46 protein-coding genes (1 of these 46 running past the window's edge) are annotated in these 57,671 nt (G+C 35.8%); 22 read left to right on the forward strand and 24 right to left on the reverse strand.

Going from position 1 to position 57,671, the window contains the following annotated elements:
- Positions 1–74: 74 nt before the first annotated feature.
- On the forward strand, positions 75–5,585 hold the full coding sequence (locus DWZ63_RS04885; RefSeq protein WP_118498934.1) for an InlB B-repeat-containing protein: 5,511 nt from the start codon (positions 75–77) through the stop codon (positions 5,583–5,585).
- Between the two features lie 52 nt (positions 5,586–5,637).
- On the opposite strand, the gene DWZ63_RS04890 is transcribed toward DWZ63_RS04885, so the two are convergent.
- A complete protein-coding gene (locus DWZ63_RS04890) occupies positions 5,638–6,432 on the reverse strand; it encodes a hypothetical protein (RefSeq protein WP_055941883.1) in 795 nt (264 codons plus the stop codon).
- Positions 6,433–6,692: 260 nt separating this feature from the next.
- Here DWZ63_RS04890 and DWZ63_RS04895 point away from each other — a divergent pair, with 260 nt between their 5' ends.
- The 5 genes from DWZ63_RS04895 (at position 6,693) to DWZ63_RS04915 (ending at position 12,317) form a co-directional block, all read left to right on the forward strand.
- On the forward strand, positions 6,693–7,316 hold the full coding sequence (locus DWZ63_RS04895) for a cell wall hydrolase (RefSeq protein WP_022015060.1): 624 nt from the start codon (positions 6,693–6,695) through the stop codon (positions 7,314–7,316).
- Between the two features lie 268 nt (positions 7,317–7,584).
- Positions 7,585–9,072, forward strand: coding sequence for a threonine synthase (gene thrC, locus DWZ63_RS04900; protein WP_118498936.1), 1,488 nt, complete (start codon positions 7,585–7,587; stop codon positions 9,070–9,072).
- 191 nt (positions 9,073–9,263) lie between these two features.
- Positions 9,264–9,986 (forward strand): 30S ribosomal protein S2, encoded by a 723-nt coding sequence (gene rpsB, locus DWZ63_RS04905; RefSeq protein WP_022015058.1) that lies wholly within the window; start codon positions 9,264–9,266, stop codon positions 9,984–9,986.
- A gap of 27 nt (positions 9,987–10,013) precedes the next feature.
- Entirely contained in the window at positions 10,014–10,946 is a 933-nt protein-coding gene (tsf, locus tag DWZ63_RS04910) for a translation elongation factor Ts (RefSeq protein WP_022015057.1), read from the forward strand.
- Positions 10,947–11,159: 213 nt separating this feature from the next.
- Positions 11,160–12,317: a M20 family metallopeptidase gene (locus DWZ63_RS04915; RefSeq protein ID WP_118498938.1), complete on the forward strand. Its 1,158-nt coding sequence runs from the start codon at positions 11,160–11,162 to the stop codon at positions 12,315–12,317.
- 344 nt (positions 12,318–12,661) lie between these two features.
- On the opposite strand, the gene DWZ63_RS04920 is transcribed toward DWZ63_RS04915, so the two are convergent.
- On the reverse strand, positions 12,662–14,440 hold the full coding sequence (locus tag DWZ63_RS04920; RefSeq protein WP_118498940.1) for a bifunctional homocysteine S-methyltransferase/methylenetetrahydrofolate reductase: 1,779 nt from the start codon (positions 14,438–14,440) through the stop codon (positions 12,662–12,664).
- A 397-nt stretch (positions 14,441–14,837) separates the two neighbouring features.
- Here DWZ63_RS04920 and purM point away from each other — a divergent pair, with 397 nt between their 5' ends.
- The 9 genes from purM to DWZ63_RS04960 all read left to right on the forward strand — a co-directional run bounded on the left by purM (position 14,838) and on the right by DWZ63_RS04960 (position 24,552).
- Entirely contained in the window at positions 14,838–15,866 is a 1,029-nt protein-coding gene (gene purM / locus DWZ63_RS04925; protein ID WP_118498942.1) for a phosphoribosylformylglycinamidine cyclo-ligase, read from the forward strand.
- 117 nt (positions 15,867–15,983) lie between these two features.
- Positions 15,984–16,622, forward strand: a complete 639-nt coding sequence (purN, locus tag DWZ63_RS04930) for a phosphoribosylglycinamide formyltransferase (RefSeq protein WP_055941903.1) — start codon at positions 15,984–15,986, stop codon at positions 16,620–16,622.
- A gap of 53 nt (positions 16,623–16,675) precedes the next feature.
- Positions 16,676–17,953, forward strand: coding sequence for a phosphoribosylamine--glycine ligase (gene purD, locus DWZ63_RS04935; RefSeq protein ID WP_118498943.1), 1,278 nt, complete (start codon positions 16,676–16,678; stop codon positions 17,951–17,953).
- A 137-nt stretch (positions 17,954–18,090) separates the two neighbouring features.
- Positions 18,091–19,332 carry a serine hydroxymethyltransferase gene (gene glyA, locus DWZ63_RS04940; protein WP_022015050.1) on the forward strand — a complete coding sequence of 414 codons (1,242 nt, stop codon included), beginning with the start codon at positions 18,091–18,093 and terminating at the stop codon, positions 19,330–19,332.
- Between the two features lie 166 nt (positions 19,333–19,498).
- Positions 19,499–20,158 carry a lactate utilization protein gene (locus DWZ63_RS04945; protein WP_118498945.1) on the forward strand — a complete coding sequence of 220 codons (660 nt, stop codon included), beginning with the start codon at positions 19,499–19,501 and terminating at the stop codon, positions 20,156–20,158.
- Between the two features lie 94 nt (positions 20,159–20,252).
- On the forward strand, positions 20,253–21,296 hold the full coding sequence (gene hydE / locus DWZ63_RS04950) for a [FeFe] hydrogenase H-cluster radical SAM maturase HydE (RefSeq protein ID WP_055941912.1): 1,044 nt from the start codon (positions 20,253–20,255) through the stop codon (positions 21,294–21,296).
- 93 nt (positions 21,297–21,389) lie between these two features.
- The gene (locus tag DWZ63_RS15635) at positions 21,390–21,539 is read left to right on the forward strand and encodes a hypothetical protein (protein WP_156335797.1); all 150 of its coding nucleotides are present in this window, start codon (positions 21,390–21,392) and stop codon (positions 21,537–21,539) included.
- A gap of 86 nt (positions 21,540–21,625) precedes the next feature.
- Positions 21,626–23,737 carry a DNA topoisomerase gene (locus DWZ63_RS04955; RefSeq protein ID WP_118498947.1) on the forward strand — a complete coding sequence of 704 codons (2,112 nt, stop codon included), beginning with the start codon at positions 21,626–21,628 and terminating at the stop codon, positions 23,735–23,737.
- Between the two features lie 146 nt (positions 23,738–23,883).
- Positions 23,884–24,552, forward strand: a complete 669-nt coding sequence (locus DWZ63_RS04960; protein WP_022014139.1) for a hypothetical protein — start codon at positions 23,884–23,886, stop codon at positions 24,550–24,552.
- Between the two features lie 190 nt (positions 24,553–24,742).
- Here the strand turns inward: DWZ63_RS04960 and DWZ63_RS04965 are convergent, their stop codons facing one another.
- Positions 24,743–25,234, reverse strand: a complete 492-nt coding sequence (locus DWZ63_RS04965) for a Rho termination factor N-terminal domain-containing protein (RefSeq protein WP_118498949.1) — start codon at positions 25,232–25,234, stop codon at positions 24,743–24,745.
- Between the two features lie 281 nt (positions 25,235–25,515).
- Between DWZ63_RS04965 and DWZ63_RS04970 the strand changes: the two genes are divergently transcribed.
- The 6 genes from DWZ63_RS04970 (at position 25,516) to DWZ63_RS04995 (ending at position 32,554) form a co-directional block, all read left to right on the forward strand.
- Positions 25,516–27,480, forward strand: a complete 1,965-nt coding sequence (locus DWZ63_RS04970; RefSeq protein ID WP_118498951.1) for an aryl-sulfate sulfotransferase — start codon at positions 25,516–25,518, stop codon at positions 27,478–27,480.
- Between the two features lie 215 nt (positions 27,481–27,695).
- Positions 27,696–28,403, forward strand: a complete 708-nt coding sequence (locus DWZ63_RS04975) for a hypothetical protein (RefSeq protein WP_022014142.1) — start codon at positions 27,696–27,698, stop codon at positions 28,401–28,403.
- A 21-nt stretch (positions 28,404–28,424) separates the two neighbouring features.
- On the forward strand, positions 28,425–29,435 hold the full coding sequence (locus DWZ63_RS04980; protein ID WP_055941923.1) for a GGGtGRT protein: 1,011 nt from the start codon (positions 28,425–28,427) through the stop codon (positions 29,433–29,435).
- An 85-nt stretch (positions 29,436–29,520) separates the two neighbouring features.
- The gene (locus DWZ63_RS04985) at positions 29,521–30,069 is read left to right on the forward strand and encodes an alpha/beta hydrolase (protein WP_118498953.1); all 549 of its coding nucleotides are present in this window, start codon (positions 29,521–29,523) and stop codon (positions 30,067–30,069) included.
- A 126-nt stretch (positions 30,070–30,195) separates the two neighbouring features.
- Complete coding sequence (locus DWZ63_RS04990; protein WP_022013216.1) at positions 30,196–30,585, forward strand: LysM peptidoglycan-binding domain-containing protein; 390 nt, start codon at positions 30,196–30,198, stop codon at positions 30,583–30,585.
- A gap of 175 nt (positions 30,586–30,760) precedes the next feature.
- The gene (locus tag DWZ63_RS04995) at positions 30,761–32,554 is read left to right on the forward strand and encodes an N-acetylmuramoyl-L-alanine amidase (protein ID WP_118498955.1); all 1,794 of its coding nucleotides are present in this window, start codon (positions 30,761–30,763) and stop codon (positions 32,552–32,554) included.
- Positions 32,555–32,688: 134 nt separating this feature from the next.
- Here DWZ63_RS04995 and DWZ63_RS05000 read toward each other — a convergent pair whose 3' ends face one another.
- The 18 genes from DWZ63_RS05000 to argC all read right to left on the reverse strand — a co-directional run bounded on the left by DWZ63_RS05000 (position 32,689) and on the right by argC (position 53,061).
- Positions 32,689–34,035, reverse strand: a complete 1,347-nt coding sequence (locus tag DWZ63_RS05000; protein ID WP_022013214.1) for a tyrosine-type recombinase/integrase — start codon at positions 34,033–34,035, stop codon at positions 32,689–32,691.
- Between the two features lie 74 nt (positions 34,036–34,109).
- A complete protein-coding gene (locus tag DWZ63_RS05005; RefSeq protein WP_243020485.1) occupies positions 34,110–34,484 on the reverse strand; it encodes a BlaI/MecI/CopY family transcriptional regulator in 375 nt (124 codons plus the stop codon).
- A gap of 131 nt (positions 34,485–34,615) precedes the next feature.
- Positions 34,616–35,584 carry an RluA family pseudouridine synthase gene (locus tag DWZ63_RS05010; RefSeq protein ID WP_082440615.1) on the reverse strand — a complete coding sequence of 323 codons (969 nt, stop codon included), beginning with the start codon at positions 35,582–35,584 and terminating at the stop codon, positions 34,616–34,618.
- A 61-nt stretch (positions 35,585–35,645) separates the two neighbouring features.
- Complete coding sequence (gene lspA, locus DWZ63_RS05015; protein WP_055941931.1) at positions 35,646–36,143, reverse strand: signal peptidase II; 498 nt, start codon at positions 36,141–36,143, stop codon at positions 35,646–35,648.
- Between the two features lie 25 nt (positions 36,144–36,168).
- The gene (aroB, locus tag DWZ63_RS05020) at positions 36,169–37,257 is read right to left on the reverse strand and encodes a 3-dehydroquinate synthase (RefSeq protein ID WP_118498957.1); all 1,089 of its coding nucleotides are present in this window, start codon (positions 37,255–37,257) and stop codon (positions 36,169–36,171) included.
- Between the two features lie 192 nt (positions 37,258–37,449).
- Positions 37,450–38,568: a DivIVA domain-containing protein gene (locus DWZ63_RS05025; protein WP_055941937.1), complete on the reverse strand. Its 1,119-nt coding sequence runs from the start codon at positions 38,566–38,568 to the stop codon at positions 37,450–37,452.
- A gap of 11 nt (positions 38,569–38,579) precedes the next feature.
- Positions 38,580–39,386: a YlmH/Sll1252 family protein gene (locus DWZ63_RS05030; protein ID WP_055941939.1), complete on the reverse strand. Its 807-nt coding sequence runs from the start codon at positions 39,384–39,386 to the stop codon at positions 38,580–38,582.
- 332 nt (positions 39,387–39,718) lie between these two features.
- Positions 39,719–40,312 (reverse strand): cell division protein SepF, encoded by a 594-nt coding sequence (locus DWZ63_RS05040; protein WP_022013206.1) that lies wholly within the window; start codon positions 40,310–40,312, stop codon positions 39,719–39,721.
- Positions 40,313–40,326: 14 nt separating this feature from the next.
- Positions 40,327–41,019, reverse strand: coding sequence for a YggS family pyridoxal phosphate-dependent enzyme (locus DWZ63_RS05045; RefSeq protein WP_055941945.1), 693 nt, complete (start codon positions 41,017–41,019; stop codon positions 40,327–40,329).
- A gap of 115 nt (positions 41,020–41,134) precedes the next feature.
- Complete coding sequence (locus tag DWZ63_RS05050) at positions 41,135–42,532, reverse strand: HlyD family efflux transporter periplasmic adaptor subunit (protein ID WP_022013204.1); 1,398 nt, start codon at positions 42,530–42,532, stop codon at positions 41,135–41,137.
- 403 nt (positions 42,533–42,935) lie between these two features.
- Entirely contained in the window at positions 42,936–45,275 is a 2,340-nt protein-coding gene (locus DWZ63_RS05055) for a DNA internalization-related competence protein ComEC/Rec2 (protein ID WP_172794143.1), read from the reverse strand.
- Positions 45,276–45,356: 81 nt separating this feature from the next.
- Complete coding sequence (locus DWZ63_RS05060; protein ID WP_055941951.1) at positions 45,357–46,325, reverse strand: GerMN domain-containing protein; 969 nt, start codon at positions 46,323–46,325, stop codon at positions 45,357–45,359.
- Between the two features lie 177 nt (positions 46,326–46,502).
- Positions 46,503–47,936: a HAMP domain-containing sensor histidine kinase gene (locus tag DWZ63_RS05065; protein ID WP_055941954.1), complete on the reverse strand. Its 1,434-nt coding sequence runs from the start codon at positions 47,934–47,936 to the stop codon at positions 46,503–46,505.
- Positions 47,937–47,970: 34 nt separating this feature from the next.
- Positions 47,971–48,657, reverse strand: a complete 687-nt coding sequence (locus DWZ63_RS05070) for a response regulator transcription factor (protein ID WP_022015386.1) — start codon at positions 48,655–48,657, stop codon at positions 47,971–47,973.
- A gap of 21 nt (positions 48,658–48,678) precedes the next feature.
- Entirely contained in the window at positions 48,679–49,407 is a 729-nt protein-coding gene (locus tag DWZ63_RS05075; protein ID WP_055941957.1) for a helix-hairpin-helix domain-containing protein, read from the reverse strand.
- Between the two features lie 281 nt (positions 49,408–49,688).
- On the reverse strand, positions 49,689–50,870 hold the full coding sequence (locus DWZ63_RS05080; protein ID WP_055941960.1) for an aspartate aminotransferase family protein: 1,182 nt from the start codon (positions 50,868–50,870) through the stop codon (positions 49,689–49,691).
- Positions 50,871–50,965: 95 nt separating this feature from the next.
- Complete coding sequence (gene argB / locus DWZ63_RS05085) at positions 50,966–51,886, reverse strand: acetylglutamate kinase (protein WP_055941963.1); 921 nt, start codon at positions 51,884–51,886, stop codon at positions 50,966–50,968.
- A 134-nt stretch (positions 51,887–52,020) separates the two neighbouring features.
- Positions 52,021–53,061 (reverse strand): N-acetyl-gamma-glutamyl-phosphate reductase, encoded by a 1,041-nt coding sequence (gene argC / locus DWZ63_RS05090; RefSeq protein WP_022015390.1) that lies wholly within the window; start codon positions 53,059–53,061, stop codon positions 52,021–52,023.
- A gap of 499 nt (positions 53,062–53,560) precedes the next feature.
- Between argC and DWZ63_RS05095 the strand changes: the two genes are divergently transcribed.
- Positions 53,561–54,787: an argininosuccinate synthase gene (locus DWZ63_RS05095; protein WP_055941966.1), complete on the forward strand. Its 1,227-nt coding sequence runs from the start codon at positions 53,561–53,563 to the stop codon at positions 54,785–54,787.
- 171 nt (positions 54,788–54,958) lie between these two features.
- On the opposite strand, the gene DWZ63_RS05100 is transcribed toward DWZ63_RS05095, so the two are convergent.
- The 3 genes from DWZ63_RS05100 to DWZ63_RS05110 form a co-directional block, all read right to left on the reverse strand.
- Positions 54,959–55,690 (reverse strand): histidine phosphatase family protein, encoded by a 732-nt coding sequence (locus DWZ63_RS05100; protein WP_055941967.1) that lies wholly within the window; start codon positions 55,688–55,690, stop codon positions 54,959–54,961.
- Between the two features lie 116 nt (positions 55,691–55,806).
- The gene (locus DWZ63_RS05105) at positions 55,807–56,718 is read right to left on the reverse strand and encodes an SseB family protein (protein WP_055941971.1); all 912 of its coding nucleotides are present in this window, start codon (positions 56,716–56,718) and stop codon (positions 55,807–55,809) included.
- A gap of 34 nt (positions 56,719–56,752) precedes the next feature.
- Positions 56,753–57,671 carry the final stretch of an alkaline phosphatase family protein gene (locus DWZ63_RS05110; protein ID WP_055941974.1) on the reverse strand. Its footprint extends 1,817 nt past the window's final position, so the window shows 919 of its 2,736 coding nt (coding positions 1,818–2,736); its start codon lies beyond the right edge, outside the window — the gene reads right to left on this strand; its stop codon occupies positions 56,753–56,755.

Below are 57,671 nucleotides of genomic sequence, written 5' to 3' on the forward strand. Positions count from 1 at the left end.
TCTGCACAATTTAATCAAGATTTATGATAGTTTCGCAAATATCTAAGTACATTTTATGACGAGGAGATTTCATTATGAAAACAAATTTTAAGAACGAAAAACAGATTGCATCAATGATTATACTTACGGCTCTTCTTATCCTTAGTGTTATTATGGTCGTGAACTTTGGAAAAGCCAGTGGTGGCACATTTGAATTTTCTAATAATGGAAATACATATACGGCTACCTTTGATTGCATCAATATCGAAAAAGAAGCAACAAACTTTCGTATAACAAAGATTGAACAGAAAAATAACACCTCTAAGATTGTTTGTCCTACAGAGATTAAAATCCCGGACAGTATTATAATAGGAAGTAACTCCTGCAAGATTACAAGCATCGGCGGTGGAAAAGGTAAGCCTTTTATCTGTGATGATACTTTTAATGGCGGTAATCTGAAAAATGTGTATAACAATGCAGAAACGCTTGCTGTTTCTTTACCGGATAGTGTTACTGAAGTTAAAGAAAATGCTTTCAGTAATGGTACAAGTGATATAAGTGCATCTACTGACATAACTACACTTACTAAAGTGACTATGAATGGTGTCGTGAAAGTAGGAGATTATGCTTTTAGTAATTGCATAAGTATTGAAAATCTTTCACTAAACAGTGTGGAAACAATCGGAAACTATGCTTTTAACGGTTGCAGCAGTATTAGTAATCTTTCACTAAACAGTGTGGAAACAATCGGAAACTATGCTTTTAATGGTTGCGGTAAAATAAGAAATTTAATTCTTCCAAAATCATGTTTGTTTGTTGGTAATTGTGCTTTTGGCGAAGGAACAAAAAATATAAATTTGTTTGTATTAAATCCTAATACCAATTTCAATGGAACAGTAAGTGGCTTTTCAGGTAAACAGATTGTTTCTTATAAAAATTCTGTTGCAAAGGACTTCGCAGGAGATAAGTTTAAAACTTTTACTCAGTACAAATCTGAAATGGGAAGTTTCCCTTCCGGATGCGATTTCCCTGCTTCTGATACTTCTTTTAAAGCTGTTTTCTCTACAGATGGCAGTGATTTGTATTCAGACAGCAAGGTTACAAATACTCCTAATCTTGCAGGTGACGGTGTATATTCTTCTTATGTATATCTCACTAATGAAATGATTGCAGGTAACAGTGGTATTAAGACAACAGTTAATAAAGCATACACTACATCTTCTGACAACAACAGTAAATATACTTTTAAAGGATTTTATATCGGTTCAAAACAGCTTTTTAACGAAAAAGGTGAGTTAAGCACAAAGAATGTTGCTGATTTTTCAGTTAAGAATGAGACTACAACCATATATTCAAGATTTCAGGGTAAGATTTATTCAGTTAAGTTTTACAACTGTGTAAATGTCAACAGTAATGGCAAAAATGAAATGACAATAGCAGGACTCAGCAAAGATACTCATGCTTATTCCGATGATGACAGCAACGAGTACATTGCTACTTCTTATGAATATGGCAAGGAATTTTCACTCCCTGTTGAGAGTGCATCATCTTTTAACAGATACGGTTATAACTTTAAAGGCTGGTATGAGTATGAAAATGACAAGACAAATGAAGTTGTAACAAAGATTGAGAAAGGTTCTTCAGGAGATAGAACTTTTGCGGCAAAATGGTCTGCTAAAACTTACAAAATCTCATTTAATTTCAACGGTGGACATAAGGCAAAAGATAATGAAACTTATCCGACAATTCACAAATATGGAACAGCTCAGATAAAATTCAACACTCCTGTAAAGAACGGTTATGATTTTGCAGGCTGGCTTTTAGCTTCAACAAATACTATTCAGAACAGTTACACAAGGTATCAGACAGAAGATGCAACATATACTGCTCAGTGGACTCCGCACAAATATACAGTCACATTTGAAACAGGTACAAAAGAGAATATTGCACCGACAGGTTTTGATATTACAGGAAATAAGATTGACTTAACTTCAAATGATTTCATCCCAACAAAGAAAGGTAATAAATTCCTTGGTTGGTTTGATGTTAAGGGAACAGAATATAAGACAGTACAGTATGGTGTAAGTAAAAATACCAATTATGGTACTTTAGAAGATGTTACTTTCTATGCAAAGTGGAAACCAAATCAGTACAATGTTATATGCAACCTTGACGGTGGATATATTGACAACTATCCAATGAACACAGACGGAACTATTGATATGGTTCATGCTTATGGTGTATCTGAAGCACTTCCTTTAGTGCCTGAAAAAACCGGATATTCGTTCTTAGGATGGGTTCTGACAGATTTAAATGATGGTACTTATACAGAAAAAATTCCGGCTGATTTAGACCATGATGCTACATTTGTTGCTAAGTGGAGTAAAGATGATTACAAGATTTCTTATGATTTAGACGGTGGAAATGTAGATGCTGCTCTTACATCAGTTTACAACATTGATACAGACACGATTACACTTCCTATACCGACAAAAGAGGGATATTCTTTCAGCAAATGGATTGACCTTGATACAAATAATGAGATTAAATCAATCGTTAAAGGTACTGTCGGAGATAAGAAACTTAAGGCTCTCTGGGTAGCAAATTCATATAAGATTAACTATGCAGCAACAGAGGAAAATGAAGCACTTACGAAAGAAAGGATTTTTGCTGATGATGTAGTTTTGGCAAATCCTACAAGACAGGGATATATTTTCAAAGGTTGGTATGACAATGCAGATTTAACCGGTTCTGCTTATACATCTGACAGACTTAAAAACCTTGCATCTGATGTGACATTATATGCCAAATGGTCTCCGGCTCAGTATAAGATTACTTATGATTTAGGTCTTGGTTCTACTTATGCTACAATGCCTGCTTATTCAGATACTTATACCGTAGACAGTCCGGTTGTATTACCTATTCCGGTATGGACTGGACACACATTTAAAAGCTGGGATTTAAACGGAACGAATATAACAACAACAGCAGGTCTTTTAGGTGATGTTACTGTAAAGGCAATCTGGAATGAAGATGTGTTCAAGATTACTTACAAATTAAATAACGGAACACTTCCGGATGAAGATTATGCAACAACTCATTATTACGGTGTTTCAGAGTCATTACCTACACCTAAGCGAAGCGGTTATGATTTTAAAGGCTGGTACATGGATGAAAACTTTACAACAGCAACATACAAAACAGTTGATGCCACGGTGTCAGAAGATGTTACTTTCTATGCGAGATGGACACTTAATACATATACTATTTATTACAACTTAGGCAGTGCAAAAAGCAATGGCGGCACATTTGATAAGGAAAGCCAGACATTTAATGTTAATGAAGATGTAGAACTCAATGTTCCGACATGGGAAGGACATACCTTTAAAGGCTGGGTTACTGAGGACAACGAAGTTATCACAAAGATAAGCAAAGGCACTTACAAGGATATGAAACTTACTGCTGCATGGAATACGGACAGTTCAACAATCTCATATGAGACAAATGGCGGTACGATAAATGATGATAATGTCAATTACAGACACCTTTTAGGTGACTCAGAGGGACTTCCATACAATGTAACAAAGCCGGGATATGTTTTCAAAGGATGGTATGACAATGCAGAGCTTTTAGGTGATGTTTATACACAGACAAAAAAATCTGAAAGTAAGGACATGAAATTCTATGCAAAATGGAACGGTGCAGTCTACAGTTATACATTCAAACTTGATGGCGGTACACTTGCAAAAGACAGCAATATCAATGATGAGTTCTTTGATGAAACAAACAACACAATCAAAGAAACATTCGGAGAAACGATAAAACTTCCTAAAGTTTATAAATCAGGCTGCAACGCAAGTTCAGAGTGGAAGATTACAACAGCAGGATATGAGGGTGTGACAGTAAAAGAGGGCAGCAAAGTTGATTATCCTGACGATATAACACTTGAACCAATATGGACAGGTGGAACTCATAAAGTATTCTTTGACGCTGACGGCGGTTCATTTAAGAGTGGTTATGAGGAACTTGCAAAAGAAAATGACAGATATTATAAGAGTGTAAAATACAGTATAGATACAGACTTACAGTATTATGGTACACTTCCGGTAGTAGAAAAGGATGGGTACACATTCTTAGGATGGGCTACAAAAGATAAAGAGTTTGTCGTAGAAACAGATGAAGTGAAGCTCGCAACAGATACAGTGCTTTATGCTCAGTATAAAAAGAATGAAAAGACTACTTCATATCAGAAAGATGTAACCGTAAATGAGGATTGGGATGTTGACCCAAATGATTTAGACTCATATACGCTTCTTGATGAAAATGTAGCACTGGAAGAACCTGAAGCAAAAATCGCATGGTTTAAAACAAAAGCGGTAGGAGAGAACTATCTGGCTATAGATGATGCTGCCGGCAGAGGTCTTTATAAAGCAATGTGGAACTATTACCATGATGGAAAAAATGTCAATAAAGGCATTAAATTCTCCATCAATACAGGTGACGGCTTAGGTTTGTTTAATGTATATACCTGTTTTACGGAAGACCATCCGGAACTTTCATGGATGAGAGGCTGCGGTGTAGATATGGCTGCCGGGTCAAATGGAAGAACATATTGTTATATGCACCCTTCATATGATTATAATGCAAGTGAGGTAATCAGAAACTTTAATACTGTTGAAAACTCAGACAGATACCAAAACTTACTCAAAAAAGTAAAAAAAGGTAAGACAACAGCAGATACGCTCGATAATATCGCAAGAGTAATATGTGCTAATCTTGCATATACAGAAGATAAAGACAAAAAAGGTAACTATTCATCAAAATACCGTGATGCGGCATATGTAATCAACCAGTCAGAAAAACATGAATGTGTCTGTGTCGGATATGCTTATACATTCAAAATGATGTGCAATTACTTTGGAATTGACTGTGTAAATGTAGGGGGAGATGCTGAGGGCGGTCATGAATGGAACTATGTAAAAGTGGGTAAGAAATATTACGGTGTTGACCTTACATGGATGGACAGCGGCAGCAAACAGCAGAATGTTTACTGTTATCTTGAAGATGCTAAAACATTTGGTGTAAAGGGCTATGATAAATCAAATTTAAGAAAAAGTGATTTGTATATCGAAAAATATATAACACTTGCAACAACACCATATAAAAGAAATGTTACCGTAGGCAAATTCAAATACCAGATAACAGGTGGAGGAGAATGTACGCTGACAGGAGCGACAGCTAAAGGTAAAAAAGTTACGAATTTAACCATAAACAAAGGGGTAATTTATAACGGTCTTACCTACAGTATCAGTAAAATAGGTGATAAAGCTTTTAAAAATAACACTTATCTGAAAAAAATAAATATTACAGCCGTCAAAAAAATTAAGACATTTACGGTAGGAAAAAATGCTTTTGAAGGATGTAAAAATATTAGAACGATTACATTAAATAACAGTTTTGGCAAAAAAATTAACTTTTGCAATAAATCATTTAGATTAGGAAACAAAAAGAAATGCCGTGTAAGCATTATTTCTTCTAAAAAACTGAAAAAAGATACTGTTAAGAAATTAAAGAAAGCAGGATTAAAAAAGTTTACCACAAATTAAACCACAAAAAATCAGCCACGGCAGCATTTATCTATCGTGGCTGATTTTATAATTATTTTTGAAAAATTTTTGACGGAATATGTATTTTTCTATATATTTCCATGTATTCTTCATTTGAGTAATCATTTATATAATTTTTTTCATAATTGGTCGTGCAGTCATTATCCGCAAGCATATCAACCGCCTTATTATAGGCGATGGCAGCGTGCTCTATCTTGTCATACTTTCCTATAAGATTGTAACCGTTTATATGAATTTTGGATATGTAAGAAGTTATACCGTTGGCGGTTTCAACGGTAACTCCCTGATATGGATTTATTATCTCAATATTCGCATATCTAAAATCATTTATATCTCCGTTTACAAATCTGAAATCAATATCTTTTCTTGCAAAATTTCTTATGCCGTACCTCGATGCGATATTTGTCTGCATACCGTATTCAGCAACAAACAGATGTGTTCCTCGTCTCATTATAGAATGGTTAGAATAGTAGAAAAGGTCATCTACATCAAAAGTAAGCACATCATTTTTTGAAAGGTAGTAGTTGAAAAATTTATTACGCATATATATCGGTGTTTTGATATATATTCCATTATTTTTAAAATTTATCAGAGATACCCATTTTTTAAAATCAAGCTTTTGACATATTGTTTTAGAAAAATCATCCGGAAGATATGTGTTTTCACTTTGAATTATAGCTGTTGCATCATTATATGCTGCATTGGCGTCCTCCTCATTATCAAAACTTCCAAGACTTATATGTTTTGAGCGGAATGTTATGGAACTTCTGTAATAAACATCCCCATTTTTCTTTTGAGCCTTAAATACTCCGGGTAAATTTTTCATAAATATGTTTCTCCTGTTTATTATTTGTCTTTGGAAAATAAACTAACTATATTGATTTTAACATTTAAGAATTTAAAATACAACATAAATAAAACCTTTATCAAATTAAGCAATGCATCTGTAATGCTGTTGCAAGTGTATAATATTATAAAAAGTATTGAAAATTAAATGCAATACATAAAATAGCGTGTATAAATTATTACAAATATGTGAATAATTTTACAAAAGTATTCATATATTGTTATGTAAGGAGAATTTATATGTATAATAACAAAATATTTATTATGATAATGGCTGGCAGTATGACTATGGGATTATTAAATTCAAGCGACTGCCTTTCTAAAACAATTAAAGAAAACAATGTTGTGATAATGTCAGAAAATGAATATGGCATAAAAAACAGAGCAAATATTAAAAAGATTTCAAATCTGAAACGGCTGCATGATGAAAGACTGAAAGCATACAGGGTAAAACAGATTAAAAAAGCCTGTGGCGTAAGCGTAACTGCAACTGACAGAAAAATTCTTGAGAGGATAGTTGAAGCAGAAGCAGGCGGCGAGGATCATAAGGGTAAAGTGCTTGTCGCAAATGTTGTTTTAAACAGAGTTAAAAATAAATCATTTCCATCAACGATAAAAGATGTAGTTTTCGCACACAGAGGTGGGACATACCAGTTCTCGCCTATAATGGACGGAAGATATTATACAGTAAATGTATCTGATGATACAAAAAGTGCCGTAAAAGATGCCTTAGCAGGTGTAGACCATTCGGCAGGTGCATTGTACTTTATGGAACGGGCACTTGCTGACAAAGGTAATGTATCATGGTTTGACAGATGCCTTACAAGACTGTTTAGGTATCACTGTCATGAATTTTATAAGTAAATACAACTTTATGTACTGGAAAGCAAAGATATGACAAGATAATAGAAAATCAATGTTTTTATATAGATAAAACAATGTTTATAAAGGAGTGGTGGGAAAATTAGGATGATAGTACATTGTAACATAAAAATATCTTGATATATAGTTAGAATATGTCAGAAACATTCTTGCAATAACTTCTTTCATACTGTATAATGTATCATTAAAAGACAAAAAGATAATTATTTAATGACTGTACTATATATGGTGCGGCGGAATGGAGGAAATAATGGAACTTATGTATCAGAGCACTCGAAGCGAGGGCACAAAGGTTACTGCATCACAGGCTATCTTAAAAGGTCTTGCGGATGACGGCGGACTTTTTGTACCTGTTAGTATTCCAAAACTTGATGTATCTTTAGAAGATATATCTAAGATGACATATCAGGAGACAGCATATGAAGTTATGAAGCTGTTTTTCACTGACTTTACGGAAAATGAATTAAAGACCTGCATCGAGAGAGCATATGATTCAAAGTTTGACACAAAAGAGATTGCTCCGCTTGTGAAGAAGTCAGATGCATACTATCTTGAGTTATTCCACGGTGCAACGATTGCCTTTAAAGATATGGCACTTTCAATACTGCCTCACCTTCTCACAACATCAGCTAAGAAAAACAATATCAAAAATGAGATTGTTATACTTACTGCTACTTCAGGAGATACAGGAAAGGCTGCTCTTGCCGGATTTGCAGATGTTGAGGGAACAAGTATTATCGTATTTTACCCTAAAAACGGCGTAAGCAAGATTCAGGAACGCCAGATGGTGACACAGAAAGGTGCAAACACAAAAGTTGTCGGCATCACAGGAAACTTTGATGATGCACAGAGCGGTGTTAAGGCAATGTTTAACAACAAAGAGCTTGCAAAAGTGATGGACGAGCACGGATACCAGTTCTCATCTGCAAACTCTATCAACATCGGCCGTCTTGTACCACAGGTTGTTTACTATGTTTATTCATACACAAGACTTCTTGCAAACGGAGATATAAAGGCAGGAGAGAAAGTAAACTTTGTAGTACCTACAGGAAACTTTGGAAATATCCTTGCAGCATTCTATGCCAAGAATATGGGTGTTCCTGTTGGAAAACTTATCTGTGCTTCAAATGAAAACAAAGTTCTTTACGATTTCTTTGAGACGGGTGTTTACGACAGAAACCGTGAGTTTATCCTTACTTCATCACCATCTATGGATATTCTTATCTCAAGCAACCTCGAAAGACTTATCTTTAGAATTGCCGGGGATGATGCCAAGAAGACAGCAGACATGATGGACGCTCTTAAGACAACAGGAAAATATACTATCACAGATGAAATGAAATCAAAACTTGCTGACTTCACAGGCGGATGGGCAAGTGAAGAGGACACTGCAAAAGAGATAAAGAGAGTATTTGATGAGACAGGTTATGTAATGGATACTCATACGGCAGTAGCATCTTCCGTATATCATACATACAAAGAAAAAACAAACGATGATACAAAGACAATCATCGCGTCAACAGCAAGCCCATACAAGTTTGGCACAAGCGTTATGAGTGCCATCGACAAAAAGTATGAGGGAATGGACGATTTTGCCCTTATCGATGGGCTTTGCAAAACATCAGGAGTTAAAATTCCAAATGCAGTTGAAGAAATCCGTACGGCACCTGTACTTCATGATACAGTATGTGAGACAAAGGATATGCAGAAAACAGTTGAGAAAATCTTAGGATTGTAAAAATATTACTTGCAAACCAAAAAATATTATGATATAGTAGGTATGTTGTGTGCATTGTCGCATGACATACCTATTAATTTATTATCAATCACATATGCGGATTTCGTATCGGTGCCTTGACATAGTAACGCCATGTCAAAGGTCTTATGTTTGGAAGCATATGGAAGAAGAAAAACCATGGAGGTACAATTATGAGCGTTATTTCAATGAAACAGTTACTTGAAGCAGGTGTTCACTTTGGACATCAGACAAGAAGATGGAACCCTAAAATGGCTGAGTACATCTACACAGAGCGTAATGGTATTTATATCATCGACTTACAGAAATCTGTAGGTAAAGTAGATGAAGCTTACAATGCTGTTAAAGACATCGTTGCAAACGGTGGTTCTATCCTTTTCGTAGGAACAAAGAAACAGGCACAGGATTCTATCAAGACAGAAGCTGAGCGTTGTGGAATGTATTATGTAAACGAGAGATGGCTTGGTGGTATGCTTACAAACTTCAAGACAATCCAGACTCGTATCAAGAGATTAAAAGAAATCGAGACTATGTCTGAAGATGGTACATTTGATGTTCTTCCTAAGAAGGAAGTTATCCTTATCAAAAAAGAGTGGGATAAGCTTGAGAAGAACCTCGGCGGTATCAAAGATATGAAGAAGCTCCCTGACGCTATCTTTGTAGTAGATCCAAAGAAAGAAAGAATCTGTATTCAGGAAGCACATACACTTGGTATTCCTCTTATCGGTATCGCAGATACAAACTGTGATCCAGAAGAACTTGACTATGTTATCCCAGGTAACGATGATGCTATCAGAGCCGTTAAACTTATCGTTTCTAAGATGGCTGACGCAGTTATCGAAGCTAACCAGGGTGAGTCTATGGCAGAAGAAGCAGCTGAGGAAGCTGACGCATAATCAAATTTTAAATAGGAGGATTCTAAAATGGCAATTACAGCTAAACAGGTTAAAGAGTTAAGAGAAATGACTGGTGCCGGAATGATGGATTGTAAGAAAGCACTCGGTCAGACTGACGGAGATATGGACAAGGCAGTAGAGTGGCTTAGAGAGAACGGTCTTGCTAAGGCTGCTAAAAAGTCTGGTCGTATCGCTGCAGAAGGTATCGTTGCAGTTGATGTTTCAGAAGATGGAAAGACAGCTTCTATCGTAGAAGTAAACTCTGAGACAGACTTCGTTGCTAAGAACGAGAAATTCCAGGATTATGTTGCAGAAGTTGCAGCTCAGGCTAAGACAACATCAGCAGCAGATATCGATGCTTTCCTTGCTGAGCCTTGGGCACTTGACACAAGCGTTACAGTAGATGAGAAGCTTAAAGCTATGATCGCTGTTATCGGTGAGAACATGAACATTCGTCGTTTCGCTAAGATTGAGACAGAGGGAACAGTAGTTTCTTATATCCATGCAGGCGGAAAGATTGGTGTTTTAGTTGAAGCTGACACAGCCAATGCAACTGACGCAGTTAAAGAGTGCTTAAAGAATGTAGCTATGCAGATTGCTGCATTAAATCCAAAGTATCTTTCATCTGATGATGTAGATGCTGAGTACAAAGAGCATGAGAAGGAAATCCTTCTTGCACAGGCTAAGAACGATCCTAAGAATGCTAACAAGCCTGATGAAATCATCGAGAAGATGATTACAGGTCGTCTTAACAAAGAGCTTAAAGAGGTTTGCCTTCTTGAGCAGGAATATGTTAAGGCTGAGAACAAAGAGAATGTTAAGAAGTATGTAGAGAGCGTTGCTAAGGCTGAGGGAGTAAGCATCAACCTTAAGAGCTTTGTTCGTTTTGAGACTGGTGAAGGTCTTGAGAAGAAAGAAGAAGACTTCGCAGCAGAAGTTGCAGCTCAGATGGGCAACTAATCTCATATTTTGAATGTCAGATGCTTCGTTATTTGCGAATGTCTGTTTTAATCATAATTTTAAAAAACCCTATAGGTGTTGGAAAAATCTGATACTTATAGGGTTCTTTCTTAATTAGCATTTTTAAATTACAGCAGCAATAACCTGAATGTGAGTTAGACTAATGAGACTGAAAGTGATAACAATAAGGCTAAAATATAAACGAGGACTAGAATGAAAACAACAAAATTTAAGGATTATCAAAATGAAATAGTGGAACTCAGACGATATTTTCATGCACACCCGGAACTCAGCTTAAAAGAATATTCAACTGCCGACTATATAGAAAAATATTTAAATAAAAATGGAATTGTAACGAAAAGAATAGGGGAGTGTGGCATAACTGCCGTTATATACTCTGGAAATCCAGGTGCAAAAGTCATAGCAGTGCGTGCTGAAATGGATGCGATAGCTGTCAAAGAAGAAAATGATATTGAATATAAAAGTCTGAATAAAGAAGTATCACACGCTTGCGGTCATGACGCTATAATGGCGTGTGCACTTGTACTTGCAAAAATATGTAACGAAAATAAATCCGAATTAAAAAATACGATAAAATTTATATTTCAGCCTGCCGAGGAAAATGGAGAAGGAACAGATATAATGCTTAACGGTGGTGTTATGAAATCACCTGATGTAGATTACTTTATAATGTTTCATTTTGTAAATGATGCCCCATATGGAATGGAAGTGCAATATGGCTCTGCATCTGCTGCTATCGGAAAAATGGAAGTGGCAATAAAAGGTAAATCTGCACACTGGTGTAACTCGGATAAAGGCACTGATGCGATTGTGGCATCAAGTGAATTTATATTAAAATTAAACGAACTAAACAGCACATACACCTCAGACCTGCCATTTATAACGGGGATAGGAACGATAAACGGCGGTTCGGCAAAAAATGTTATCGCATCAGATGTTTATATGGAGGGAACACTCAGAGCGGCAAAACCCGAAGATTATCACAAATTATACAATATTATCTTTGACATTGCATCACAGATTGAAGAAAAATATAATGTAAAAGTAGAAATGGATATAACAAAAGAGCCGATACCACCTATAATAAACGACAAATATCTTGTAGACACCACACTGGAATGTGGCAGTAAAATTTGGAACAAAAACTGCCGGCTGGTAGACAAACACTTTCTGTCCGGGGACAGTGCAGCATACTACTTTAATTATGCAAAAGGAGTATTCATCGTATTTACGGCAGAAATCGAAAAAGAAACAAATTATCCTATACATAATGGAAAATTTAATATGGACGAAAGCAGATATTATGATGTAGTAAAAACACTTTATTCTCTGATTGAAAAAATAAAATAAAAAATTGACTTTTTTTCATTTTCACTTGTATATAAAGTGAAAGGAGGCATAATATGAAGTCAAAAATGAGTGCTCATGAATTTGAAATAATGTACGATAAATATAAAAATTTATTGTATAGGATTGCTTTTACTTATCTAAAAGGCAATATTTAAAACTAACAACTATCATTACACAGAAAAAACAGATATAGTATTTTCAGCGAAGAACATTAGAACATCGTCAGTACTTAAGGTGTGTATTTGACACCTTTATGTACTGCTACGATGTTCTCCGAAACGCAAGTTGTCCATGAGTTAGAAAAAGGTACTTCTATTTTTTCGTCAAACTTTATTCAAGCAAGGTTATCCCAAAATCCTATTTAGAAGATAAACCCTGTTGAACGGAAAACTGAAATAATAACCATCCGCAAAATCATCAATATAGGATATTATCTCTTTTGCAAGTTCCACGGCAACTTTTTCGCCGTCCTCCTTTGAGCCGTTTTCAGGATAGCGGTTTACTATCTCATCGGTCACATTTATACCTGCAATCTCATTTTTCATAAAGAGAGCATTTCTGCGGCTTATAAGCGGCATTATACCTGCAAATATACAAGCACCTGTTTCCTCCTTGATTTTTCTGAGTCTGTCGGCTTCTTCTTTTGAAAATACAGGCTGGGTAAGGAAGAAGCTTGCACCTGCGTCCATTTTTCTCTTTGTAGTGTTTATTATTGATTCGAGATTTATGAGGTTCTGGTTTATTGCACCACCATAGTTTAATGGATTTTCATTAAATACTTCCCTGTTCATTTCCTGAGCAATCTTCATAAGACCTACCGAACTGAAATTAAATACGGATTTGACAAGATCTCTCGCTGATGCAGGTACAGGATCGCCTGTTATGATAAGGAAATTTTTAATGTCATTTATCTTTGCACCCATAAACATTGCCCTCATGGCAAATGCATTTTTGTCACGACAGCATACATGAGGCATTACATCGATACCGGTTTCCCTGTAAACTTTTGCTGCCATAAGGACAGAATCGACTCTTGTTCTTCCTGACGGAGAATCCGGAAATGTAAGAACATCGACACCCGCATTTTTAAGATAATGTGCGGATTCAAGAAGTTTCTCATCATCAGTGTTAAAAGGTGGTATAAGTTCAACGGCGATAAATTTTTTGTCTTTCTTTCTGCCGTTCTCATCATATAAAAAGCCGCATCTTTTTGAAACTTTTTCATCAGCCGCATCTGTTTTTTGTATCTTTTTATCAGCCTTTATATCCATGCTCATAATGTCATAAAGAGACTTTATAAACTCAGGAGAAGTCCCACAGCAGCCGCCTATTATATCTGCACCGAGTGAGAGCAGTTCTTTTGTCTTTTCTGCAAAATATTCAGGATGGCTGTTAAATTCCATTCTGTTTCTTGTAAGTACAGGATAGCCTGCATTTGGTATTGCGATAAGCACTTTGTCTTCGGGAAGTTTGATTTTTTCAAGTATATTATACATATGATAAGGTCCGATGCCGCAGTTTAATCCGACGGCATCAACGCCATCGACAGCACATATGTCATTTATAAGATTTTTTGCACTAAGTCCTGATGCACTGTAGCCAAGCTGATTTACGGAGAAAGATACCATTATAAAAAGACCAAGTTCTTTCTTTATCTTAGGTATCACATCCGCAAGGACATCAAGACTCATAAATGTCTCAAACTGTATTATCTCAATCCCTTCATCCGCAAATGTCTTTGCTATATTAAAATATTCATTTATAAGATTTTCATTGGAAACACCTGATACCGTCGAGACAGGACCTATATCACCGGCTATAAATATATCTTTCTTTCCTGAAAGTTTGACTGCTATCTTGGCGAGTGAAACTGCTTCTTTGATATTATCTTCTACAAAAGAAAAGTCTTTCTGCATAGACATAGTATTTGTCGCAAATGTATTTGTTCTTATAAGATTTGCTCCTGCATCCAGATAGGAAGAATGAATGTTTGTCACTCTGTCCTTATGATATATATTTGCATATTCAGGGGCTTCGTTTGTGTGGTATTTTTCTGCATAGTATGTTCCAAAAGAACCGTCTACTAAAATATTGTGTGTTTTTATATAATCTTTAAAATTCATCAATTCCTCATTTCTGCCGATATTACCGCCTGCTGTCTATTCTTGTGATTCAGCCGTATATTATTACCGTGCATTTTAGTAATTTTAAGCTGAGATTAAAAGATGTTTTTTCCTCAACCGGTGTCCTTAAAAAATTTTAGTTTTATGTTTTACAAAAGCATTATGATTTCTAAATCATTTAAGTTTTTTATGACAGGACAGTCTTGATTATACCTTTTTTCACATATAAAAACAAGTTTTTAAACTTTTTCGATAAATTTTCAATGACAAATGATAATATTTGTGATAAAATTTAAAATGTTTATAGTAATTTTGTAAAAAAATTTAATAATATTACAAAATATCTGATAAAAGAACTTGAAAATTTTATGTGCCGCAAGGCAGAATGGAGGCAATAATGGATTACAAAAACGCTGGAGTTGACATCGAAGCAGGCTACAAAGCTGTTGAACTCATGAAAAAACACATTGCAAGCACGATGAGGGATGAAGTGCTTACAGACATAGGTGGTTTTTCAGGTGCATTTTCTATGGAGGCTTTCAAGAACATGGAGCAGCCTACACTTGTATCAGGAACAGATGGCGTTGGTACAAAGTTAAAAGTAGCTTTTGAGATGGATAAGCATGATTCAGTTGGTATCGACTGTGTTGCAATGTGTGTAAATGACATTGCATGTGCAGGTGGTGAACCATTATTTTTCTTAGACTACATAGCATGTGGAAAAAATGAACCTGAAAAGATTGCGTCTATAGTAAGCGGTGTCGCTGAGGGATGCAGACAGTCAAATGCCGCACTCATCGGTGGTGAAACAGCAGAGATGCCTGGTTTTTATCCGGTAGATGAATATGACCTTGCAGGTTTTGCCGTAGGTGTAGTTGACCGTAAAAATATGATAACGGGCAAGTCAATCAAAGAGGGAGATGTACTTGTAGGTATCGCATCTTCAGGTATTCACAGCAATGGATATTCACTTGTAAGAAAAGTATTCCCTATGAAGAAAGAAAATCTTGCAGTAAGTTATGAATCACTTGGCGGAAAGACTTTAGGTGAAACTTTACTTACACCGACTATCATTTATGTAAAAGCACTTCGTTCTGTAAAAGAGGGCGGCGTTACGATAAAAGGATGCAGCCATATCACCGGTGGTGGATTTTATGAAAATATTCCTCGTATGCTTCACGATGGTGTTCGTGCACAGATAAAGGCTGACAGTTACGAGATACCACCTATTTTTGATATGCTTGCAAAAGACGGAGATATTGCAAAAGAAATGATGTATAATACATACAATATGGGTATCGGCATGATGCTTGCAGTTGATGCGGCAGACGCTGATAAGACTGTTGAACTTGTAAATAAGTCAGGTCAGAAAGCATTTATCGTTGGTGAGATTATTAAGGGTGAAAAAGGTGTTACATTAGTTTAATCACTATCAAGCAGGTATTAAGCGGATTGCGAATATTTGTTTTAATCACATTACCAGACAAAAGGCAAAAAGCGGATATATCGTATCCGCTTAATGCTTTATGAGGAGGTTTCATACATGAACGGACAGAAACAAAAGATTGCCGTATGTGTTTCAGGTGGAGGAACAAATCTCCAGGCTATTATTGACAAGATAAATGACGGTACTATCAAAAATACAGAAATATCAGTAGTCATCAGCAACAAACCTGATGCTTACGCTTTAGAGCGTGCAAAAAAAGCAGGTATAGATGCTGTCTGCATCAGACCTAAGGATTATGAAAATCGAGATGATTTTGCGAATACAATGGTTGACACCCTAAAAAAACACGATATTGATCTGGTTGTTCTTGCCGGCTATCTTGTAATAGTCCCTGTAAAGATGATACATGAATACAGAAACAGGATAATAAATATACATCCGTCACTTATCCCGTCACATTGTGGTATGGGATATTACGGGCTTAAGGTACATGAGAGTGTACTTGCAACAGGCAATAAAGTTACAGGTGCAACGGTGCATTTTGTTGACGAAGAAGCAGACCACGGTCCTATCATATTGCAAAAAGCCGTTAAGGTACATGAAAATGATACACCTGAGATTTTGCAAAAGCGTGTTATGGAAGAAGCAGAATGGAATATCCTGCCTGAGGCCATTGACCTGATAGGTGCCGGAAAAGTTAAAGTTATTGACGGCATTGCACATATTGAAGAATAAACAGTTTTTATGTCTTTTTCAAAGAGTACATTGTGTAGAAATGGAGGATGATGATGAAAGTTCTTATAGTAGGAAGCGGTGGACGCGAGCACGCTATAGCATGGAGTGTATCGCAGAGTAAAAAAGTAGATAAGATTTATTGTGCACCGGGAAACGGTGGCATTTCGCAGATAGCTGAATGTGTTGATATTGCTGCAATGGAATTTGACAAACTTGCGGATTTTGCAGAGAAAAATGAGATAGACCTTACGATTATAGGTATGGATGATCCACTCGTAGGCGGTATCGTTGATGTTTTTGAAGAAAGAGGTCTCCGTGTATTCGGACCACGCAAAAACGCTGCTATCATTGAGGGCTCTAAGAGTTTTTCAAAAGATCTTATGAAAAAATACAATATTCCAACTTGTCATTATGAGACATTTAACTCGCCTGAGGAAGCTCTTTTATATCTTGAAAATGCAAGTTTTCCTATTGTTTTAAAAGCTGACGGTCTTGCACTCGGAAAAGGTGTGCTTATATGTCAGACGCTTGAAGAAGCAGAAGCTGGGGTCACAACACTCATGCTCGACAAACAGTTTGGTGAAGCAGGTGACACTATTGTAATAGAAGACTTTATGACAGGTCGTGAAGCATCTGTTCTTTGTTTCTGTGACGGTACTCATATCAAACCTATGACAAGTGCACAGGATCATAAGCGTGCTAAAGACGGGGATAAGGGATTAAATACCGGTGGAATGGGTACATTCTCACCAAGTCCTTTTTATACTGCCGATGTAAAAGAATTCTGTGAAAAACATATCTATCAGCCGACAATGGATGCAATGAAAGCAGAGGGTAGAGATTTTACAGGTATTTTATTTGTAGGACTTATGCTCACTGAGGACGGTCCGAAGGTTCTTGAGTACAATGCAAGATTTGGTGACCCTGAGGCACAGGTTGTGCTTCCTCGTATGGAAAATGATATTATTGATGTCATAGACGCCTGCATAGATGGAAGGCTTAACGAAATCGAACTTTCCTTTGAGGACAATGCGGCAGTATGCGTTGTTCTTGCATCTGACGGTTATCCTGAGCATTATGAAAAAGGAAAGCTTATCAAAGGTCTTGAAAATTTTGAAGGAAAAGACAAAGAGGGTTACTATGCATTCCATGCAGGTACAAAGAAAACAGATGAAGGCATCGTCACAAACGGCGGTCGTGTCATTGGAATAACAGCAAAAGGTGCAAACTTAAAAGAAGCCAGAGCAAATGCTTATAGGGCTACAGAGTGGGTTGACTTTGAAAATAAATATATGCGACACGACATTGGAAAAGCGATAGACGAAGCATAGACATAAATAATAAATTTTTATATAGCTGAAAAATAAATAATAATCAAAAAATACAGATATTTACTGCATTAAAATATAACACCTGTTGTATATTCATGCTGAGATAAATATTAATATAACACAAGGAGGACATTTGAGTGTATTCATTTAGTGAAGTTCAGAATTATGATCCGGACCTGGCAAAAGCTATGGCGGACGAGACACAGAGACAGAGAGACAACATTGAGCTTATTGCATCAGAAAACCTTGTAAGCAAAGCTGTTATGGCAGCTATGGGAAGCACACTTACAAATAAGTATGCTGAGGGTTACCCTGGAAAAAGATATTATGGTGGATGTGAGCATGTAGATGTAGTCGAAGACCTTGCAAGAGACAGAGCAATGAAGCTCTTTGGATGTACTTATGCAAATGTTCAGCCACATTCAGGTGCACAGGCAAATATGACTGTATTCTTTGCACTTATGCAGCCGGGTGATACATTTATGGGAATGAACCTTGACCACGGCGGACATCTTACACATGGAAGCCCGGTAAACTTTTCAGGAAAATATTTTAACTGTGTACCTTATGGTGTAAACAGTGACGGATATATAGATTATGATGAAGTTGAGCGTATTGCAAAAGAGTGCAAACCAAAACTTATCGTTGCAGGTGCAAGTGCATATGCAAGAAAGATTGACTTTAAGAGATTTAGGGAAATCGCAGACGAAGTAGGTGCATATCTCATGGTAGATATGGCACATATCGCTGGTCTTGTTGCAGCAGGTTACCACGAAAGCCCTATCCCTTATGCTCATGTTACTACAACTACAACACATAAGACACTCCGTGGACCTCGTGGAGGTATGATTCTTTCAAGTAAGGAATTTGCTGAAGAGCATAAGCTTAACAAGGCATTATTCCCTGGAATACAGGGTGGTCCGCTCATGCATGTTATCGCTGCAAAGGCTGTATGTTTTAAAGAAGCCCTTGACCCGGCATTTAAAGAGTATGGAAAGAACATCATTGACAATGCACAGGCACTTGCAAACGGACTTATCAAGCGTGGCATCAAAATTGTATCAGGCGGTACAGACAATCATCTTATGTTAGTTGACCTTGCAGACAAGGGACTTACCGGAAAAGAAGTTGAGAAATGGCTTGACGCAGCTCATATCACTTGCAATAAAAACACTATTCCGGACGATCCTCAGTCACCTTTTGTAACAAGTGGTATCCGTCTTGGAACTGCTGCCGTGTCAACAAGAGGTTTTAATACTGATGATATGGATAAAGTCGCAGAAGCTATTGCACTTATCATTGATGATCATGAAGCAAATACTGAAAAAGCAACAGCTATCGTAAAGAGCCTTACAGACAAATATCCTCTTTACGAATAAAAAAATTTTAGAACAAAGAGTCGCTTGCGACTCTTTCGCGCTTGAGTGGAATGTGTAGCATTTATTTCTTTTCCGCGAAATGCACATTCTCACGGAGTTTTTTTTATGTGGCTGTTCACACTTTATGGGTGTGGACAGCCACACTGATTGTAAGGAGGACAACGACATGGATGATTTAGAAATAGAACTTACTCCAAAACAGGAAAATTATCAAAATCTGGCTGAGACGATAATAAATAAGTTTAATACAAGAGGAATTGAGGGATACTATTGCATAGACAGAGAGGAGGCAAATGCAAAAGCAAAGCGTTTTCTGACTCCGGACAGCACTATATCATGGGGCGGTTCGATGACTCTCTCGGAGATTGGTCTTATAGATGACCTTAAAGAATCTGATGATTATATAATATACGACAGGGCAGATGCTAAGACACCGGAAGAAAAAAGAGAACTTTTTGGAAAAATAGTGACATCTGATTATTATTTTATGAGTTCAAATGCCGTAACAATGGATGGGGAACTTGTAAATATTGACGGAACAGGAAACAGGGTTGCCTGTCTTTGCCACGGACCTGAAAATGTTATTCTTATCGTAGGAATGAACAAAGTTGTAAAAAATGTTGAGGAGGCAATATCAAGAGTAAGAAATATTGCCGCACCGCCAAATGCAGTACGACTTTCAAAAAATACACCATGTTCAAAAATCGGAAGATGTGCAGACTGCCAGTCTGATGATTGCATCTGCTGTCAGACAGTAATAACAAGAAGATCTGCTATTTCGGGCAGAATAAAAGTTATACTTGTAGGCGAAGAACTTGGTTATTAGATTTTTAGCTGCACATACTTGACATAAATCTTATATGTGAAATATATTATATTTCGCACTATACACAAAAATGTGTGCAGAAATGGGGAGTAATATGCTTCAAAAAGAATTGATAGATAAATTACACAAAAACAGTATATTATCTGCTGATGAATTTTATAAAATGCTTTCAGAGCATGATGAGGAAGATTCCGAATATCTTTTCGGTCTTGCCAGAAAAGTAAGAGAAAACATATATGGAAAAGATGTTTATATAAGAGGACTTATAGAATTCAGCAACTATTGTCGCAATGACTGCTATTATTGCGGTATCAGAAAAAGCAACACGAACGCATCAAGGTACAGACTTAGCGGGGATGAGATACTCGAATGTGCCGATGAGGGTTACAGGCTAGGATTTAGAACTTTTGTTCTTCAGGGCGGTGAAGATATGTTCTTTACTGCTGAAAAAATCGCTGATATAGTAAGAAATATAAAAAAGCGGCATAGTGATTGTGCAGTGACTTTATCGGTAGGAGAGAGGGACTACGACACCTATAAATACTGGTATGATGCAGGTGCAGACAGATACCTTTTAAGACATGAAACAGCTACGGATGAACACTATAGAAAACTTCATCCTGACGAACTTTCACTTGAAAATAGAAAAAAATGTCTTTTTGACTTAAAAGAGATAGGTTATCAGGTTGGTGCGGGATTTATGGTTGGTTCGCCTTATCAGACGACAGAGTATCTTGTAAATGACCTGTTATTTTTAAAGGAACTTAAGCCACATATGATAGGAATTGGTCCTTATATATCACAGCAGGACACTCCTTTTGCAGATATGGAAAACGGTACGCTCGAACAGACATTATTTCTTCTTGGAATACTAAGGCTTATGTTTCCGAATGTGCTTTTGCCATCGACAACAGCACTCGGAACGATAGCACCAAACGGAAGGGAACTTGGTCTTAAAGCCGGGGCAAATGTAGTCATGCCAAATCTTTCGCCTGTTTCAGTGCGTAAAAAGTACCAGCTATATGACAATAAGATATGTACAGGAGAGGAGTCGGCTCAGTGTGCCGGATGCTTAAGAAACAGGATTGAATCTGTCGGCTATGAAATGACTGTCAGCAGAGGAGATTATAAAATTTAAAAATAAACTGCTTTAAAAATTTATATTGTTATGTGCACCCATATATAGTACCAATTTTGACTTGCAAGGTCTGCACAGAAATGGAGGTTTATCATGGAAAAAGGAACACGAGTAAATGTAGAAATAAATGTAACAAAAATCGTTAAGTATGTATGTCTTGCCGGAGTTGCCATAGTAGCAGCGATATTCAGCCACAAAAGTTATACGGCTTTTTTAAATGACAGAAAGAATTGTGACAAATAAATGATTTTGCATTATATGTTGCACCACAGGTGTTTATTGTAACGCATTTGTCATAATGTCTAAAATAAAATTAAGGATAATTAGTAATGGGTAAAAATCTTTTTATAGCCGAGAAACCGAGTGTTGCAAAGGAATTTGCCAAAGTGCTCAATGTAAACGGAAACGCTTCTAAAGGCTATCTTGAGTCAGATAACAGTGTCGTAACCTGGTGCGTAGGTCATCTTGTTACGATGAGTTATCCTGAGGTCTACGATGCGGCACTTAAAAAATGGAGTTTTCAGACACTTCCGTTTATTCCGGAACATTTTTTATATGAGGTCATTCCCGGTGTTTCAAAACAGTTTAATATAGTAAAAGGTCTTTTAAACAGGGACGATGTATCCTGCATATATGTCTGTACCGACTCAGGAAGAGAAGGAGAATATATATATCGTCTTGTCGATGATATGGCAAAAGTGTCACCCGACAAAGAAAAAAGGCGTGTGTGGATAGACTCACAGACAGAGGAGGAGATTAAACGAGGTATAAAAGAAGCAAAACTTTTATCAGAATATGATAATCTTTCTTCAGCAGCATATCTGAGGGCAAAAAGCGATTATCTTATGGGTATCAACTTTTCAAGAGTTCTCTCACTCAAATATGGCAGAACGATAATGGACTATCTAAACAATGGTAGATGGTCTGCAGTATCTGTCGGCAGGGTTATGACATGTGTTCTCGGTATGGTAGTCAAGAGAGAGCGTGAGATAAGGGATTTTGTAAAGACTCCTTTTTACCGTGTTATCGGAAATTTTGGATATGAGGGGCAAAAATTTGACGGTGAATGGCGTGCCGTAAAAGGTTCACAGTATTTTGAATCGCATCTTTTATATAAAGAAAACGGCTTTAATAAAAAAGAAGATGCACAAAAGCTGATAGATGAATTAAAGATAGAGACTCCTGCGGTAAAAGCAGTTATATGTAAAGCCGAAAAGAAAAAAGAGAAGAAAAATCCTCCTCTGCTTTTCAATCTTGCCGAATTGCAAAATACCTGTTCAAAACTTTTTAAGATAAGTCCCGATGAAACATTAAAGATAGTTCAGGAACTTTATGAAAAGAAGCTTGTTACATATCCGAGAACTGATGCAAGAGTGTTATCAACCGCAGTTGCAAAAGAAATACACAAAAATATCAGCGGTCTTAGAAACTATGCACTCGTAAGGGACATAGCTTCGGGAATACTTGAAGCACAGAGTTATAAAGGGATTGAAAAGACAAAATATGTCAATGACAAACAGATAACTGACCATTATGCCATCATACCTACAGGTCAGGGATTTAATGCATTAAACAGCGTAACCCAGACAGCAGCAAGGGTATATGAAGTAATTGTCAGACGATTTCTTTGTATTTTTTATCCGTCGGCAGAATATCTCAAGATAAATATTACTGCCGAAAGACTTAAAGAGTCATTTTTTGCAAGTTTTAAAATAATGACAAAAGAGGGGTATCTTGCTATTGCAAGTGCTTCTTTTGCAAAACAGAAACTTACGGATAAGCAGGCACAGACCACAGAAGGCAGTGCAGATGATGCGGCAGACAATGACAATAAACTTGACAAAAATGCCATTGAGAAGATAAAACAGTTAAAAAAAGGCATGGAGATAGATTTATTTTCGGCTGAGATTAAAGAAGGTGAGACTTCACCTCCAAAAAGATACAATTCAGGTTCAATGATACTTGCTATGGAAAATGCGGGGCAGCTTATCGAAGATGAGGACCTCCGGGCACAGATAAAAGGAAGTGGTATCGGTACGAGTGCAACAAGAGCTGAGATACTCAGCAAACTTGTTAATATCAAATATCTTTCTTTAAATAAAAAGACGCAGATTATAACACCGACGCTTCTTGGTGAGATGATATATGATGTTGTGTTTGCATCAATCCATGCACTTTTAAACCCGGAACTTACGGCAAGCTGGGAACTCGGTCTTACAATGGTTGCAGACGGCAAGATAACAGAAGAAGAGTATATGATGAAACTAAACAGCTTTATCACAAATCATGTGCAGAATGTAAAGAGCAAAAATTATCAAAATCTTTTCAAACCTTACTTTGATAAGGCGGCTGCAAATTATAAGACTTCAAAGAAAACTGCTAAGAAAACCACCGCAAAGTCCGGTACTGATAATTCAAAAACAAAGAATAAACAGGCATAATGAATGATATAAGAAATAAAAGCAGACAGCAATCCGTGGCATGATTTTGAACAAAATACTTTTTTGTGCAATAATCATATAATGCAATAAAATATATAGAGTAAATTGCTAATTTACAAATAAATTATGGAAATGAGGGAAATCATATGTACGAAAATTTAAAAAACAAAAACTTATTTAACTTCGATGAAACAATAGCCGCAGATATTTTTACGGATATTGATTTTCCGTGGGAGGTTCTTCCAAAGATAAAAGACTTTATAACGGGGCTTGGTGAGTCACTCTCACCTGATGATTATGACAAAAAAGGTGACAATGTATGGATAGCAAAGTCGGCAGCTATAGCACCTACCGCAACCATAAACGGACCCTGTATCATCGGAAAAGATACGGAAGTAAGACCGGGTGCCTTTATCAGAGGTAATGCGATAGTAGGAGAAAAATGTGTCGTAGGTAATTCTACAGAACTAAAAAATGTTATCCTTTTCAATAATGTGCAGGTGCCGCATTACAACTATGTGGGCGACTCAATCCTTGGCTACAAATCACATATGGGTGCAGGTTCAATTACATCAAATGTAAAATCAGACAAGACAAATGTTGTCATTAAATATGAGGGTGACAAGATAGAAACAGGGCTTAAAAAGATGGGAGCCATTCTTGGAAATTATGTTGAGGTAGGCTGCAACAGCGTATTAAATCCGGGTACTATAATAGGAAGTAATACAAATATCTACCCTCTGTCAAGTGTAAGAGGATATGTTCCAAAAGGAAGTATCTATAAAAAACAGGGTGATATTGTAGAAAAAAGATAATCCATATATCAAATAGGAAGTATGTATTCGGATATAAAAAAAATAATAATAATGTATCTGAGTATAAAAAAGACAGGAATAGAAATAGTTTACCTGAGTAAACAAAAAGAACACGATTTAAAATATAGACCGTGTTCTTTTTATGCATAGGAAAATTCTCGTTGGCAAAATGCTGATTTTGCTCTTTTTATTAAGCTGTTTTTCCGCAGCATTTTTTATATTTTTTACCGCTTCCGCAAGGGCATTTATCATTTGGATAAATCTTTTTTATCTGCATAAAACTGTTAGGTGTATTTGAAGGAGGTATCGGCATATCGTCAGGAATTACATTTGCAACAAGTGGTGCAACTCCAAATAAACGGTTTTTAAGTTTGATAACACCGTCATCGTCTGCACCATTTTCCGTTGCAGCTTTATTATCTGCTGCAGCAACATTGTTTTCATCCTTTGCAATAGCTGCAACCATATTTGCTGCCGTACTCTGTATATTGTCATTTACGCTGTTTTTAATCTCATCAGGCAGATCAAGTGTCGATACATCAACATTTGCAAGTCTTGAAATAATAGTATCAACAAGCTCTGCTTTCTTTAATTTTGAATAACCCTTAACTCCAGAATTTTTGGCAAATTCCTTAAGCTCTGTCACCTTATAACTATCAAGTATTTCATTAAGATTTTTCATTTTAATATTCCTCCGTACATTGTATGGATATAATTAACCAAGTAAATACTATTATATCAAACAGAAGCTTACAAATTCAATGCAATTATGTTACAAAGTTTTGTATAAAAACAATAATGGACTATAGATATTATACAAAATAAATATAACAGTGTAAAAAAATGGCAGAAATAACACTTTTTTGCAAAAAAAATGACATATTTGTATTTTAATATTAAAATCAGCATAAATCTTAATAAAATCTTAAGATTATGACTTGAACTATAAACAAGGATGGAAATATGAAAACGATAAACAAATTATTGGCACCTATCAAGAAAAAAACAATGAACGCACTTGTAGCTAATTATAAATGGCTTGAAAAACAGGTTCGGGCAAACAATGTCACTTATAATAACATAAGTAATAACTATGAAACAAATATAGATACAAAATCAGAAATTGCTGCAATATCATCTTATAAAAGAGAAGTAGCGATAAACGAGATATTAAAAAGCAAAGAATATGATTTCGATAATATGCTTGTCATCAAAAATCCGCATCGTATTGCACCGTTATCTGCACTTGCATTATTTGTGACGGATATGTCCTGTAAAGTTCAATATACCATAGCCGGCAAAAGAGGGAGTGACGACTACACGGTATGTGATGAGATAATGACTAAATATCACAGGGTTCCATTATTAGGATTATATGAAAATTCAGTAAATATTATTATCGTAAGGCTTCTCGATGAAAACGACAGCATAATTGCGTCAAAGAAATTACGCATTATCATAAGAGGTCTTGATAAACCGGTTCACAATGCCGTAAAACTTTCAAACAGCACACAGCCATTGTCAAAAGATTTTATTTTTGTTTCAGGCGGGTATCATGGCGGTGTTTATGCATTTGATAAAAAAGGAAATATCCGATTTGCACTCAATAAAATTCCTCAGTATTGTGGTGTATATCTTTTTAAAGACGGACGCTTTTTATTCCCTGAAAAGCATATGAGGAGACCTGCATGGGGAAATGCAAATACAGTTGTAATGCATGAAATGGATATGATGGGCAGGGTTTACCGTACTTATTATGATAAAAAGGGACTTCATCACTGGGCGATAGAAAAAGAGCCGGGTGGAAACATACTTGCACTTTCAAGTTCTACGGATGATACATTTATGGAGAATGAGATAGTTGAGATAGACAGATTTACCGGCGAGGCAGTAAGAGAAATAAATATGAATAAGCTTCTTCCGGAAAAATACATTACAAGAAATGACTGGGCACATATAAATTCAATAGAATATATTGCCAAGGATGATTCTGTTATCATTTCAATGCGTAATGTCCACACTATCGCAAAGATAAGTCTTGAGAAAGGCGAACTTGTCTGGATTTTAACAAACCCTAAATTTTACAAGGAAACTAATGTTGAGGACAAAGTCCTTAAACCGGAGGGTGATATAAAATGGTTCTTCCAGCAGCACGCTATCCAGATAGTTCACGATGAAAAAAATAAGGACGGCAGACTTCACATAATGCTTTTTGACAATCATACGGCAAACAGAAGACCTGTCAAATGGTTTGATAAAGAAAAAAAATCAAATATCATGTTCTTTACTATAGATGAGAAAAATATGACAGTCACACAGGATAAATATATCCCTGTTCCTTTAAGTGTTACAAGGTCAAATGAGGAATATGATACAAAGACAGGAAAAGTATTTGCCATGTGTGCAAATCTTAAACCGCCTATTGACGGCTATAACGGAAAAATATATGAAATAGATTACAATACGGGTGAGATTACAAATGAATTTTCATCTGAGTTGGATTATTTCAGTGCACATTCAATAGAATTTAACATAAATGATATGGCGAAACCGTTAGATTTTTCTAAAGATATGGTAGTCGGTGAGCTGTATGCACCTGTAAAAGCTGAAGGAAATGCTGAGGATTTTACCAAACTGTTAGATTTTGATGATATTGAAAATAATGACGATAAACCACAGATTTGTATGTATGGTGAATTATTACAGATAAGAGCACTTGACCATACACTTGAAAAGATATATCTGTATAATGAAAATGGCACATATATACAGGACTTTACGGATTCGGAGCAGACTATTGAAGTATTTGGAACACAGCATTATTATATGAGTATGCCGCTTATGGCAATAGCTCACGGAAATTATAAACTTGCCATAAAGCACAACGGAAAGCTTTATGACACACACAAATATATAAACATATTTTAGATATGATAAAAGCCGGGATAATTGATAACTGACTATCAATTATTGCCGGTTTTTGCTGTCTCTACCGTCTTATTCAATAAAATCTTGCAATATCTGAAATTTTTTGACAAAATTTTTCAAAAAGGTATAGACTTCACAATAAATTTATGCGAAAATATAGTTTAGGACTGCGGATAATGTCGCAGATAATAAGCATTATTGAAAGGAGCAAGAACATGATTTATTCACAGGAAGTAGAAAACATGTGCCCAGTAGCTCAGGGAGTACACCATGGTTGTGCACCAATCCCAGAAGAAGCAAAATGGGTTAAGGCAAAAGAAGTAAAGGATATTTCCGGCTTTACACATGGTGTAGGCTGGTGTGCACCACAGCAGGGTGCGTGCAAACTTACTCTCAATGTTAAGGAAGGTATTATACAGGAAGCTTTAGTTGAGACTATCGGATGTTCAGGAATGACACATTCAGCAGCTATGGCATCTGAAATTCTTCCAGGACTTACAGTAATGGAAGCATTAAACACAGACTTAGTTTGTGATGCTATCAATACAGCTATGAGAGAGCTTTTCCTTCAGATCGTTTATGGTCGTTCGCAGAGTGCTTTCTCTGAGGATGGACTTGCTATCGGTGCCGGTCTTGAAGATCTTGGTAAGGGACTTCGCTCACAGGTTGGTACTATGTATGGTACATTAAAGAAAGGTCCTCGTTACTTAGAGATGGCTGAGGGTTATGTTACAGCTATCGCATTAGATGAAGATGACCTTATCATTGGTTACAAATTCGTCAGCCTTGGAAAAATGACAGACTTCATCAAAAAAGGTGATGATCCTAACACAGCTTGGGAAAAAGCTTGTGGACAGTATGGCCGTGTTGACGACGCTGTTAAGCTTATCGACCCAAGAACAGATGAAGAGATCGCAAAATAATATAAAGGAGGCAAACGAACAATGGCATTATTTGAATCATATGAAAGAAGAATTGATAAAATCAATAGCGTTTTAAACAGCTATGGTATCGCTTCTATTGAAGAAGCTGAAAAGATTACTAAAGATGCTGGATTAAATGTATATGACCAGATTAAAGGCATTCAGCCAATCTGTTTTGAGAACGCCTGTTGGGCATATATAGTTGGTGCAGCTATCGCAATCAAAAAAGACTGCCGTCGTGCAGCAGACGCAGCAGCAGCAATCGGTGAAGGATTACAGGCATTTTGTATCCCTGGTTCAGTTGCAGATACTCGTAAAGTAGGTCTTGGACATGGTAACTTAGGAAAAATGCTCCTTGAAGAAGAGACAGAATGTTTTGCATTCCTTGCAGGACATGAATCATTCGCTGCAGCAGAAGGTGCTATCGGTATCGCTGAGAAGGCAAACAAGGTTCGTAAGAAACCTCTCCGTGTTATCCTTAACGGTCTTGGAAAAGACGCTGCTCAGATCATTTCCCGTATCAACGGATTCACATTTGTTGAGACAGAGTATGATCCATACACAAACACAGTAAAAGAAGTATTCCGTAAGTCTTATTCAGACGGACTTCGTGCAAAAGTAAACTGCTATGGTGCAAACGATGTTTGCGAAGGTGTAGCTATCATGCACAAAGAGGGCGTTGATGTATCTATCACAGGTAACTCAACAAACCCAACTCGTTTCCAGCATCCTGTTGCAGGTACATACAAGAAAGAATGTATCGAGCAGGGTAAGAAATACTTCTCAGTTGCTTCAGGCGGTGGTACAGGACGTACACTCCATCCTGATAACATGGCTGCAGGTCCTGCATCTTATGGTATGACAGATACATTAGGAAGAATGCATTCAGACGCTCAGTTCGCCGGATCATCTTCAGTACCTGCCCATGTTGAGATGATGGGTCTTATCGGTGCCGGAAACAACCCTATGGTTGGTATGACAGTTGCAGTTGCAGTATCTATTCAGGAAGCTGCTGATGCTGGTAAATTCTAATAAACCATAAATAAACTTTAGTGTTTTGGGAGTCCTCAGAGTTTTTGAGGGCTCTCTTTTTGAAATTCAGATAGGAGACAAAACAATGAGCAAAAAACTTGCCGTATTTTTTCCGGGAATAGGTTACCACAATGATAAACCATTACTTTATTACAGCAGAAAACTTGCAGCAGAAGCAGGTTTTCAGTGCGTGAGAGTAGATTACAATGGATTTGCGTCAGAAATTAAAGGCAATGCTGACAAAATGAGAGAAGCACTTGAAACAGCATATTCACAGACAGAGCTTATATTATCGGATATTGACTGGAAATCTTATGAGAATATAATTTTCATTTCAAAGAGTATAGGAACAGTAGTCGCCGCCCGTTATGCAAAAGAATATGATATAACCTGCAGAAATATCTATATGACACCTCTTGCAGAAACATTTTTATTTGAGCCATGCAATGGGATAGCCTTTCATGGAACTGCTGATTCATGGGCAGACACTAAAATTATTAAAGATAAATGCATAGAATATGATTTAAAACTTTCTATTATCCCTGATGCAGACCATTCACTTGAAACAGCAGATACGATGAATAATATAGCAATAATAAATAAAGTAATGGACGAAATAAAAAAATATCTTTAAAACAGTTCCAGATAGTTATTTCATGTTATCGAACAAATTTTCTCTTTTGTATTGACAAACAGTTGTTCTAATGATAATATAGTTTACACAGTAAACGAACAAATGTTTATCACAAAGGAGGAGCCTATGTTTATAAGAGATATTTTATCACAGAAAAGATATTTACCGGTTAAGTTAGCAATAGTAGCTGTTATAGCATCATTTATTGCAGTTTTAAGTTTTCATATAAGCAGATCGTCCGGAGTGAGCACTTTTAACGGCACCGTGACAAATGATACGGATATTGCAGGCAACACCGGCAGTCAGAAAAAAATGTCATATGTATCTGTCACTATACAGCAAAATGACTCGCTTTGGAGTATAGCCAAAAAGTATAAAAATCAATATGACGGTTCTTTTAATGATTTTTTGGAGGAAATAAAGAGGTGCAACGGACTTAGTTCAGATACCATATATGCCGGAAATCATATCATCGTACCTGTTGTCATACATTCTGAAAAGATTGAACATCCATAACTTTGACACAGTTCTTCGTTAAAATAGCACCGTTGTGTAAAACAAAGATTTGTTTTATATTATATGGGTCAGGCGGATATTGGCAATCTGCTCTGATGCTTGCTTGTAATACTATCCAAGCCAGTACACCAGATAGTATTAAATACATTAAATTTACACGGAGGATTATGTTAAAATGAGATTTTTCAGATACAGTAAACAAAATACACATAATAAAAGATTACTTGCGGTTGTCAGAAAGACTGCTTTTACAATTTTTGCAGCAGCTATATGTCTTAGCACTACAAATGTAGCAAAAACATATGTTGATGCAGCGGTATCCATTGAGCAGAATGATGAATATACGGATATAGCTGCTGACAGCTCGCTAAAAATGTATTATAACAAAACTTTATACGATAATAGTACATTTCCAGGCATACGCATTGATGATGTATGGATGGTGCCTGTAAAGGAGTTCTTAGCAGACAAGCTCGGATGCACATATAAGTATTCCGAGACTAATGGTAAACTTACTATTACAAACAAATATGGCAATGAGCAGATAGAAGCATACATAGGAAGTACGGAATTAACTGTCGGTTCTTCAGCTATAACTATGGATGAGCCTGTTATAAAAGCAAGAAACTCAGAAAATACTTCCGAAGAAACAATTTATGTACCGGCTTCTAAAGTTATTCAAAATCTCGGTTATGGTTATGAGTCCACAGCAACATCATTAAATGTTACTGACATTATCAGCTATTATAAAAAATCAGAGCAGACATGGTATGAAAACAGCTACACTAATGCGATTAACAGTATCATTTGCACTAAAAATTCTGACAATAAAGATATAGTTCAGATTACTGCATTAAATCCAATTGAATCTGAAAATGTGAGTGTCAAAGCCGGAGACAACAGCATTGAATATATATATGCAAAAACTAAAAATCTTCTTGGTGATATTAAGGAAACAATAAGTGACAGTACAGCCGTAAAATCACTGGAAGTATGGGAAGACCAAAATTTAGCTGCTCATATCAAAGTTACTTTTGACGACAAATATATTACAAGTAAATCAATTTCATCAAATTTTTTTACTATCACATTTACTAAGGCATCTTTTAGCATGAAAGCATTGATTCCTGATAAAGTTAAGGCAGAGAAGATTACAGCAACGGACAGATATTGGAATAAGCAGTTTTATATAATAGTTCCTGGAAATCATGTCTCTTTTTATAAAAACAACAAACCTATAGACAATAGTTCAGCTATCAAAAAAATAGAGGTAAATAAAACTTCAGGCGGTGACACAAGGATTATTGTAACCACAACTAAGCTGCAAGGCTATAAAATTGACAAAAAAGACGGTTATTTTACGGTAAAAGTCGGCTCTCCAAATAGTATATATAAAAATATTATCCTGTTAGATGCAGGACATGGCGGGAAAGATTCCGGTGCAAGATTCGGAAGCCTCTATGAGAAAAATCTTAACCTTGAGATTTTATATACGAGAGCACGCAAATATTTTGAAAGCAATACTTCAAATGTAAAAGCATATTGGACACGCCACAACGATACATTTATAAATCTTTATACAAGACCAAAACTTTCAAAAACTTATAGAGCCGATATGTTTTTGAGTCTTCACATGAATAGTGCAAGTAACAGAACTGCCAATGGAACAGAAGTATATTATTCATCACGCAATAATAAAGTAACTTCAACCGGTCTTTACAGTAAAAAGATGGCTTCAATAATGCTTAATTCTGTATTAAACGGGATAAATTCTAAAAACAGAGGCGTGCGTCAGGCAGGATTTGTAGTTAATAAATATAACACGGTACCGTCAGTTTTAGTTGAACTTGGATTTATAACAGGCAATAAGGATTATCCTAATCTAAAAAAGGCTTCATACAGAGAAAAAGCTGCTAAAGCATTGTATGATGGTGTAGAAAAAATATTTAAGAAATATCCTGCAAAATAAAAAGGGCAAAACCAGCGTTTTGCCCCTGGTGTCACACTACTTTACGAGCATTTTCCTATAACATAGAAAAGTGCAAAACCAGTGTTTTGCCCCTCAAGAATTGCTTTGCAATTCTTGAGGGGTTCTGCTATAAATTAATGTCCCCATTTAACAGCTCCTGCGGCACTTCGTTTTTTATCATCATCTATTGCAGCATAATGTTTCTTTGTTGTATTTACATCATTGTGTCCTAAAACATCTGCTACAAGATAAATATCCCCTGTCTGTCTGTAAAGTGCCGTGCCATATGTGCTGCGAAGTTTATGTGGTGTAATATGCTTAAATGTTGTAACTTTAGTTGCATATTCTTTGACAAGATCCTCTATTGCCTGCACAGTCATACGTCGGCGTTGGATAGAGTAGAAGAGTGCGTGTTCATGACCTTCTCTTGGTACAATTTCCGAACGCGCATAATCTATATAATTCTCAAGTGCATCTGCAACATCATCGCCAAAATATACATATTCTTCCTTGCCGCCTTTTCGTATAATTCTTATACGACATTCTTTAAAATCAACATCTTCTATATTCAGTCCTACACATTCGGAAACACGGATGCCTGTCCCAAGAAAAAGAGTAAAGATGGCAATATTTCTCAGCTTGTTTTTCTCATAAAATACTTTTTTACGACCTGTGAGATTATCACCTGCGTGTTCTACAAGGTTTAAAAGTTCAGAAACCTCCTCAGAGTCCAGACGGATTATTTCTTTATCGTGCAATTTTGGCATATCGATTACAGTGGTAGGATTATTTGATATAAGTTCTCTTTTTTGGTAATACAGATAAAAACTTTTAAGTGAAGCGATTTTTCTGTGAATTCCGCGCTCATCGTTTGAATACTGTCTGCCGGCATATGTGTATAATTTGAGATATTCCATATATTCTTCAATATCTACAGGTTTTAATGACTCAATATCTTTTAGTGAAATACCGGAGATATAACTGTCTAATACGGCAGCATTATCTGAACTGTCTGTATGGTCGTTTGCAGCTTGATTTTTATTGTCATCAATGGCAATATTTTTCTTTGCGTCAATTTGTCTTGCAGAAAGTTCGGGATTTGCAGATAAAAGAAATCTGAAAAATGTCCTTAAATCAGATGCATAACCCATGCGTGTTTTTGTTGTTGTCTTTGGTTCGATACCACGAAAAAAATCTTTGCAAAATGTTGGAAGTTCTTTTAATTGTTCACGCAATTTTTTTGTATCTCTAAGTGATACCTGCTGATGATAATTTTGATCTGTCTGAGTCTGTTTTGATTTTGCAGCAGCACTTAAAGTTGTGGTTTTGCCTGAGATATTTTTTTTGTCGGCTGCATCTAAAACAGTGTTTTTATTTGAAATATTTTCGATTGTGTCTGAATTTATATTTTTGTCTGAAACATTTTTTTTATCATTATTTTTATTGTTTTTTCCTAAAAACGATATATTGTTGTCTGTCATATGTTTTTCCTCCTTATCTCTTTGGAAAACTGGAATTTATCAAAGAGTTAAAAATACTACCCTACACAAAAAGTTTAATATTTATTTACCAGTTTTTTCAACTCTGCAATATCTGCAGATGTCAATTCTTTAGCTGCAAGGTATGTCGCAATAAAATTACTGAGCGAGCCATTATACAATTTATCTAAAAGTGCCTGTGTCTCAATTTCCTGTGTAGCCGCTTTACTAATAAGTGCTTTACAGATAAATCCGGGATCTTCACGAACAATGGCACCTTTATCAATTAATCGTTTTATAACCGTATATGTAGTATTTTTTTCCCAGCCAATATATTCTTTGATTATTTTTGCGATATCTTTTGCTGCCAGTTCTTTATTAGACCATAGTAGTTCCATCACATTTAGTTCGCCCTCATGCAGTCTTATTATACCGTCATTTGTCTTTTTCATGCTGTATCTCCCTATATATATTTATATATATTATATATTTATATATAATGTCTATTGCCATTTTTCAGCTTAAGATGCTTAAGCCTGATATACCTGTGTCATATATCAATCACATTTTTGTTATATTGCAATCACTTTCTTAACTTATTAAGAAGTTCCTTAAAATAAGTTGGAAGTTCTGCATCAAATTCTACATATTGTCCTGTTGTCGGATGTATAAAACCTAATGTTTTTGCATGCAAAGTCTGACCTGTTAGTTTAAATGGACATTTTGCCGGACCGTAGACCGTATCACCAAGTATCGGGTGTCCGATGCTTGCCATGTGAACTCTTATCTGGTGCGTTCTGCCTGTTTCAAGTTTACATTCTATATAAGTATATTTATTATTTAAGGTATCTAACACTTTATAATGTGTTACAGCTTTTTTACCGTTTTTTACATTAATCGCCATTTTTTTTCTATCTACCGGATGTCTCCCTATATCCCCCTCGATAGTTCCCTCTGCCTGTTTTAAATGACCACAGACTATGGCATGGTATGTTCTTGTGATAGAATGTTCTTTCAACTGTTCTGCAATGCATCTGTGTGCTTTATCATTTTTGCAGGCAACTATAACACCTGTAGTGTCCTGATCTATTCTGTGAACTATACCCGGTCTCAGTTCTCCGTTTATACCCGACAGGTCATAACAATGGTACATAAGTGCATTGACTATTGTGCCGCTGTAATGCCCAGGAGCTGGGTGAACGACCATCTGCTTCGGTTTATTTATAAGTATAATATCACTGTCCTCATAAATTATGTCGAGCGGAATATTCTCTGGAACTATCGCTGTGTCTTTTGGTTCACATATACTCATCTGTACATTGTCACCGCTTTGAAGTTTATAGCTGCTTTTAACGGCTTTACCATTTACTTTTACCAGACCATCTTTTATCTGTTTCTGAATAAATGAGCGCGACATATCCTTAAACTTTTCAGTCAAAAATCTGTCAAGACGGCAGTTATCAAATTCATTTTCAACCTGAATATCATGTATCTCGGAAATATCAATATTGTCTTTATCTTTATTTTCAATCTTCAAACTGTCATTGCTCATACTTAACCTCAATTCTTATATTCTATTTCTATCCATCCACACAAGATTAGATGGAATAATCTTATTTTTTCAATATTCTGTCCAGATCATTATCATCATAATAAAATATAATCAATAAGACAGCCAAAACAGCACTGATAACAACATAACAATCAGCCACATTAAATACCGGAAAATTGATAAGCTCAAAATACAAAAAATCGACAACATAACCGTTTGCAATTCTGTCTATCATATTTCCTACAGCTCCTGCAGCAAGGACAACAAGAATCCATCTCATAGAAGTAAATTTTTTTTCATGCGGTATGCGGTTAAAAACAAAACCAATCGCTAACAACACAATAATCGTGACGATAAGCAATGGAAATCTTTGATTTTGAAAAAGTCCAAAAGCTGCACCATGATTTTCAAGGTAAAACAATTTAAATACATTTTTTATTATAGGAAAACCTGTATTTCCTTTTAATGTGCCTACGGCAAGCTGTTTTGTCATTTGGTCTGCTCCAATAAGTACCAAAAATAATATTATCCATTTTAAATACCAGACAGCCTTTTTCATGTTAATCCTCATTTCTGTATAGTTTTTATAATAATACGACAGATAATGCTTCTCTCATTTCATCATCGGTCACATCTTTTCTGATAACAGCATTTCCCGGTCTGTCAAGCAATATAAATTTTATCTTGCCAGCATCCATCTTTTTGTCGCTTTTAGATGTCTCTATAATGCTGTCGACACTAAGTTCACTGACAGAAACCGGGAGGTTGAGTGTTTTTAACATATCTGTCATGCCTTTAAACTCATCTTCAGTTATCATATCACGCTTCATGGAAATATAACCTGCTGCAACCATTCCAAGTGAAACACACTCACCGTGAAGAAGTGAAAAATTCATAAGTTTTTCTATGGCGTGTCCTAATGTGTGTCCGAAATTGAGCAATGCACGCTCACCTTTTTCCGTAGGATCATTTTCGACAACCATTCTTTTAATATTGCAGCTTCCTGACACCACTTCTTCAAGTACATCAAGGCTTCGGCTGTTTAATTCAGAAAGATGTTTTTCTATATATGAATAATATTCCGTGTCTTTTATAAGACCATGCTTTATAATCTCACCAAATCCTGAATAATATTGCTTTTCGGTAAGGGTATTCAGCGTTGAAAGGTTCATATATACTGCTGATGGCTGGTGAAATGCTCCAACCATATTTTTATATCCCCTGAAATCAACACCGGTCTTTCCACCGACACTGCTGTCTACCATTGCAAGAAGTGTTGTTGGAAGCTGTATGACTTTTATGCCTCTAAGATATGTCGAAGCAGCAAAACCTGTAAGGTCACCTACAACACCACCGCCGAGAGCAAGTAAAATATCTTTCCTGTCAAATTTTTCTTTTATAAGATGTTCATATAAATCCTCAACGACATTGAGATTTTTAGACGCCTCACCTGCCGGAAATACAAATGAAGTAACTTTACTCACACATTCAGATGCTATATCCATAACGGCATCAAGATAATGTGATGCCACACTGCTGTCTGAAACTACACAAACTTTATGTTCAGCTTCCACCTGCTCTTTTATCACAGAAGCAAGTTTACTATAATCTTTTTCTATAGTTATATTATATATTGGTTTATCATCATAATGAACTGTAATCAGCTTACTCATATTAGTCCCCATTTCTGCACACATTTTTTGAATATCAGGTTTGTGTCAAGTGTGCACAGACACAAATCTTAAATGTAAAAATAAAGCTATTCACACTTTAATCTAAGTAATAACTCTAATATAAGTCAATAATTTTAACCTAAATGATAACTCTAATCAAAATTTATAACTCTAAAATTCAAGTCAATAACTTTAATCCAAGTCAATAAATGTAAATGGGTTCTTTTTTTCTTTTGAACCTGCATTATTGCCTGAAAGATATGAAACACTATCATCTTTAGGCATAGATGCCGGGAACACGGTGTTTGATATGTCTTCTTTGGCATCATTAATTGTAGGTGTTTTCATCATAATATTCTCTACTATAATATCATCTTCTGCATTATCGGCTTCGTTTTTATTCTCCTCGATACCTGTCTGCTTTTTATCCTCAGATTTCAGTACTTCAGATTTATTGATATTTTCAACGGCTTCATTTTCTTTTATATCAGAAACAGTGTCATTCTCTGCGTCAATTTCTTTATCTTTTATATCATCATCTTCTTCAACTGACTGCCAGATAAAGTTCTGTTTTTCTTCTATGGTGGTGTCAGACGATTTGGCATCTGTTGCATTTACAATGTTATCTGACTCTGATGCAGCTTCGATTTCTGCATCATTTTCCACTTCTGCAGTTATGTCCGGCTCAACAGATATTTCTTCAACAATATTACTTTTTTCTTCTTTTACTAAATCCTCTTTTTCAAAACTGTTTATACCTGAAGTTTCTTCGCCGGAAATCAAATTTTCAGGGGTTTCAGGTGAAGAACATTCACCATTCACAAAATCAAGCTGTTCTTTTATAATGACCTTTATTTTTTGCTTATATTCTTCATATGATGATGATAATAAAGACAATCTGCCGTTTATCTCCTCATATTTTTTCTGTGCATCTGTAACTTTTTTATCAAACTCAGCTTTTGCATTATCAGTATATTTATCTGCTTCTTTTTGTGCATTTGAAACAATGTCATCAGCCTCTTTCTTTGCCAGACTGACTATATTAGCAGCCTCCGCTTTTGCAGCATTCTTTGTTTCTTCTGAAGTCTTTTCAGCTAATACAAGTGCCTTTTGAAGGTTATCTTCAAGATTTTTATAATATTGTATTCCTTCACTGAGTGAAGTAAGCTTCTCTTTTAACTTGGCATTTTCTGAACTGAGTTCTTCAAAACTTTCAAGTATTGATGCTAAAAACTCATCTGTATCTTTTTTATTATATCCACCCATCGTTGTTTTAAGCGAACGATGTTTAATATCTGCCGGTGTAAGCATTTTAATACCTCCTAAATGTACTGTTTTACTATAATATGATAACGCCCTTTTCTGGTAGTATTTTCCGAAGTTTCTATCAGATATTTTCCAAAACCTCTGACTGTAAGTATATCACCATCTTTTATTTCTTTAGCGTTTTCCGTAGAATTTCTGCCATTTATATACACATTTCCTGCTCTTATATGTTCAAGACATTGAGAACGCGAACTTTTTAATGCAACCGCTGTAACAGCATCAAGCCTTAATGAAGCAACACTTCCGATTATTTCTCTATATTTTGGTGTAGAATCAATTTCTGTCATTGCGACTGCTTCACAATAAACTGTAGTGTGCTTTATACTTGTTATTGATTCTATAAGTTTTTCTTTATTAGATTTGCAATAAACATATGCAACGCAGGCTTTTGAATATGAATCAGCTTCTTTCACGACTATATCTCCAACCTGATTTCTTTCAATACCAAGATTCATAACCGCACCTAAGAAATCACGATGTGTCAGCTTATCACAAAATTTATTATTAACCGGTGCAATTTTTATACAGGATATTGGGAAATCAGCTTTTCTAATATCAATGTAATCGTTTTCAGGTAAAAAACATAACATCTGATACATTGCTCCATCATATCCGCCATATGTGATGAGTTTATTCTCATACATATCAGGGCGTACCTTATTTTTATCCAACAATCTATAACATAGTTCAAGTCCATTTAATCCGACAAAATCGCTAAATATCGGAATTCCTCTGTTATATGCTGTATTATACATATCCTCGAAATGATTATATAATATCTGTTCATCTTTTGATAAATGCATGGCATTACCACCTAATTCACTTTACCCTGGTATTATCCGCACTATATTTGCATAATCAAGGTGGATTATACCAGAAAATATTTACATACTGCCTGTAAATACGATAATACTATCAAAATTATATATGGGCTTATGTCAACCTTTATACACTTTAATATTGAATGTTTTACCAGATACCTTACAGGACATAATAATGGTTTCATCAGATTATCAAGTATATTATTAATGAAACTGCCCAAAGGAATTATTCCTCTGAGCATATATATAAGATTGATTATCATAAGAATGATAAAAAACAAATACAATGTATATACCAGATAATGCTGCATTGCTTAAAACTCCTTACTAAGTGTTGGAATACTTATTCCCTCATTGTTTTCTGCAACATTTTTTATGTAATCACCTGATATATCAATAGTTTTTGGCGAGAAAATAAAAATATATTTTGAAATCTGACGCATATTTCCCTGGATTGAAAAGATACATCCCGATACAAAATCCATTATACGCTGAGCTTCCTCAACATCAATCCCCTCAAGATTTACGATTACAGGCTGTCCACCAAGAAGAATATCACATACTTCCTGTGATTCACCAAAATTTGCAGGTTTAAATATACATACCTCAACATCACTTGCGGATGTTCTTATAGGCACAACTTTGCTTTGAGCAGCACCTTTTGAAGTGTTTTTTTTCTGTGAATATTCAGGCTCATTTTCATAATCATCCTCATAATCATCATAAGGTGTTCTTGAAAAACTTCTTTTCTCTTCACGCCTCTGCTCTTTTTTTAAACGCTTTTCCTCTTTACGAAGTTCTTTATCATCGACATCACTTTCATATGGATCATCGTAAAAGTCATCGAAATCATCATCTCCCAGTTTAAAAAAATTTAAAAAGCTGCTTACCTTACCCTTTTCACCCATTAGGCTGTCCTCCTTTATATTGAATAATTTCTTTCACCAAAAATTCCGGTACCCACACGTACAAGTGTAGCTCCTTCCTCAACAGCCACCTCATAATCTCCGGTCATACCCATCGAAAGAATATCCATGCTAATATTATCAATGTTTTTAGCTGCTATGTCAACAGATAATGCCTTTAATTCTCTGAAAATATTTCTGTTTTCTTCAGCATTTTCGACAAATGGTGCTATCGTCATCAAGCCTTTGACTCTCAAATGTGGAAGTTTTGCAACATCTCGCACGAGTTTTTCTACTTCGTCTGTTTTAAGACCAAATTTTGATTCTTCACACGCCACATTAACCTCTATAAGAATATCTGAAACGAGATTTTTCTTCTCGCTTTCTTTTTCAATCGCTTCTGCAAGGTGCAGCGAATCTACGGAATGTATGAGAGTTGCACGGCCTACAACATATTTTACTTTATTTGTCTGAAGATGACCGATAAAATGCCACTTTATATCATCAGGCAGTGCATCATGTTTTTCTTTCATTTCCTGTGCTTTATTTTCTCCGAAATCCCTCTTGCCGGCAGAATATGCTTCTTCTATCATTTCCATAGGTTTTGTTTTACTTACAGCGATCAAAGTAACTTCATTTCTGTCTCTGCCTGCTCTCTCACACGCGGCAGTTATCTTTTCCTCCACCTCTTTAAGATTTTCCTTAACCATTTATTATTACCTCCATATTGCGATATTTATTTTAATACCATCAGTCAGACAGCATAGCGTATTGTAAATATCCGGCTGACTTCTAATTTTAATATACACTTTTATGTACTTAATGTCAGATTATCTCATCTTCTTTAACAAGATTAGGATTAAGAATTATATGATCATATATCTGCAGACCGTATATTGTATCTTCAGGTACAATGGCATATTCGGAATTTGAATATGTTATATCAATCCTTTTAAAAGTACAATAGCCATTATTACAATAATATACCCCATCAAGTCTGGCTGTCCTTGTCAAACTCAGCTCACTTCCATTTGCAGAGACATCTGCCACTATGATGTCACCTACCGAAAACAATCTGGCATCGATATAACATCTGTTTTTTTCATCTTTATAATAAACCTTAGCTTTTTTAAATGTATTATGCTGGTTTCCATGCTTGTCATATGTTTTAAGCATTACACCTGTACTTCCATCATCGCCACCATTTGTAATATATTCTTCAGGTACCATATAAAATTTCTTTTTGATTATGGAAGATACCGGTATCTTAAGTCCGGCTGCTTCATTAAATTCAAGCTGAATGTCAAGATATCTGTTATCAATATAATTTATCATGTCTTTGGTAAATTCCAATTTTGCATAATATTTTGATTTTTCCGTAAATGTCGTAACTGATGGTGTAAACTTGTTATTGTCTTTTTTTATAACTACATCTATACTGTCTTTATCATAAAGCTTCTTATATTGCTTCTTTGTAAGAGGTATGACAATTGACCAGTTATCACTTGTGATAAGTTTATATGCCGTATCGCCCTTTGATATTTCTTTCTTTTGTCTTAACTGTTTCCACTTATCTGTTGTATCAGAGAATGTTTTCTGATTGATAGAATCAATATCAAGCTTTTCAAGTCCATCTGAGCAGAATGAAATAATTCCGGTTTTTCCTGATTTAATCATTTTCAAAGATGAAGATGAATCATTTTTTAATATCCGTTTTGCTCTTTTTAAAAGCCCATTGGTCGTCATTTTCAAAAGTGAATTGTCAAGATTATACCTGAAATTTGTAATTCCACTATAATCAGAAAAGTTAAATGAAGCCCTGTATTCGGCAATATCTGCACGAATGGTCTTAGTATCTTCATCAGACAACGAATAATTGTCTGCACCCTCTTTATCTAATGAATCATTAAAGCCACCTGTTCTGTCAACAGAATAAATCGTAGTATTTACTCCGATTCTTGCACCCTCACCTACATAATAATTAATATACCCGGAACTTTTAGCCTTGATTAAGTGCTCATCTCTTAAAATAACACCTCTTATCGTATCATCATCAGCAAGTTTATTTTGTGTCACTTCGTATATTGAAATATTATCCTGATTTAGCGATTGCACAAACAATACTATGATATATACCGAAAACAAAATAAGCATAATTCCAGTCCATGGGTTTTGGCGTTTTTTCATTTTTATGATATTATTTCGTGTATTTTTTCCAGCCAAAATATATCCTCCCATCGTCACATTCAACTTAATATATTATATTAAAATTTGAATGGATTGTCTAGTGTATGTTAAACCAAAATTTAACAGTTAGTAAACAGTTCAGCCATAAAAAGATAATTGGCAATACAATGAGCTTGTTCATTGTATTGTTAAGTACCTTTTTATGGTAGAATAGCCTTACATTTATGAAATGAAGTAAACACAAGCTGCATAGCAGCGACTGACAGCTTGCTGGCAGGTTTACGAATGTAATAAATGAAGGGCTGGACTGTTACAACAGTTAAATTTGCATATTAATCCTCATTTCTGCACACGTTTTTTGTGCATATTAAGTTTGTGTCAAGTGTGCGCAGACACAAATCTTGTGTGCGAAAAATCTTGCATATATGGATTTTTCACACTACTCTTCAAAATTCAAAGCACCTTCTACATCTGTTCTGTATATTTTTGTTTCTATATATTCAAGTTTTTTTAGAAGTTCACTGTGAGGATGCCCATATCTGTTGTTTTTTCCACAGGATATGATGGTTTTTTCAGGCATCGTTCGTCTTAAGAATGCCTCTGTTGTCGAGTTTTTACTGCCATGATGTGCAGCTTTTAGCAAAGTATATTTTTGTGGAAAATTTTCAAAGTCAGAATTCAATATATCAAGCACCTTATCTTCTCCATCTTTTTCAAGATCCCCGGTGAGAAGAATACTGTTATTTTTGTGAACTATACTTAATACTGCCGAATAAGCATTTGCTGAATCGGTTTTACAGCCATTGTCCGGATGAACACAGGTCATTGTCATATCACCATCAATAATCTTGTCATAGGTTTTAACATACCTGACTTTATTACAGTTGTTTTTTGCAAGCCTAAGTATCTGATAATAAGCTTCATCTTTAAGTTCATTGTCAGGGTTTGGAAGCAGAAAATTGTCTATAGTTATCCTATCTGCGTTTTTTTGCTCAAATATTTCAATAATTCCTGATATATGGTCGCTGTCAGAGTGTGTCATTATACAGTAGTCTATTTTCTCTATGCCATAATACTTAAGATACGGTGTGATGATATATTTTCCGACACTGTCTTTGTCCGAACTTCCGCCGTCTATCATATAAACTTTTCCGTTGTCATTTTTAATAATGATACAGTCACCTTGTCCTACATCCAGAAAACAAATGTTAAACCTGTCATTTTGAGGAGGTATCAGCATAAAAACATACAACACCATAAAAAGCAAAAATGTATAATGTGATATTTTTGAAATTTCTGCCGAAAAAGATAACAAAACAGAAGAAAATCCTGCATCAAAATCCTTTTTAATATATATGTAATCTTTCAGATATTTTACAGCAAAAATCAAAGTAAATGAAACCAGATAAAATATAAATATTTTAATAATACTCGGTCGTCCCGTAACAATATGATGCATTGGCAGTTTATTAAATAGCTCGCATACCCCATCATAAAATTTAAGTATAAAATAGGCTCCGCCAAGCATAAATTTTCCAAGTGGCAAAAAAACTATTCCCAAAAGACCGCCCAAAGCACTAATTATGACAAGAAATGTCGAAAGTGGAACTATCAAAAGATTTAAGACTATACTGTATGATGGTGTCTGGAAAAAGCAATATAATATCACCGGCAGTGTAAAAAACTGTATCGAAAAACTCACCAGCATGGATTTTATAATCTCTTTTTTTATGTGCTGTACCAATCTTTCTTTATTATTATGTTTAAAATCATTTTTGCACGCGAAAATATCATCCCTTAAAAATGGATAAAAATAAGCTATAGCAATAATCGCACCATATGATAATAAAAAACTGCATGAGAAAAGAGACATTGGCTTTAATATGACTATAATAACCGCACTTACAGCCGTTGCAGACAGCATATCATAACTTCTTCCGACAAATCCGGCAAACAAAGCAATGACCATCATAATGACCGCTCTATTTGTTGAAATTCCAAATCCCGTCATAATGCCATAAAGAAGCAGCAGCAACACGGTAAGTGTTATTGAAAGTTTATCGGGCACTTTCAATAATGTAAGCAGCTTATTAAAAGCCATACATAAAACTGTTATATGCAGTCCGCTTATTGCGAGAAGATGTGACATCCCGTTCTCACGGTATAACTCTTTTACCTCTTCGTCGAGCATACTCTTATCACCAAGAAGCATAGCAGATACCGTTCCGGCTTCTCTCTCAGGCATACAATCGGCATAGATGTTTTTCAGCCTGTCCCTAAAATCATACAATATTTTTTTCGGGTGATTATAGTTTCCGTCCAAGACAACAATGTCACCAATATCGCAAGCTGCAGAGTAAAAGATTTTTTTCTCGCGGTAATACGCTTTCATATTAAATTCTCCGGGGTTTGTTGCACTTTTTAATTCCATAAGAGAAGCATTGCACTTTATCTTATTTTCGGGATTGAGTTTAAGTTTCTCTTTGCCGTTCGACTTTTTTGCATAAATGATAATTGACGGTAAATCTTTATATTCCGTCGTCCTGCCATCAAATTTCAGTCTTACATTTTTTAATATTATGCTCACTGTTTTTTCTTTTGAAACTGCAGACTCAAACTCTCCGTAAATAATTGTTTCTATCCTGCTTTTGTTTTTGAACATATCATCAAGATAATATTGTTTTTTATAGATTCTTTTTTGTGAAATGATATTAAAAGCTGATATTATTATAATAAGAATAACGGCAGTCCACACAGCCGGTCTTCTTATAATAAACACCTCCCTGTTTTGTCGTTTTTGCATATTTATTGTTAAACATATATTCGCAATCCGCTTTGCTATTTACTTATAACATAATTTTTATTTTTTCTCTTTTACAATGTCAAGATTTCTTTCAAACGGTTCTCCGAAACTCATACTCTCATTATATTTAAGTACCTGCTCACCATCAATACTAAATTGTACTTTATTTACATTTGGCAGTTCTATAAGAGTATTTACGACGGAATAAATAGCAACCATATCAGTTATATCATCCTGTTTATTTAAAAATTCTTTTGAAAAATCCACATAACAGGTTTTCTCTTTAACAGTAACCTTATTTAATACTGTTCCTTTTGGAACTGTAGGCAATACCTTATTTTTGTTTACTCCATCAATAGTATATGGCCCGCTTATAAGCTGTTCTATTGCTAATTGTTCAAGTGGTATCGTTGCATCATAAGTTATATTGACTGGTACTATAACAAGTGATTTACCCGTTTCATCCGAGAAATACATATTTAGTGTCGCTTTCTGTTTATAATCACTTACACCGCCTGTATTATCAATAAATGAATCTGCTGTCATAATACCTACCGGCTCCATATTTGAATCGGTAATCGGCTGTCCTGCAACATAAAATTGTATGCCTTTTATTCCTTTTACCTGCGAAAGCGTTTTTACGATAGCAGCTCTTCTTAATATTTCTGAAACACCGGTATAATTTCCGTACGCAGCATTAAAATATAATGAGAGTTCTCCTGACGGACTTATATTAAAATTATCGACTTTAACATCATCAGGAATGGCTTTTTTCATATTAATATTATCCGGCTCACGCTGTAGTTTTCTGATAAATTTTTTTATGGATTTAGCTGTTTTATCTTCGGATGAAATATTACACTTTTCATACATGACTTTCTTTTCGTTTGCATCAAGACCGTAAACATAATAACCTTTATATGTTTCTTTTTTTCCACATGATGACAGAGAAAAAATAAGCACAGCACATATGCATATGCACATGGCATATATGGACAATCTTTTTGATAAAATCATATTATTCATACTTCTTCTCCTTAAATCAAATTTCAAAAGCAAAATATATTGTATTTACGATTAAAGTTTTGCTAACACTGTAACAGTTCAGCCTTTCATTTCTAACACTCAGAATACATCGTTTTTTATGACTGCAATACCACTAAATCTCGCTGTAAGATATTAACATAGTCTGAAAACTATCATTTATTGTATATAATTCAACGGAATCCTTACGGTAAATGTAGTACCCTCTTTTTCTTTGCTGTAAACTTTAATAGAACCTCTGTGCAAAAGTATTACACTCCTTGTGATTGCAAGACCAAGTCCTGTTCCACCTGTTGCCCTTGACCTTGCCTTATCTACCCTGAAAAATCTCTCAAACACACTGTCAAGTGAATCTTCAGGAATTCCAACACCTGAGTCCTGCACCGTGACATAGAAAAACTTGTGGTCGGCATTTAATGTCACCTTTACCCAGCCATCATCGTAATTGTATTTTATGGCATTTTCAATAAGATTATTTAATGCCATTGAAAGCTTGACTTCATCCACATCTGCCATAACCGGCCTGAAACTCTCAAAAATAAGTTCAATATTTCTTTTTCCGGCAATAGGTCTGAGGCGTTTTAGAAGCTGCTCTATCAGATCATTGATGCTGATATTACTTATAATTATATTTGCGGTATTCTGATCCAGCTTAACCATTGAAAGAAGATCGTTGATTATCTGGGTCATTCTCTCTATTTCTGTCGTTATGTCACCTAAAAATTCCCTGTATATTTCTTCGGGCATTCCCTCCTGTGAAAGAAGAGAGTCAGACAGAACCTTCATCGATGCAAGCGGAGTCTTTAATTCATGTGATACATTTGATACAAATTCCTGTCTTGAGCTTTCCTGATTTTGTATTACTTCTATCATCTGGTTGAAAGAATCAGTTATTTTGTGAAGTTCTGAATAGCCGTGCATATCAAGTTCGACAGCCATATTTCCCTTTGATATCTCATTGATAGAATCCGTAAGTTTACTCAACGGTTTTGTAAGGAAAATTGAATATACAAATGAGATAAGCAGTATCACAAGCACTATTGCACAGACTGCAAAGATAACTTTTCTTGTTACAGCTTTTGAAGTAAGTTGTATATTCTTTGTAGAGTAGCTTATGATGATTGCTCCCGTAGTTTCATTTGTAACAGGATCTACTATCGGCATGGTAAGCTGCATATATTCGCCAAGATTGTTTATATACTTGTTCTGGTCATCTGAAAAACACTTTACAACCTCTGTAGATACCATGGTTTTTCCATTTTCGATATTGTAAGTATCTCTTATAACTTTTAAATCTTTGTCAACTATAATAATACGCCCCTGATAGATATTGGCAATTTCCTCCGTCTCATTTTCAACATCACTTGATTCCTGAGTTGACAGATAACCTGATGATGTGACAAGATTTGATATTACCGTTCCGTATGACTGCAATTCATCTGTACGCTGGGAGATTAATTGTGAGTTATATTCATTTGTTATTAAATTGACAAGAAAAATAATGGGTATAGTTCCCACGCATAATAAAATCAAAAACATCTGTGTTCTCATCCCACGCAGATTGTATATAAAATCAGACCATAACTTTTTCACTGCAGCCCCCGTATTTAATTTTTATTTTATTGCATTACTTTTGAAAATAATAACCGACTCCCCATTTAGTATGTATATACTTAGGATTGCTAGGTGTATCTTCGATTTTTTCCCTGAGACGTCTTATATGAACATCAACAGTACGCACATCACCCGGATAATCATATCCCCATACAGTGTTTAACAGTTCCTCACGGCTGTAAACTTTGTTTGGATGAAGCATGAGAAGTTCAAGCAAATCAAATTCTTTTGCCGTAAGGTTTACCTCTTCATCATTTATGTAACCTCGTCTGCTGTCAAGATCAATGCTAAGTCCGTTGTAAGAATAAGTCTTTTGAACTTCCGGCTGCTCTTTTGATGCACTTCTTCTTATTATTGCTTTTATCCTCGCCTTAACTTCAAGAATATTGAAAGGTTTCGTGATATAATCGTCAGCACCGTACTCAAGTCCAAGTATTTTATCCATGTCATCACCTTTTGCAGTGAGCATTATGATTGGGACATCCGAAAATTCTCTTATGTGCTGGCATACTTCAAAGCCATCATGTATTGGCAGCATAACATCGAGCAGGATAATGTCATATTTATTGTTTGTAGCAAGATCTATTGCCTCCTGTCCGTCATATGCACAATCCACATCCATTCCGTCCTGTTCAAGACTGAATCTGATACCTTTTACAATGAGTTTCTCATCATCTACTACCAATACTTTCTTTGCCATGTCCATCCTTCTTTCCATCTATTATACAGATATTTTATTTTTTATCTTATTGAAAATCCCCTGCTTGATACCTGGTATTTTCATAATATCTTCTATACTTTGAAACTTTCCATTTGACTGTCGGTATTCTATTATCGCATCTGCTCTGCTTTGACCTATTCCTGACAGGGAGGTAAGTTCACCTGCCGATGCAGTATTTATGTTAATAAGAGTATTCTGACTTTCTCTTTCTGAACTATCAGTATTTTCATTATCTGTAGTTTTATCCTGAAAGTTATCTCCGTCAGTTGTCTTTGAAAGCTGTTTTCTTTTAACCTGTTTTAAAGTCGGTATCGTTATCTGCTCGCCATCTTCTAAAACCCTTGCCTGGTTTATCGCTGTTCTGGCAGCCCCCTTTTTAAAGCCTGATGCCGCATTTATTGCATCATTTATACGGCTTCCTGCTGTAAACTTATACACTCCCGGATGCTTTACTGCACCACATATATACACGACAACCTGTGACTGTCCGTCACTTTTTTTATCATTGAGATTATCTTTACCAGACATTTTGTTATAACTTTTTTTGTCTGATGAAGAAATACAGCCTGTATTTTTTGAAGAAACATATTTTGTATCGTCTGAAGAACTATACTCCGTATCGTCTTTATATACAAACTTTCCAATGGCATCGGAATTTATATATGCAAATCCTGACAATAAAATAAAAAGTCCGCATATTATCATAATTATTTTTTTATTGTTTTTCATAAACTTCCTCCTGAATATTAAGATTGTATCTGTTCATACCAAAATCAAAAATAACATTCCAAAATTTCAAAAGGAGTTTTAAGTTTTTATGTAAAAAAATGCCAGTGTGCTGATTAGTTTATCATTCTAAGCAAAACCTTAACACACTAGCAATATTTTAAACAATTTGTAACATTATTACAATAGATACAATGAACAAAAATCATTAAATTTTTCTTACTTTTTTTGATTACTATGTTTCTTTATGTAGTCAGGCCGCTATTAGCAATAAACATATAGGATTACTCGTTAGTGCTAAACACTTCTTCGAGTTTTTCACACATAACATCTATATGCTCTTTTTCTACAACAAGAGGTGGTACAAATCGTATAATGTTTGTTCCGGCTGAAATAAGGATAACACCTTTTTTCAGCAATTTAGAAACTACATCCCCAGCCGGTCCGTAAAGTTCCATGCCCATCATAAGACCTTTTCCACGCACATCCTTAATCTTATCAGGAAACTTATCTTTAAGTACATTAAGTTTATCTTTAAGATAAGGTGCAATCTCATTTACATGGTTAAGTATGCCGTCTTTTTCAAATATCTCAAAAACCTTACATACTGCTGCAGTTGCAAGAGGATTTCCACCATAAGTGGTTCCGTGATCTCCGGGACACATTGCATCAGCAACTTCCTTTACAGCTGCAAATGCACCTACCGGCACACCGCATCCGAGAGCTTTCGCAGATGTCATAATATCAGGTTTTACACCATAATGTTGATATGTAAACATCTTTCCTGTTCTTCCCATTCCACACTGTATCTCATCAAATATAAGTAATATATCATTCTCATCACAGAATTTTCTAAGACCGTGGATAAACTCATCTGTTGCAGGGTAGATACCACCTTCTCCCTGAAGTGTCTCGAGGATAACTGCACAGGTATCTTTTGTGGCAAGTTTCTTAACGCTTTCAAGATCATTATAATTTGCAAATGAAACTCCGCCGATAAGCGGCTCAAAAGGCTCACGGTAATGTTTTGTTCCTGTAACGGAAAGTGCACCCATACTTCTTCCGTGGAAAGAATGATTCATTGCTATTATCTCACCCTTGCTGTTTTTATCTTTATTGTAAGCATATTTTCTTGCAAGTTTTATCGCACCCTCTATAGCTTCTGTTCCTGAATTTGTAAAGAATACCTTATCCATCCCTGATGCTTTTGACAGATACTCGGCAGCCTTAATCGACGGCTCTGTAAAATAAAGATTTGAAACATGGATAAGTTTGTCTATCTGGTCTTTTAATGCCTGTTTATACTCGTCATTACTGTAGCCTAACGCCGAAACGGCGATGCCTGCACCCATGTCAAGATATTTATTGCCCTCGTTGTCAAAAAGGTACATTCCCTCGCCCTTTTCAAAAATAACGCTTCTGTTGTATGTATGTATAAAATGCTTGTCAGCTTCCCGTAAATTCATAATTTACCTCCTGTTTTGTTATAATCAGCTTGCAATCTTTTTATAATCCACCCATTGCAAAGCCTGACAACTGCTGTCAAATATTCAAATAAACTTTATTGCTCAATCTCGTTTGAATAGTAGCCGCTGTCATCACCAATGATAGCTGTACCGATACCTTTCTTTGTAAAGAACTCAAGCAACAGACAATGCTCGCGTCTTCCATCAAGGATATGTACTCTGCCTACACCTGCATTTACGGCATTGATGCAATTTGTAACCTTTGGAAGCATACCACCTGAGATAACTCCTGCTTCGATAAGTTTATTTGCTTCATTAAGGTCAAGAACCGAGATAAGCGAACTGCTGTCGTCGGGATTCATACATACACCATCTACATCTGTTAAGAATGCAAGTTTCTCAGCCTTTATCGCACCTGCTATGGCACAAGCCGCATCATCTGCATTTATGTTATAAGTCTCGCCTGCATCATCCATTCCTATAGGAGCAATAATAGGGATATAGTCATTATCAAGAAGTGTCTCAAGAATCTCAGTATTCACATGTTTTATATCACCTACAAAACCAATATCTTTTCCGTTTGGCATCTTCTTGTCAACCCTTAACATTCCACCATCTTTTCCACAGATACCGATAGCTTTTACGCCAATCTTTTCGACCATCTGAACAAGATATTTGTTAAGGCGGTTAAGAACCATCTCTGCGACTTCCATAGTCTCTCTATCTGTCTTTCTGAATCCCTCTATGAACTCAGTCTCTTTTCCGACTTTGCCTATCCACTTGCTTATCTCTTTTCCACCACCGTGAACGATTATCGGACGCATACCTACAAGCTTCAAGAGAGCAACATCTTTTATAACACTCTCCTCAAGCTTTTTGTCGAGCATCGCACTGCCGCCATATTTTACTACTACTATCTTATTATTAAAATCTCTTATATATGGAAGAGCCTCTATAAGAGTCTCAGCTTTTACTGTAATCTGATCCATATATTTTTCTTTTTCTTCTTCACTCATCTTTTTTCCTCCTGATATTGTGATGTACGCCCGGTATATTCTCAAAACGAATTATTTCTGCTGGATTTCCGAGATACTGCTGTATATCAAAAATTCCTCTCAAAATTCTTTGTTCAGAAGATTCCTAGAGCACATTATGGGAACATAGGAACCATCTTAAGTCCCGTGTTTTCTTCAAGTCCGAACATAATGTTCATATTCTGGACTGCCTGTCCTGCGGCACCTTTGACAACATTGTCAATAGCACCCATCATTATTATTCTGCCTGTTCTCTCATCTATCTTAAAGTTTACATCTACAAAGTTGCTGCCCTCTACCCATCTTGTCTCGGGATAAACATCTTTTTCAAGGACTCTCACGAAATATTCATCTTTATAATACTTGTCATAGACAGCCTTTACTTCCTCATAAGACATTTTCTTTTTAAGAGCTGCGTATGAAGTAGCAAGTATTCCCCTGTTCATAGGCACAAGGTGTGGTGTAAAGTTTATGAGAACCTCTTCACCTGATGCATATGAGAGCTGATCCTCTATCTCCGGTGTGTGCCTGTGTGATGCAACACCGTATGGCTTGATACTTTCATTTACCTCACAATAAAGGTTTGCAACCTTTGCTCCTCTGCCTGCCCCTGATGTTCCTGACTTTGCATCAATGATGATGCTGTTCATATCAATAAGTCCCTCTTTTGCCATAGGATATATTGATAATGTTGAACAGGTAGGAAAGCATCCCGGATTTGCAATAAGCCTTGCATTTTTAACATCTTCCCTGTTCACTTCACAGAGTCCGTAAACGGCTTCTTTTATAAACTCAGGACTTTGATGTTTGATGCCGTACCATTTTTCATATTTAGCAACATCCTTTATTCTGAAATCAGCACTGAGGTCTATTATCTTTGTATTTTTTAATATTTCTTCACTTACAAGTGAACCGCAAAGCCCCTGCGGTGTAGCCGTAAATATAACATCTGCTTTCTTTGCAAGCTCATCCATGTTCTCGCCCATACATTTGTCATCTACAAGCTGAAACATATTTCCAAAAACTTCACTGTACTTCTTATCTATATATGATCTCGAACCATACCACACTATCTCAGCATCAGGATGTTGAAGGAGAATCCTAACCAATTCCTGACCTGCGTATCCTGTCGAACCAATAATACCAACTTTGATCATAAATCATTACCAGCCTTTCCTTATATAATCTAACTGCTATCGTATTATACTCCCCTAATTATAAAAATGCAACATTAATTTATAAATATTCACACGGACCGTAATAAATGAAAGATTGAACTGTTATGTTTTTTATCATTTTCTTTACATTTTCACTTGCATAATTATTCAAACAGATGTATATTTATTAACAGAATATCATTTATGATATGTTTTTTATCAGATTATCAGGATATGTTTAGTCAGGTGGATATTCATAATCTGCGTTGCTATTTGCCTGATAATATTAAATCTGATAAAACTTATTAATCATTTTTTGTTTTTTTTGTAAAAAGTGATTGCACAGTACATACTTTGAGATTATACTTTATATGTACAAGTACAACGAATAATTTATGTATCAAAGATTTGATTTTCGTTGTGCCAAAAAATGTGATGGTGCTTTGCACACCACATTAAAGTAAGAAACTTAAAATAAACTCTAGGAGGAAATTGATTTATGAAAGAAAAAGTAATTCTTGCCTATTCAGGTGGTCTTGATACTACAGCTATCATCCCTTGGTTAAAAGAGACTTATGGTTATGATGTTGTCTGCGTTTGTATAGATGTCGGACAGGAAAGCGAGCTTGAGGGACTTGACGAGAGAGCTAAAGTCTGCGGTGCTGCAAAACTTTATATAGAAGATGTTATTGATGAGTTCTGTGACGATTATATCGTTCCTTGTGTTCAGGCACATGCAGTATATGAAAATAAATATCTTCTCGGAACATCTATGGCTCGTCCTCTTATCGCAAAGAGACTTGTCGAGATTGCACGCAAAGAGGGAGCTACAGCTATCTGCCACGGTGCTACCGGAAAAGGAAATGATCAGGTTCGTTTTGAACTTGGTATCAAAGCACTTGCCCCTGACTTAAAGATTATCGCTCCATGGAGAGATGACAAGTGGAAACTCCAGTCCCGTGAAGACGAAATTGACTTCTGTCGTGCACACGGAATCGACCTTCCTTTTGCAGCAGACAGCAGCTATAGCCGTGACAGAAACCTCTGGCACATCAGCCATGAGGGACTTGAACTTGAAGATCCTTCAAATGCACCAAACTATGATCATCTTCTCGTGCTTGGTACTACACCTGAGAAAGCTCCTGACGAGGGTGAGGTCGTTACAATGACATTTGAAAAGGGTGTTCCAAAGTCAGTAAACGGCAAAGAAATGAAAGTTTCTGATATTATCCGTGAACTTAATACTCTCGGTGGAAAACACGGTATCGGTATCGTTGACATTGTCGAGAACCGTGTCGTAGGTATGAAATCACGCGGTGTGTATGAGACTCCGGGCGGCACAATCCTTATGGAAGCTCATCAGCAGCTTGAGGAACTCATCCTTGACCGTGATACATATACAGTAAAGAAAGATCTCGGAAACAAATTTGCAGATGTTGTCTATGAAGGAAAATGGTTCACACCATTGCGTGAAGCTTTAGAGGCGTTTGTAAAAGTTACACAGGAATATGTCACAGGTGAAGTAAAGTTTAAACTTTACAAAGGTAACATCATCAGAATGGGTACAACTTCTCCATATTCTATGTATAGTGAGTCTATTGCATCATTTACAACAGGTGAACTTTACAACCACAAAGATGCCGAAGGATTTATCAACCTCTTTGGACTCTCTCTCAAGGTTCGTGCCATGAAACAGGGTTCATATGAGAAACTTGACGATAAATAAATCACTTAGTTTGTGCTGATTTTATTTGATAACAAATAATGTAGCCACAGTTAAAAATATTAAAAAAAATTCCTTGAGTTTCTTTTAGTGGAAACTCAAGGAATTTTTTATGTACCGTATCTTTCACAATACTTATCTGTTCTTTATGATTTTTTCTGCTCTGACACTCTGTTACATATCACCATTTGGTGCAAGAAATGTACTTCTCATAAGCTCAGGATATTTCTCTAAATGAGCAAAATCGTTAAATCTGTCAAGATAAAAGCCGTGCTTTTTCTCGTCAAAATGAATCTGTGTTATACTACAATTTTCCAGTGATGTACCAAACATAAGACGCTTTGCGAAATCACCACCAAACAATGCACATAATAATATCCTGATAACTCCACCATGTGTAACTACAGCAATGTTTTGTTTTCCGCTGTCTATCCACTCATGCAAAACCGGCATAACTCTCTCTAAAACCTGAGGACCATTCTCGCCGTCAGGATACCACATCTCTGCATTTGGAACAAAAAATTCGCCGACATACTCATTTACCTCATCGAGTGCTGTTCCTTTCTGGCTCTTTCCCTCCATAAAGTCATTAAGCTGTTCTTCATAATATTCTTTATAAAAACGCTTTACCTCTGAATCATGAACTCCGGTAAGACTTCCGAAATCTATCTCGGCAATACCCGGGCGTATCTTGATATTATCTGCTAACTCCGGACGATCTTTGAAAGCAACCTGTGCAGTTTCGACAGCTCTTTTAAGGTCACTTGAATAAAGTGCATCTATCTTATAATTTTTCATGCGTTCGCCGAGAAGTTCAGCCTGTCTTATACCCTCTGCCGATAATGGCACATTTACATTACAATCCGTACTGTTTTGTCTGCCATGGCGTATCAAATATATAATCATAGTTTATTCTGTTTTTTTCCTTTCTATAGTTCCCATAGCGAATATCTCACGAGAACATACCTTACCCTTTTTACTGATAAATGTAAACAAATTTCTGATTGCCGCCTGCCGTTCTGTTAATCTGCAGTCGCAATATCAATAATGCTCTGGAGTTCCATTCCTTCGTCTGGAGCATCCCCAAGAGATTCAACTTTCTGTTCATCAGTTACTTCATAAAGTTTATTCGGTTCACCATCTCTGCTTTTTATGATTGCAAAATATCTTGATTTCTTTTCAGCAGGATTCCATGCTATAAAGATTGATATAGCCATTTCCGGATACTGTTTATCTGTTGGTGTTGTTATTCTTATAAGCCTTAATGTATCACTGATATTTAATATCATAAAGTCATAATCATCTGCACTATACGGACAATTTTCTGCTTCTGCATATGGTTCTTCAAAAAGTTCTACAATACATTCGCCCTGTCTTTTGCAAAGATCTTCTATATATGTCTCACCCTCTGTATGTATCTTATGAGGGAATACTCTTGACTCCATCTGCTGTCTGATAACGGCATGAAACTGTGCTTCCGTAAGCTGTGGTTTTTGTTCTTCGGGTGTATTTCTTGATACATTCATAACAATATTCTGATTAAAAGGGTTTATAACGGCTGCCGTAATGTCCTCTATTGATGACATTATATCAAGACATGCTTTAAAAGGAAGATTTAATGTGATAGGGAACTTAGGTACACCCTTTCCTTTCTCCATCTCCTCCTCTGATGTAAATACCGGAAAGAACTTTGAGCCATTGTCATTCTGGAGAACACAAGGCTGTGGCTGTGCTCCATCAGGTATAGGTGATTCAACACCGGGATTTTCCATCATTTTCTTTAATATTGCAGGATCTGTATCTTTTGGCATCGTTGCAGGTACATATACAAATGCCTTTCCTAGTGCCTCAGTAAGTTGTGCTGCCAGCTCATTTGACTGGTTTTTCTTCATTTCATCTAATAATTTTTCAATATTACTGTTGTCAGTTGCCATTTCTACCTCCACTTAAGTCTTTTAAACCTCTATTTTATTTGCCAAACAATTTTTCTTTATCAGTATCACTATAATAACCATACTGTAGTATATCATAATCGTCAAGCAGTTTCTTTATATTGTCTGGCTCATCACTTCCATAATTGTGCCAGTTGCCGTCATTATCCATATAACCGTTTACATTCATGACAGGGATAGTCTGAGACACTTTTTCAACATATTTATTGTATGTCGGAAGCTCTATTCCAGCTGCCTTTAAAAGCATATTTTCAAGAGTATTATTGCCAATAACTACATCTGACGCACTTCCTATATCATAATTTGCCCACAGTACAAAAGGTGTCGCATATCTTTTCTGAATATCCGAAATCTCCCACTCATCCTGTTTTTTGCCTAACAGCTCCTCGTAAAATTCTATCTCAATAGAAGGCTGATGATCTCCGAACATACATATGATCGTCGGCTCATCCTGCTTCTTGAAATAATCAATAAGATACTTAAAAGCATTGTCAGACTCTTTCGTCGAAGAAAGATATTCATTTGTTTCCGTATAATACTTGCCTTCAACCTCTACCGGTTCTTTCCAGTTTGTATTTGTAAGATAACCTCCATGATTCTGAATAGTTACATTAAACAAGAATAAAGGCTTACTCTTATCACGCTTGTTATAAAGTTCTATCAACTTTTTATAACTTTCTTTATCACTGATATAGCGTATATACTCAGGGTTTTTAAAGTCATCTATAGATATGAACTTGTCAAACTTCATACTGTTGTAGGTCGCTATTCTGTTCCAGTTCTTAGCACTACTTGGATGTATCGCATCACAATCATATCCGAGAGTCTTTAAATACTGTGAAATCGAATATGTTGAGTCGTGCATAAATTGCTGATAAACATTACATCCACTTGGGAAAAATTTCATTGTATTTCCCGTCATGGCTTCAAATTCA

The organism is Clostridium sp. AF34-13 (genome assembly GCF_003477845.1).
GTDB classification, from domain to species: Bacteria; Bacillota; Clostridia; order Lachnospirales; family Lachnospiraceae; genus Butyribacter; species Butyribacter intestini.

Coding starts and splice junctions, on each gene's coding strand:
- DWZ63_RS04885 (WP_118498934.1), top strand. CDS start 75: ATGAAAACAAATTTTAAGAACGAAAAACAGATTGCATCAATGATTATA.
- DWZ63_RS04890 (WP_055941883.1), bottom strand. CDS start 6,432: ATGAAAAATTTACCCGGAGTATTTAAGGCTCAAAAGAAAAATGGGGAT.
- DWZ63_RS04895 (WP_022015060.1), top strand. CDS start 6,693: ATGTATAATAACAAAATATTTATTATGATAATGGCTGGCAGTATGACT.
- thrC (WP_118498936.1), top strand. CDS start 7,585: ATGGAACTTATGTATCAGAGCACTCGAAGCGAGGGCACAAAGGTTACT.
- rpsB (WP_022015058.1), top strand. CDS start 9,264: ATGAGCGTTATTTCAATGAAACAGTTACTTGAAGCAGGTGTTCACTTT.
- tsf (WP_022015057.1), top strand. CDS start 10,014: ATGGCAATTACAGCTAAACAGGTTAAAGAGTTAAGAGAAATGACTGGT.
- DWZ63_RS04915 (WP_118498938.1), top strand. CDS start 11,160: ATGAAAACAACAAAATTTAAGGATTATCAAAATGAAATAGTGGAACTC.
- DWZ63_RS04920 (WP_118498940.1), bottom strand. CDS start 14,440: ATGAATTTTAAAGATTATATAAAAACACACAATATTTTAGTAGACGGT.
- purM (WP_118498942.1), top strand. CDS start 14,838: ATGGATTACAAAAACGCTGGAGTTGACATCGAAGCAGGCTACAAAGCT.
- purN (WP_055941903.1), top strand. CDS start 15,984: ATGAACGGACAGAAACAAAAGATTGCCGTATGTGTTTCAGGTGGAGGA.
- purD (WP_118498943.1), top strand. CDS start 16,676: ATGAAAGTTCTTATAGTAGGAAGCGGTGGACGCGAGCACGCTATAGCA.
- DWZ63_RS04945 (WP_118498945.1), top strand. CDS start 19,499: ATGGATGATTTAGAAATAGAACTTACTCCAAAACAGGAAAATTATCAA.
- hydE (WP_055941912.1), top strand. CDS start 20,253: ATGCTTCAAAAAGAATTGATAGATAAATTACACAAAAACAGTATATTA.
- DWZ63_RS15635 (WP_156335797.1), top strand. CDS start 21,390: ATGGAAAAAGGAACACGAGTAAATGTAGAAATAAATGTAACAAAAATC.
- DWZ63_RS04955 (WP_118498947.1), top strand. CDS start 21,626: ATGGGTAAAAATCTTTTTATAGCCGAGAAACCGAGTGTTGCAAAGGAA.
- DWZ63_RS04960 (WP_022014139.1), top strand. CDS start 23,884: ATGTACGAAAATTTAAAAAACAAAAACTTATTTAACTTCGATGAAACA.
- DWZ63_RS04965 (WP_118498949.1), bottom strand. CDS start 25,234: ATGAAAAATCTTAATGAAATACTTGATAGTTATAAGGTGACAGAGCTT.
- DWZ63_RS04970 (WP_118498951.1), top strand. CDS start 25,516: ATGAAAACGATAAACAAATTATTGGCACCTATCAAGAAAAAAACAATG.
- DWZ63_RS04975 (WP_022014142.1), top strand. CDS start 27,696: ATGATTTATTCACAGGAAGTAGAAAACATGTGCCCAGTAGCTCAGGGA.
- DWZ63_RS04980 (WP_055941923.1), top strand. CDS start 28,425: ATGGCATTATTTGAATCATATGAAAGAAGAATTGATAAAATCAATAGC.
- DWZ63_RS04985 (WP_118498953.1), top strand. CDS start 29,521: ATGAGCAAAAAACTTGCCGTATTTTTTCCGGGAATAGGTTACCACAAT.
- DWZ63_RS04990 (WP_022013216.1), top strand. CDS start 30,196: ATGTTTATAAGAGATATTTTATCACAGAAAAGATATTTACCGGTTAAG.
- DWZ63_RS04995 (WP_118498955.1), top strand. CDS start 30,761: ATGAGATTTTTCAGATACAGTAAACAAAATACACATAATAAAAGATTA.
- DWZ63_RS05000 (WP_022013214.1), bottom strand. CDS start 34,035: ATGACAGACAACAATATATCGTTTTTAGGAAAAAACAATAAAAATAAT.
- DWZ63_RS05005 (WP_243020485.1), bottom strand. CDS start 34,484: ATGAAAAAGACAAATGACGGTATAATAAGACTGCATGAGGGCGAACTA.
- DWZ63_RS05010 (WP_082440615.1), bottom strand. CDS start 35,584: ATGAGCAATGACAGTTTGAAGATTGAAAATAAAGATAAAGACAATATT.
- lspA (WP_055941931.1), bottom strand. CDS start 36,143: ATGAAAAAGGCTGTCTGGTATTTAAAATGGATAATATTATTTTTGGTA.
- aroB (WP_118498957.1), bottom strand. CDS start 37,257: ATGAGTAAGCTGATTACAGTTCATTATGATGATAAACCAATATATAAT.
- DWZ63_RS05025 (WP_055941937.1), bottom strand. CDS start 38,568: ATGCTTACACCGGCAGATATTAAACATCGTTCGCTTAAAACAACGATG.
- DWZ63_RS05030 (WP_055941939.1), bottom strand. CDS start 39,386: ATGCATTTATCAAAAGATGAACAGATATTATATAATCATTTCGAGGAT.
- DWZ63_RS05040 (WP_022013206.1), bottom strand. CDS start 40,312: ATGGGTGAAAAGGGTAAGGTAAGCAGCTTTTTAAATTTTTTTAAACTG.
- DWZ63_RS05045 (WP_055941945.1), bottom strand. CDS start 41,019: ATGGTTAAGGAAAATCTTAAAGAGGTGGAGGAAAAGATAACTGCCGCG.
- DWZ63_RS05060 (WP_055941951.1), bottom strand. CDS start 46,325: ATGAATAATATGATTTTATCAAAAAGATTGTCCATATATGCCATGTGC.
- DWZ63_RS05070 (WP_022015386.1), bottom strand. CDS start 48,657: ATGGCAAAGAAAGTATTGGTAGTAGATGATGAGAAACTCATTGTAAAA.
- DWZ63_RS05075 (WP_055941957.1), bottom strand. CDS start 49,407: ATGAAAAACAATAAAAAAATAATTATGATAATATGCGGACTTTTTATT.
- DWZ63_RS05080 (WP_055941960.1), bottom strand. CDS start 50,870: ATGAATTTACGGGAAGCTGACAAGCATTTTATACATACATACAACAGA.
- argB (WP_055941963.1), bottom strand. CDS start 51,886: ATGAGTGAAGAAGAAAAAGAAAAATATATGGATCAGATTACAGTAAAA.
- argC (WP_022015390.1), bottom strand. CDS start 53,061: ATGATCAAAGTTGGTATTATTGGTTCGACAGGATACGCAGGTCAGGAA.
- DWZ63_RS05095 (WP_055941966.1), top strand. CDS start 53,561: ATGAAAGAAAAAGTAATTCTTGCCTATTCAGGTGGTCTTGATACTACA.
- DWZ63_RS05100 (WP_055941967.1), bottom strand. CDS start 55,690: ATGATTATATATTTGATACGCCATGGCAGACAAAACAGTACGGATTGT.
- DWZ63_RS05105 (WP_055941971.1), bottom strand. CDS start 56,718: ATGGCAACTGACAACAGTAATATTGAAAAATTATTAGATGAAATGAAG.